This window comes from Sphingobium sp. SA916 (assembly GCF_002894065.1).
Taxonomy (GTDB): Bacteria; Pseudomonadota; Alphaproteobacteria; order Sphingomonadales; family Sphingomonadaceae; genus Sphingobium; species Sphingobium fuliginis.
Genome location: NZ_LXYF01000024.1, coordinates 1 through 56,550, shown reverse-complemented (window position 1 = coordinate 56,550; position 56,550 = coordinate 1). Strand labels below are relative to the sequence as shown.

The 56,550-nt window shown below is 65.2% G+C and carries 52 protein-coding genes and 1 tRNA gene (1 of these 53 only partly in view); 30 read left to right on the top strand and 23 right to left on the bottom strand.

Going from position 1 to position 56,550, the window contains the following annotated elements:
• A protein-coding gene (locus A8G00_RS05245; RefSeq protein WP_025552018.1) for an AI-2E family transporter crosses the window boundary here: on the top strand, positions 1-164 show its final stretch. Its footprint begins 934 nt before the window's first position; only the last 164 of its 1,098 coding nucleotides appear in the window; its start codon lies off the left edge, out of view; it ends in the stop codon at positions 162-164.
• Between the two features lie 95 nt (positions 165-259).
• On the opposite strand, the gene A8G00_RS05240 is transcribed toward A8G00_RS05245, so the two are convergent.
• Both A8G00_RS05240 and A8G00_RS05235 read right to left on the bottom strand, forming a co-directional pair.
• Positions 260-2,140: an ABC-F family ATP-binding cassette domain-containing protein gene (locus A8G00_RS05240; protein WP_103000237.1), complete on the bottom strand. Its 1,881-nt coding sequence runs from the start codon at positions 2,138-2,140 to the stop codon at positions 260-262.
• Positions 2,141-2,645: 505 nt separating this feature from the next.
• The gene (locus A8G00_RS05235) at positions 2,646-4,937 is read right to left on the bottom strand and encodes a glycoside hydrolase family 3 N-terminal domain-containing protein (protein WP_172451791.1); all 2,292 of its coding nucleotides are present in this window, start codon (positions 4,935-4,937) and stop codon (positions 2,646-2,648) included.
• Positions 4,938-5,017: 80 nt separating this feature from the next.
• On the opposite strand from A8G00_RS05235, the gene A8G00_RS25770 reads away from it, so the two are divergent.
• From A8G00_RS25770 to A8G00_RS05220, 3 genes are all read left to right on the top strand, one after another.
• Positions 5,018-5,140, top strand: coding sequence for a hypothetical protein (locus A8G00_RS25770; protein WP_301182304.1), 123 nt, complete (start codon positions 5,018-5,020; stop codon positions 5,138-5,140).
• Positions 5,141-5,239: 99 nt separating this feature from the next.
• Positions 5,240-5,557, top strand: a complete 318-nt coding sequence (locus A8G00_RS05230) for a hypothetical protein (protein WP_146032569.1) — start codon at positions 5,240-5,242, stop codon at positions 5,555-5,557.
• Positions 5,558-6,102: 545 nt separating this feature from the next.
• Positions 6,103-6,597, top strand: coding sequence for a DUF4145 domain-containing protein (locus A8G00_RS05220; protein WP_244968686.1), 495 nt, complete (start codon positions 6,103-6,105; stop codon positions 6,595-6,597).
• Positions 6,598-6,618: 21 nt separating this feature from the next.
• Here A8G00_RS05220 and A8G00_RS05215 read toward each other — a convergent pair whose 3' ends face one another.
• From A8G00_RS05215 to A8G00_RS05195, 5 genes are all read right to left on the bottom strand, one after another.
• Positions 6,619-8,637 carry a hypothetical protein gene (locus A8G00_RS05215; RefSeq protein ID WP_146032568.1) on the bottom strand — a complete coding sequence of 673 codons (2,019 nt, stop codon included), beginning with the start codon at positions 8,635-8,637 and terminating at the stop codon, positions 6,619-6,621.
• Between the two features lie 170 nt (positions 8,638-8,807).
• A complete protein-coding gene (locus A8G00_RS05210) occupies positions 8,808-9,386 on the bottom strand; it encodes a hypothetical protein (protein WP_025551679.1) in 579 nt (192 codons plus the stop codon).
• 4 nt (positions 9,387-9,390) lie between these two features.
• Entirely contained in the window at positions 9,391-9,987 is a 597-nt protein-coding gene (locus A8G00_RS05205; protein ID WP_216365598.1) for a hypothetical protein, read from the bottom strand.
• 258 nt (positions 9,988-10,245) lie between these two features.
• Positions 10,246-10,794, bottom strand: a complete 549-nt coding sequence (locus tag A8G00_RS05200; RefSeq protein ID WP_025551682.1) for a hypothetical protein — start codon at positions 10,792-10,794, stop codon at positions 10,246-10,248.
• A 437-nt stretch (positions 10,795-11,231) separates the two neighbouring features.
• Entirely contained in the window at positions 11,232-11,696 is a 465-nt protein-coding gene (locus A8G00_RS05195; protein ID WP_128830872.1) for a hypothetical protein, read from the bottom strand.
• A gap of 515 nt (positions 11,697-12,211) precedes the next feature.
• On the opposite strand from A8G00_RS05195, the gene A8G00_RS05190 reads away from it, so the two are divergent.
• The gene (locus A8G00_RS05190) at positions 12,212-12,802 is read left to right on the top strand and encodes a recombinase family protein (protein WP_025551685.1); all 591 of its coding nucleotides are present in this window, start codon (positions 12,212-12,214) and stop codon (positions 12,800-12,802) included.
• A gap of 165 nt (positions 12,803-12,967) precedes the next feature.
• Here A8G00_RS05190 and A8G00_RS05185 read toward each other — a convergent pair whose 3' ends face one another.
• The gene (locus tag A8G00_RS05185) at positions 12,968-14,599 is read right to left on the bottom strand and encodes a hypothetical protein (protein WP_146032567.1); all 1,632 of its coding nucleotides are present in this window, start codon (positions 14,597-14,599) and stop codon (positions 12,968-12,970) included.
• Positions 14,600-15,040: 441 nt separating this feature from the next.
• Between A8G00_RS05185 and A8G00_RS05180 the strand changes: the two genes are divergently transcribed.
• Together A8G00_RS05180 and A8G00_RS05165 are read left to right on the top strand one after the other, a co-directional pair.
• A complete protein-coding gene (locus tag A8G00_RS05180) occupies positions 15,041-15,292 on the top strand; it encodes a hypothetical protein (protein ID WP_025551615.1) in 252 nt (83 codons plus the stop codon).
• 1,229 nt (positions 15,293-16,521) lie between these two features.
• A complete protein-coding gene (locus tag A8G00_RS05165) occupies positions 16,522-16,905 on the top strand; it encodes a DUF2513 domain-containing protein (protein WP_025551622.1) in 384 nt (127 codons plus the stop codon).
• Positions 16,906-17,667: 762 nt separating this feature from the next.
• Here the strand turns inward: A8G00_RS05165 and A8G00_RS05150 are convergent.
• Together A8G00_RS05150 and A8G00_RS05145 are read right to left on the bottom strand one after the other, a co-directional pair.
• On the bottom strand, positions 17,668-19,362 hold the full coding sequence (locus A8G00_RS05150) for a site-specific integrase (protein WP_103000230.1): 1,695 nt from the start codon (positions 19,360-19,362) through the stop codon (positions 17,668-17,670).
• A 92-nt stretch (positions 19,363-19,454) separates the two neighbouring features.
• Positions 19,455-19,541: transfer RNA gene (locus A8G00_RS05145), tRNA-Tyr, on the bottom strand.
• A 104-nt stretch (positions 19,542-19,645) separates the two neighbouring features.
• Between A8G00_RS05145 and rlmB the strand changes: the two genes are divergently transcribed.
• Together rlmB and A8G00_RS05135 are read left to right on the top strand one after the other, a co-directional pair.
• The gene (gene rlmB, locus A8G00_RS05140; protein ID WP_061936478.1) at positions 19,646-20,386 is read left to right on the top strand and encodes a 23S rRNA (guanosine(2251)-2'-O)-methyltransferase RlmB; all 741 of its coding nucleotides are present in this window, start codon (positions 19,646-19,648) and stop codon (positions 20,384-20,386) included.
• Between the two features lie 33 nt (positions 20,387-20,419).
• Positions 20,420-21,169 (top strand): hypothetical protein, encoded by a 750-nt coding sequence (locus tag A8G00_RS05135; RefSeq protein WP_103000229.1) that lies wholly within the window; start codon positions 20,420-20,422, stop codon positions 21,167-21,169.
• A gap of 105 nt (positions 21,170-21,274) precedes the next feature.
• Here A8G00_RS05135 and ubiB read toward each other — a convergent pair whose 3' ends face one another.
• Positions 21,275-22,816 carry a 2-polyprenylphenol 6-hydroxylase gene (gene ubiB, locus A8G00_RS05130; RefSeq protein ID WP_044661614.1) on the bottom strand — a complete coding sequence of 514 codons (1,542 nt, stop codon included), beginning with the start codon at positions 22,814-22,816 and terminating at the stop codon, positions 21,275-21,277.
• Between the two features lie 49 nt (positions 22,817-22,865).
• Positions 22,866-23,597 (bottom strand): class I SAM-dependent methyltransferase, encoded by a 732-nt coding sequence (locus tag A8G00_RS05125; protein WP_025551633.1) that lies wholly within the window; start codon positions 23,595-23,597, stop codon positions 22,866-22,868.
• Between the two features lie 125 nt (positions 23,598-23,722).
• On the opposite strand from A8G00_RS05125, the gene mutM reads away from it, so the two are divergent.
• From mutM to A8G00_RS05100, 6 genes are all read left to right on the top strand, one after another.
• Positions 23,723-24,535: a bifunctional DNA-formamidopyrimidine glycosylase/DNA-(apurinic or apyrimidinic site) lyase gene (gene mutM / locus A8G00_RS05120; protein ID WP_103000228.1), complete on the top strand. Its 813-nt coding sequence runs from the start codon at positions 23,723-23,725 to the stop codon at positions 24,533-24,535.
• Positions 24,536-24,654: 119 nt separating this feature from the next.
• Positions 24,655-24,918, top strand: a complete 264-nt coding sequence (gene rpsT / locus A8G00_RS05115; RefSeq protein WP_007687699.1) for a 30S ribosomal protein S20 — start codon at positions 24,655-24,657, stop codon at positions 24,916-24,918.
• Between the two features lie 442 nt (positions 24,919-25,360).
• The gene (gene dnaA / locus A8G00_RS05110; protein ID WP_025551638.1) at positions 25,361-26,776 is read left to right on the top strand and encodes a chromosomal replication initiator protein DnaA; all 1,416 of its coding nucleotides are present in this window, start codon (positions 25,361-25,363) and stop codon (positions 26,774-26,776) included.
• Between the two features lie 176 nt (positions 26,777-26,952).
• A complete protein-coding gene (locus A8G00_RS05105) occupies positions 26,953-27,561 on the top strand; it encodes a peptidylprolyl isomerase (protein WP_099186235.1) in 609 nt (202 codons plus the stop codon).
• A 294-nt stretch (positions 27,562-27,855) separates the two neighbouring features.
• On the top strand, positions 27,856-28,032 hold the full coding sequence (locus tag A8G00_RS25035; RefSeq protein ID WP_165363329.1) for a hypothetical protein: 177 nt from the start codon (positions 27,856-27,858) through the stop codon (positions 28,030-28,032).
• A 38-nt stretch (positions 28,033-28,070) separates the two neighbouring features.
• A complete protein-coding gene (locus tag A8G00_RS05100; RefSeq protein WP_048577015.1) occupies positions 28,071-28,424 on the top strand; it encodes a hypothetical protein in 354 nt (117 codons plus the stop codon).
• A gap of 152 nt (positions 28,425-28,576) precedes the next feature.
• On the opposite strand, the gene A8G00_RS05095 is transcribed toward A8G00_RS05100, so the two are convergent.
• Positions 28,577-29,584 (bottom strand): LD-carboxypeptidase, encoded by a 1,008-nt coding sequence (locus tag A8G00_RS05095; protein WP_172451794.1) that lies wholly within the window; start codon positions 29,582-29,584, stop codon positions 28,577-28,579.
• A gap of 20 nt (positions 29,585-29,604) precedes the next feature.
• Entirely contained in the window at positions 29,605-30,048 is a 444-nt protein-coding gene (locus tag A8G00_RS05090) for a cupin domain-containing protein (RefSeq protein WP_061936472.1), read from the bottom strand.
• Positions 30,049-30,173: 125 nt separating this feature from the next.
• On the opposite strand from A8G00_RS05090, the gene dapE reads away from it, so the two are divergent.
• A complete protein-coding gene (gene dapE, locus A8G00_RS05085) occupies positions 30,174-31,316 on the top strand; it encodes a succinyl-diaminopimelate desuccinylase (protein ID WP_025552008.1) in 1,143 nt (380 codons plus the stop codon).
• A gap of 175 nt (positions 31,317-31,491) precedes the next feature.
• On the opposite strand, the gene A8G00_RS05080 is transcribed toward dapE, so the two are convergent.
• From A8G00_RS05080 to A8G00_RS05065, 4 genes are all read right to left on the bottom strand, one after another.
• Positions 31,492-33,171, bottom strand: a complete 1,680-nt coding sequence (locus A8G00_RS05080) for a bifunctional diguanylate cyclase/phosphodiesterase (protein ID WP_103000226.1) — start codon at positions 33,169-33,171, stop codon at positions 31,492-31,494.
• 95 nt (positions 33,172-33,266) lie between these two features.
• A complete protein-coding gene (locus A8G00_RS05075; RefSeq protein WP_103000225.1) occupies positions 33,267-33,800 on the bottom strand; it encodes a Smr/MutS family protein in 534 nt (177 codons plus the stop codon).
• A gap of 12 nt (positions 33,801-33,812) precedes the next feature.
• On the bottom strand, positions 33,813-35,069 hold the full coding sequence (locus tag A8G00_RS05070; protein WP_103000224.1) for a murein transglycosylase A: 1,257 nt from the start codon (positions 35,067-35,069) through the stop codon (positions 33,813-33,815).
• A complete protein-coding gene (locus A8G00_RS05065; RefSeq protein WP_044661622.1) occupies positions 35,066-35,722 on the bottom strand; it encodes a Tim44/TimA family putative adaptor protein in 657 nt (218 codons plus the stop codon). The genes A8G00_RS05070 and A8G00_RS05065 overlap by 4 nt, the downstream gene beginning before the upstream one ends.
• A gap of 188 nt (positions 35,723-35,910) precedes the next feature.
• Here A8G00_RS05065 and secB point away from each other — a divergent pair, with 188 nt between their 5' ends.
• From secB to A8G00_RS05045, 4 genes are all read left to right on the top strand, one after another.
• Positions 35,911-36,408: a protein-export chaperone SecB gene (secB, locus tag A8G00_RS05060; protein ID WP_025551907.1), complete on the top strand. Its 498-nt coding sequence runs from the start codon at positions 35,911-35,913 to the stop codon at positions 36,406-36,408.
• A 118-nt stretch (positions 36,409-36,526) separates the two neighbouring features.
• The gene (gene murJ / locus A8G00_RS05055) at positions 36,527-38,116 is read left to right on the top strand and encodes a murein biosynthesis integral membrane protein MurJ (protein WP_103000223.1); all 1,590 of its coding nucleotides are present in this window, start codon (positions 36,527-36,529) and stop codon (positions 38,114-38,116) included.
• Between the two features lie 4 nt (positions 38,117-38,120).
• Entirely contained in the window at positions 38,121-39,125 is a 1,005-nt protein-coding gene (gene trpS, locus A8G00_RS05050; RefSeq protein ID WP_103000222.1) for a tryptophan--tRNA ligase, read from the top strand.
• Between the two features lie 198 nt (positions 39,126-39,323).
• Positions 39,324-39,974 carry a DUF4136 domain-containing protein gene (locus A8G00_RS05045; protein ID WP_025551911.1) on the top strand — a complete coding sequence of 217 codons (651 nt, stop codon included), beginning with the start codon at positions 39,324-39,326 and terminating at the stop codon, positions 39,972-39,974.
• 154 nt (positions 39,975-40,128) lie between these two features.
• On the opposite strand, the gene A8G00_RS05040 is transcribed toward A8G00_RS05045, so the two are convergent.
• Complete coding sequence (locus A8G00_RS05040) at positions 40,129-40,614, bottom strand: hypothetical protein (protein ID WP_025551913.1); 486 nt, start codon at positions 40,612-40,614, stop codon at positions 40,129-40,131.
• A complete protein-coding gene (locus A8G00_RS05035; RefSeq protein WP_025551915.1) occupies positions 40,611-41,081 on the bottom strand; it encodes a copper chaperone PCu(A)C in 471 nt (156 codons plus the stop codon). The genes A8G00_RS05040 and A8G00_RS05035 overlap by 4 nt, the downstream gene beginning before the upstream one ends.
• 177 nt (positions 41,082-41,258) lie before the next feature.
• Between A8G00_RS05035 and dnaK the strand changes: the two genes are divergently transcribed.
• Together dnaK and dnaJ are read left to right on the top strand one after the other, a co-directional pair.
• Positions 41,259-43,157, top strand: a complete 1,899-nt coding sequence (dnaK, locus tag A8G00_RS05030) for a molecular chaperone DnaK (RefSeq protein ID WP_048577023.1) — start codon at positions 41,259-41,261, stop codon at positions 43,155-43,157.
• Positions 43,158-43,220: 63 nt separating this feature from the next.
• On the top strand, positions 43,221-44,348 hold the full coding sequence (gene dnaJ / locus A8G00_RS05025) for a molecular chaperone DnaJ (protein ID WP_103000221.1): 1,128 nt from the start codon (positions 43,221-43,223) through the stop codon (positions 44,346-44,348).
• Positions 44,349-44,449: 101 nt separating this feature from the next.
• Here the strand turns inward: dnaJ and A8G00_RS05020 are convergent, their stop codons facing one another.
• Complete coding sequence (locus tag A8G00_RS05020; protein ID WP_103000220.1) at positions 44,450-45,745, bottom strand: amino acid permease; 1,296 nt, start codon at positions 45,743-45,745, stop codon at positions 44,450-44,452.
• A 367-nt stretch (positions 45,746-46,112) separates the two neighbouring features.
• Between A8G00_RS05020 and A8G00_RS25030 the strand changes: the two genes are divergently transcribed.
• On the top strand, positions 46,113-46,259 hold the full coding sequence (locus A8G00_RS25030) for a hypothetical protein (protein WP_172451789.1): 147 nt from the start codon (positions 46,113-46,115) through the stop codon (positions 46,257-46,259).
• A 58-nt stretch (positions 46,260-46,317) separates the two neighbouring features.
• On the opposite strand, the gene A8G00_RS05015 is transcribed toward A8G00_RS25030, so the two are convergent.
• Both A8G00_RS05015 and A8G00_RS05010 read right to left on the bottom strand, forming a co-directional pair.
• Positions 46,318-48,120 (bottom strand): acyl-CoA dehydrogenase C-terminal domain-containing protein, encoded by a 1,803-nt coding sequence (locus A8G00_RS05015; protein ID WP_044661630.1) that lies wholly within the window; start codon positions 48,118-48,120, stop codon positions 46,318-46,320.
• Between the two features lie 34 nt (positions 48,121-48,154).
• Positions 48,155-48,562 carry a MerR family DNA-binding transcriptional regulator gene (locus A8G00_RS05010; protein WP_025548781.1) on the bottom strand — a complete coding sequence of 136 codons (408 nt, stop codon included), beginning with the start codon at positions 48,560-48,562 and terminating at the stop codon, positions 48,155-48,157.
• 105 nt (positions 48,563-48,667) lie between these two features.
• Here A8G00_RS05010 and A8G00_RS05005 point away from each other — a divergent pair, with 105 nt between their 5' ends.
• From A8G00_RS05005 to A8G00_RS04975, 7 genes are all read left to right on the top strand, one after another.
• Entirely contained in the window at positions 48,668-49,084 is a 417-nt protein-coding gene (locus A8G00_RS05005; protein ID WP_044661631.1) for a hypothetical protein, read from the top strand.
• Positions 49,085-49,128: 44 nt separating this feature from the next.
• Positions 49,129-51,165 carry a TonB-dependent receptor gene (locus A8G00_RS05000; protein ID WP_103000219.1) on the top strand — a complete coding sequence of 679 codons (2,037 nt, stop codon included), beginning with the start codon at positions 49,129-49,131 and terminating at the stop codon, positions 51,163-51,165.
• 177 nt (positions 51,166-51,342) lie between these two features.
• Positions 51,343-52,965, top strand: a complete 1,623-nt coding sequence (locus A8G00_RS04995) for an NAD(P)/FAD-dependent oxidoreductase (RefSeq protein WP_103000218.1) — start codon at positions 51,343-51,345, stop codon at positions 52,963-52,965.
• Between the two features lie 158 nt (positions 52,966-53,123).
• On the top strand, positions 53,124-54,170 hold the full coding sequence (locus A8G00_RS04990) for a phosphoribosylglycinamide synthetase (RefSeq protein WP_103000217.1): 1,047 nt from the start codon (positions 53,124-53,126) through the stop codon (positions 54,168-54,170).
• A complete protein-coding gene (locus tag A8G00_RS04985; RefSeq protein ID WP_103000216.1) occupies positions 54,167-54,967 on the top strand; it encodes an NTP transferase domain-containing protein in 801 nt (266 codons plus the stop codon). The genes A8G00_RS04990 and A8G00_RS04985 overlap by 4 nt, the downstream gene beginning before the upstream one ends.
• A 5-nt stretch (positions 54,968-54,972) precedes the next feature.
• Positions 54,973-56,058: a sugar-transfer associated ATP-grasp domain-containing protein gene (locus A8G00_RS04980; RefSeq protein WP_103000215.1), complete on the top strand. Its 1,086-nt coding sequence runs from the start codon at positions 54,973-54,975 to the stop codon at positions 56,056-56,058.
• Positions 56,055-56,550, top strand: a 496-nt coding sequence (locus A8G00_RS04975; RefSeq protein ID WP_146032565.1) for a glycosyltransferase, incomplete at its 3' end; no start/stop codon positions are given. The genes A8G00_RS04980 and A8G00_RS04975, both read left to right, overlap by 4 nt.

Here is a 56,550-nt window from a genome sequence, read left to right as displayed (position 1 = left end):
CCGACTATGTCGTGCTGATCACCACGCTGGGCGGGATCGACCTGTTCGGGTTCAACGGCATCGTCATCGGGCCGGTGATCGCGGCGCTGTTCATCGCGACCTGGAACATCGTGACGAAGATGCGGACGGGGGCGGATGGGCTGGAGGGGCCTTTGACGGAATGATCAGGCGCTTCCCTTCAAGAAAGTGAAGGGCTTCGACATTTGAACGGGACAGGTGGCTCGTGAAAACGGCCCGAACGGAGCCTGGTTTCCGCGATCTATAACTCCTCCAGCGCGGCGCTGGCTTCCATCCAGCTTTCTTCCGCCGCTTCCAGTTTCCTTTCCAGGTCGGCGCGTTTCACCATCAGTTCGGTCATGGTCATCTTCGCCTCCGCGCCGGTCGCGCTTTTGGGGTCGAACAGCGCCTGGTCGATGCGGCTGCGTTCGGCGGTTAGCATGGCCATCTCCTTTTCCGCCTTGCTGACGGCGTTCTTCGCCGCCTTCTGCCGTTCGCGCCATTGCGCGGCGTTGCGCTTTTCCGCCTTGCGGTCGGTCTTCGGGGCATCGCCCCCCGAACCCCCATTGCCGCCATTGCCGTCAGCCTTGCGCAGGATGATGTCGGTATAATCCTCCAGGCTGCCGTCGAAGGGCTGGGCCGTGCCATTGTCGACCAGCACCAGCCGGTCGGCGACCAGTTCGATCATGTGGCGGTCGTGGCTGACGATGACCACCGCGCCCGAATAGTCGTTCAGCGCCTGCACCAGCGCTTCGCGGCTGTCGACGTCGAGATGGTTGGTCGGCTCGTCGAGGATCAGCAGATGCGGCGCGTCGCGGGTGATGAGGGCGAGGGCCAGCCGCGCCCTTTCCCCGCCCGACATGGAGCCGACCTTCTGCGTCGCGCGCTCGCCGGAGAAGCCGAAGCGGCCCAGCTGGGCGCGGACGGCGGCGGGGGTCGCGCCCTTCATCACCCGGCTCATATGTTCGAGCGGCGTGTCGCCGACGTCCAGTTCCTCCACCTGATATTGGGTGAAATAGCCGACATTCATCCTCGCCGAGGCGTTCATCGCGCCTTCCATCGGCTTCAACTGCGCGGCGATCAGGCGGGCGAGCGTGGTCTTGCCATTGCCGTTGCGGCCGAGCAGCGCCAGCCGGTCGTCGGGGTCGATGCGGAGGTTCACCCGGCGCAGGACGGGCGTGTCGTTGTAACCGACCGCCGCCATGTCCATGGTGATGAGCGGCGGGCGCAGTTCGGGCGGGCTGGGGAAGCCGAAATGCAGCGTCGGGTCCTCGATGGCCGCGGCGATGGGCTGCATCTTCGCCAATGCCTTGGCGCGGGACTGGGCCTGTTTCGCGGTCGAGGCGCGGGCGGAGTTGCGCGCGACATAGTCCTGCAACTTCTCGCGTTCGGCCTGTTGTTTCGCGCGGGCGGCCTCCTGCTGCGCGAGGCGTTCGGCGCGCTGGCGTTCGAAGGCGTCGTAGCCGCCGGGATAGAGGGTGATCTTCCCGCCCTCCAGATGCAGGATATAGTCGACCACATTGTTGAGCAGGTCGCGTTCATGGCTGATGACGACCACGGTGCCGCGATAGGCCTTGAGGAAATTTTCCAGCCAGAGCGTCGCTTCGAGGTCGAGATGGTTCGACGGCTCGTCCAGCAGCAGCAGGTCGGGGTTGGAGAAAAGCAGCGAGGCGAGGGCGACGCGCATCTTCCAGCCACCCGAATAGCTGTCGAGGGGGCGGCCCTGCATTTCCTCGTCGAAGCCGAGGCCGACGAGGATGCGGGCGGCGCGGGCCGGCGCGGTATAGGCGTCGATGGCGTTCAGCCGTTCGTAGATATGGCCGAGGCGGTCGGGGTCTTGCGTATGCTCCGCCTCCGCCATCAGTTCGGCGCGTTCCCTGTCGGCGGCGAGGACGGTGTCGAAGGGGGTGGCCGTGCCCGAGGGCGCTTCCTGCGCGATATAGCCGAGGCGCGTGTCGCGGGGCATGTCGCAACTGCCCTCGTCCGGGTCGATCTGGCCGATCATCACCTTCATCAGGGTCGACTTGCCCGCGCCGTTGCGGCCGATCAGGCCGACGCGGCTGCGCGGCGGCAGGGAAGCGCTGGCGCGGTCGAGAATAGTGCGGCCGCCGAGGCGCACGGTGATGCCGTTCAGGTTGAGCATGGAGGGGGCCTCTAGCAGAGGTGCGTGGGGTGGTGAAGGCGTTGAGGCGGAGTTTTGCAGACTGCCTCATGCCTGCGAAGTTCACGGCGTTGTGGCCGACGCATTTGCGTGGGTGCGGACCGGTGGCGTTGATTTCGCAATAGGAGAATTTTTGCGGAATGGGTGTGCGGAGGGCGCCCGCTTAGGGGGCGGGTGGAATGGGTTGACGGTGGGAAAGAGCGTGAGGGCGCTATGCCATGGTCAGGGCCGTGTAGGACAGGGGTTTGGGCGGTGGGGGAGTCCATGTCCTTTGGGAGGCGTCAAGGGGAACGGGCAGGAGATGGGTCCCCGCCTTCGCGGGGATGACGGGAGTGAGACGGGGATGACGGGAGTGAGGTGGGGGATGACGGGAGTGAGACGGGGATGACGGGAGTGAGATGGGGATAACGGGAGAGAGATGGGGATGACGAAATGGGGAAAGAGGTGACGGGATCGGAATGGACGCGATCCGGGGTGGGATGATGGTTTATTGGGGGAAAGCGGGCGTGGTTTCCGCCGCATAAAGCGTGAACTGGCTGTGGAGGCCGCCATTGGATGATTGCCCGAGCCAGAGGTCGAACAGGCCCGGTTCGGCGATGATCCTGCTGCCCGCGCCGACAAATTGCAGGTCGGTGCGGGACAGGGAGAAGCGCACCGTCCTGCTCTCGCCGGGGTCGAGGGTGACGCGCTGGATGCGTTTCAACTCGCGGATCGGGCGGGTACGGCTGGCGACGCGGTCGCGGATATAAAGTTGGACGACTTCGCTGCCCTTGCGGGTGCCCTTGTTGGTGAGGCGGGCGGTGATTTCGATGGCGCGGTCCCAGCGCAGCGCCGTGTCGGACAGTTTCAACCCTTCCAGCGTGAAATCGCTGTAGCTGAGACCGTGGCCGAAGGGATAGCGCGCGCTATTGTCGGTGGTGGCGTAGCGCGAGCGATATTCGGTGCGGTTGTCGATCACCGGGCGGCCGGTCGACTTGCGGTCGTAGAAGAAGGGTTCCTGCCCCGATTCCCAGGGGAAGCTGACCGGCAGCTTGGCGGACGGGTTCACCTTGCCGAACAGGATGTCGGCAATGGCATGGCCGGATTCGGAGCCGAGGAACCAGGTCGCGAGGATCGCCTGCGCATTCGCCACGCCGTCATGCAGCGCCAGGGCGCGGCCGTGGCGGAGAAGGACGATGACGGGCCTTCCGGTCGCGGCGACGGCATCGGCCAGCGCCTGCTGCACGACGGGGATTTCGATGGCGGTGCGGGACTGCGCCTCGCCCGACATGTCCTGCGATTCGCCCAGCGCCAGGATGACGATGTCCGCCGCCTTCGCCGTTTCCACCGCTTTGGCGACGCCCCCGTCGATGGGCGTCAATATGCCGCTGCCCGGCGCGACCAGCAATCTGGCCGGGTCCGGCATGGCGGCGCGCAGGCCGGTGGCGATGTCGATGCCCTTGCCCTTGTCGCCGTAAAAGGCCCAGGGGCCGTAGACATTCTCCCTGTCCTCGCCGAACGGGCCGATGAGCGCGATGGTCTGCGCCCGGGCGGGATTGAGCGGCAGGACGCCATCATTCTGGAGCAGCACGATGGAACGCGCCGCCGCCTCCCGCGCCAAGGCGCGATGGGCGGGGGTGAAGATGCGGGTCTTTTCCGCTTCCTCGTCCAGCGAGCGCCAGGGATTGTCGAACAGGCCGATGGCGGTCTTGACGTAAAGGATGCGCCGGACGGCGACGTCGACCGTTTCCATCGGCACCGCGCCGCTTTTCACCAGATCGGGGATGTGGCGGATGTAAAGGCCGCTCTGCATCGACATGTCGACCCCGGCCAATATGGCGAGGCGGGTGGCGTCGCGCTCATCCTCGGCATAGCCGTGGGCGATCAGTTCCTCGTCCGCCGTATAGTCGGAAAAGACGAAGCCGCGGAACTTCATCTCGCCGCGCAGCGTGTCGGTGAGCAGGTCGCGGTCGGCGGTGGCGGGCACGCCGTTGATCTCGCTGAACGCCGCCATGGTGGTGAGCGCCCCCGCCGCGAAGGCGGCGCCGAAGGGCGGGAGATGGGTTTCGCGCAGCGTTTCGTCGCTGATGTCGACGCTGCCATATTCGAGGCCCCCGGCGACGGCGCCATAGGCGGCGAAATGCTTGGGGCAGGCGAGCAGGGAATCGTCGCGGCGCAGGTCGCGCCCCTGAAAGCCGCGCACGCGGGCGGCGGCGAAGAGGCCGCCCAGAGCGACATCCTCCCCGGCTCCCTCGACCACCCGGCCCCAGCGCTGGTCGCGGGCGACGTCGACCATGGGGGCAAAGGTCAGGTGCAGGCCGGCCGCCGTCGCCTCCACCGCCATGGCGCGCGCCGTGCGTTCCGCCAGCGACGGATCGAAACTGGCGGATTCGGCCAGGGTCACGGGGAAGATCGTCTTCAGGCCGTGGATGACGTCGCCCGCGAACAGCAGCGGAATGCCGAGGCGGCTTTGTTTGAGCGCAATCTCCTGCGCGCGGCGCGCGCCCGCGACGCCGATGCCGTTGAACAGGCAGCCGACCCGGCCCTTGCGGATTTCGTCGGCAAGCTGCCTTTCATTCTGGATGCCGACCTGCGGATTGGGGGGATTATAGGGGCGGAAACTGTCGGCCAGGCAGGTCATCTGCCCCGCCTTCTCCTCTATGGTCATGCGCGCGATCAGATCGTCCACGCGCTCCACCTCCGTCGCGGCAAGGGCGCGGCGGGGCAGGCGAAGGGTCAGGAAGCCGGCAAGGGCGGCGGTCAGGACGGCGCGGCGGGTCGCGGGAGGAACTGGGGTCATCAAGGGGAGCGTAACAGATTCCGGATGAACCGCACTTATCCCGTCAATGCGCGCAGGAAAGCAAGCTGTGGAGAGATGGGATGAGCCCTGAAGCGGATCAATTCGGCCCGGCGGCGGCGCCCGCGGCCAGCGATGGTGGACAGGGCTGGACTATCCAATGCTTCAACCAAAATAACGAAAAAACAGCATTCTATGGAAATTAAATGTATGATTCGTGTCCCATATCGTGTACCGGATTTTTAGCGGAGCAATCAAGCCCCGTTGGCCCGAGCAGGGCGGATTACTTTCTGGGGGTATTTTGCATGTCTGACGTAAAGGGCGCTTCCAACAATGCGGTTGAAATGATGGACGGCGCCGTCTGCCACTTCATGGGCTCTGGAATGGTGGCAATCACGAGCATTGATGATGAGGGCGCATCGCAAGCAGCCGTGATGGGCGCCGATGTTATGGGCGCTGCTGTGAACGCTTATAGGGCAGGTTCGGGGGACGGGAGCGTCGGAGCTTGGTCTTACCGCTTCATGGGGGGCGACGTCATAGCCCTTGTTAACCGGGAGGTCGCGCACAGTTCCGCCGTGGTGACGGTCGGGGACCTAGAGCAGGCCCTAGCCGAAGCGGCTTGATAAATCGACTTAGAGGGCTCGGAGGAAACTTCGGGCCCTTCGGCTATCTGGAGGACAGTAGATGCAGTCGGACAATCATACGGACCCAGCGGGCCCTGAGCCCGATTGGGCCGAAAGGTTCTGTCTGGCCTGGGAAGCTGGCGTTGAGGTGCTTTGCGGGCTGGTAGGGATCGGCGTGGGCCTGATGTTGCTTAGCGGCCTCGTGGCGCTCGCTGTGGCTTTGCCTATTCCTGCTGCTATATTTTGCGGCGCGATCATAATAGTTATGTCATTGCAGCGGGGTTGCTGCCGTCAACGTGAGTAATTGAATGCCGCCGCGTCTAACTGCTACCCAAGCCCTAGCCCATGCTACCAATCAGGCGGGGTATCCAAAGGTATCAGCCTCAACTTTCATATGCCCCCATCCCGATTGCCGTACACTCGCTCTTCATCGCTGGGGTTACGTAAATGGGGTCACTGTTCAAGGGGGTGGGAACCCATATAGGGCTTTCACGGAAGGGGCGCCCACGATTGTGAGCGCGCTCTGCGAGGCTTGCTTGAAGGAAGTGATTTTCATTGACGGGCGGCTACACGTTCCGAACGAAAGTGAGGCACCCGCGCCGCCCTCCGATCTTCCTAGTGATTTAGCAGAAGATTATGAGGAAGCGCGTCGGGTACTCCCTGTGTCCCCTAGGGGCGCCGCCGCGTTACTGCGGCTGCTAGTCCAAAAACTGCTACCACTGATTGGAGCGGACGAAGACGATATTAATAAGATGATCGGCCAATTGGTCAAGAATGGCGTCATCAACCCGAAAATTCAGCAAGCGTTGGATTCGGTCCGTGTTATCGGCAATGAGGCCGTCCACCCTGGTACGATGGACCTAAAGGATGATAGCGCTACGGCCTTCTCGCTTTTCAATCTAATCAATTACATCGTGGAGAAAGCGATAACAGAGCCCAAGGAGATAGATGCAATCTACGCAGGACTTCCGGCCGGAAAGCTGGCTGGCATCATCAATCGCGACAAGTCGAAAGAACAAAAAGCCCCCGAAGCGCCATAGCGGCACCCCAGGGGCATATAGTCACAGAGGGTTCCCCTCCGCGTCAAAGTTGTCTTCGTAACGGCCATACATACCGTAACCCCGACCGCCTGGATTTTCACCAACGCCTAGAAGGACCTGACCGTCCTCCGTAGCGGGCTCAATGTTCAGTGCGGCGGCCTTGGCCAGGAGGGTGGCGTTGCGATGACGATATGCCGCCTGCTGTGCATCACGCTCGGCAAGGCCCGCAATGTCGTCCAGGTGGCCCCGGAAGGCCTTGGGGTCCTGTTCAGTGAGGACCTGGGCTGTACGATCCTTAACGCCGTTGCGGAATTCTCCGCCCGCCTTCTCCCCTACCTTAGCCAAAGCGCGGCCTGCCATCGCCTTCCAGCCCGTGGGGAGCGTCGGAGCGATTTGCTCGTTAAGGTCGGCGTCTAGGGCCTGACGGCCAGCCGTGGCGGAATTGCCCTGGGCCTCACTCCAAAGGATATTCCCCTGGTGCTCGGCCTCCAAGCGGTCCAAGAGTTGGCGGACGGCGCCGCTATTGCCGCCCATACGGCCGATGGCGTCTTGCTTGGTTTGATCGCCCAATGCGCCCCTGATGCGGGCTGATACGTTGCCGGTCTGATGCTGTGCGCCCCAGTCGGTGGCCTCATCGGCCAGAGCGGACCTTGCGCCAAGCGCCCAGGACTCATGCGCGGTCTCAGGGATCGAGCGGGCCATTTCGTTGACCTCGTGACCCGAGAGCCCCGCAACGCGCCCACCAGCCTCCAGGGCGTCCCGCTGGGCCATGTCGTCCGCATAGAGCCGGATGGCATCGCCGTAGGCCTCATTCTGGGCCGCAAGCTGGTCTCGGAGGTCCCCCGCTCGTGCATTGATGTGGACGGAGTTGGTATTGTGGACGGGCTGGCCGGTGCGCGGATTGATGCCAGCCGCCGCCCTGCCATTGTCACGCATAGCCCTAATGACCTGATCGAAGCCCTCAGTTGAAAGGGACTGCATGGCCTCAGGGTCTATGGTGCCGTCCTGCCGCATACGGAGCCCCATGGCCTCAGGGTCCCCGATGGCGTTGCCGATATTCCGGTAAGCTTGGGGCAAGGCGTCCTTGAACGCGGGCGTAGCCATGATCGCCTCAATCTCAGGCGTTATCACCATCGGCTGCGCATAGGCCTCACGATACAGCGGCGCCACGCGGGCCTTTGCGGCGGCCGTCTGGCGTTCGATCTGGGCCAATGGGTCCGTAACGCTGCCCATAGTGTCAATAACATGCTGACGGACGCGGGCGGCCTCCTGAGCCTTACGGGCGTCCAGTGCCGAACGGACCAGCCGTTGCCCCGGTCCCATGCCGCGAGACGCCCAGCTCGTGGTATTCCTCAGCGACTCCGTAATGTCGCCTGGCATCGCGGGGACTCCCATGGCCTGCCTGCGTTCCAATTCGGCCGCGATGGTCTCAGGGGACGCGGCGGGGCCGTTCTGTCCCATGCCGGTAACGATATTCCCCTCTCCGAGCCGCTGGCTCAAGGTGCGGTCTGCGACTTCACGGGCGCGGGCTTCCTTGGTGAGCTTACTCTTGCGCAGGACGGCGCGAGGTACGTTAGCCAAGCGGCGGGTGGCACCATCGTAGCCGGGGAGTTTTCCACGGGCCCAGCGATGGGCGAGCGCGGCACCTTCAAGGGCGGGAGTGGCCAAGCCTCCCAGCGCGGCGCCCGCCACGGCCGACTGGATAGCGCTGTCTACGCGGTCCGCGACGCTGTCACCTTCGCCCGCACCTGAAAGGCCGCCGTAGATAGCGCCGATTTTAGCGCCCTGCGCGATCTTAGCGCCCATTCCGGCGCCCTTCGCCAGTGCTCCGCCTGGGAGGAGCAAGCTAGCCCCAATGCCTCCGAGCGTAGACGTCCATGCGAGGTTCGGGTGCTCGTCGTCATATTGGGCCTGATGGGCCTTAAAGTCCGCTTGACCTTGCTTGAAGGCCTCGCCCACGGGCTTGCCGGTGACGAGGGCAGCAGCGGCGTCTAGGCCCCCAGCGAGCTCGTCGCCCCAGTTGGGGAGCACATTGTCCACCACGTCTCCCACAAAGTCGCCAGCGGTCTGGAGACCCGTGCGGGGCTTCCGGGCCTGGGGAGCAGAAGCCTCCGCTTGGACCCGCTGGAGGACTTCCTCCCCTGATGCCCCTTCTGGCGCGTCCACTTCAAAGGTTGAGCCGTCTGGCCCCTCAATTACGTATCTTGGCATTACTTAACTTTGCGGATGGTCCAGCCGTTCGTGGATGGTTTGCGGCGGACAGATGGTGGCGGGGTCGGGAGGCCGAGACGCTTGGAATAGGAGGCGCGGCTCGTGTCGAGGAAGGTTTGGAGGCCGTCCAATGCCTCTTCGTTGGCGCTGTCGAAACTGTAGCGGTTCGGTAGGTTTTGGATGGCCAGCTTACTCTCAAAGTCCGACATGGCCCCTTCGCCTGGGGTGCGCTGGGCGGGCCGGACCAGAGTGCGAAGCCCTGCGACGGCATTATCGAATCGGGCATTAGCCTGGGTAGGCATAAACTCGCCCAAGGATTTGAGTGGCCCTGAACCCCGGAGGGTTTCATTGTAGAGCGCCCGCACGCGGTCCACCTGGGGCTGAATGCGGTCCATCTGGTCCAATGCGGCTCTGGCGGCGTCGCGGCTCTTTGAGGTTTCGAAGGGCTGCCCGCTTTTCGTGGGCTGCGACGGGGCGGCTCCCGGCTCGGTGTAATTGTGCCACTGGCCGCCCTTAAAGATAATGCGTTGGCCGGTTTTCGGATTGGTGGCCGTCTGGCCTTCTTGAATTTCGCTCATGGGATTAGTCCAGTATGAAGCCCGTAGGCGTCTTGATGGTTGCCTTGCGGGTCACGGCGGCAGGCACTTTACGTAGGGTGGATCTGCGCTCCGCTCGGGCGTCAGCGGCACGGGCCAAATCCACACGTGCGGCACCCTGCGCGGTGCGGGCATCGTTCGTGGCGATGCGGTTATCGGCGATGCGGTCGCCGCGCTCATTACTGCTGGCCTGCGCAACCGTCATGCCCGAATTGCCCGCTACGGTCCCGTAAGTGTCGCTCCACGCGGAGGGCATCCCCTCCGGACTGATGCCGTATCGCTGCGGATTGGCAATCAAGTCCGCATAGGCTGCGGCTCGCTGGTCGGCCGGGAGCTTGCCGATCTGGTAGACGAGGCGAGCCTTTAGGTCCTGCGCCTCCTTCCAGGATGGCGCCGCCTTGGCCTCTCGCTCAGCGCGGGCCTTAGCGTCCCTTTCGTCCTGAGCGGCCTTGGCGAACTCGGGGACCTCACGAACCGTGCGGTTCCCTTGAGCATCCGTCATAATCTCAAAGCGGTTATTTGGGCCGCCATAGGTGACTGACTTCTGAGCTTCCCTGCGGAGCCCCGCGTTGCGGTCAGCCATTACGCCCGCTGCGGCCCCAAGGCCCTCTCCGAAATTCTGGTTAGACAGGAAGGCCTGTCCGATGCCCAGGAGCGTTTCGGAGATATGGTCATTGTCCCAGATGGTCGCCTTTTTCTTTACAGAGGGCGGAGGAGCCGGGAGGGTTTGTTGGAGCGTACCGCCAGCAGACGGGGCGGGCATGGCGCTGTCAGTGTCGAACGGGCTAATGGAGCGAGAGGCGGCCCAAGGCGAGGCCGATGGAAATGACATAGATATTCCTTAGAGGGATGGTGCGGCGACTGGTGGCGCCGAAAAATGCTGAGGGTTGGCCATGCGGAGCGACATGTTCCGAAGGACTGACCGGGCCCGCTGCTTGGCTTCCTGATGCTCAGGTGACTCCTTCAGGGCGTACCACTCCGAGCGGCGCCCGGTATATTTACCCGGCATTTCCGGCAACATGCCGTCCGCCTGGAGCGTAAGGAACATGCGGGGATCGTTCAGCGGGGCGTCCGGCGCGAGTTGGGCAGCTTCACGCTTGGCCCATGCGGCAAACTTGGCGCAGCGGTTAGGATCGTTCGCCTCTACCAGCTTCCAAGCGCCGATGGGTGAGACGGCAAAGACGGGTTCGTCATCGAAGGGATAGAGCGCGATATCGTCGTCCGTCGCGGTGCGGTTGAAGACGTCGAGGGCGGCGATCGAGAGGCCCATTGACGTGCAGAATGGTTCCGCTTCGAACCACGGGGCGCCCTCCCACATGAAGATGCGGACGGGCTGGCCGTAGCAGACGCGGGTGAAGGTTAAGCCGTCTGTTGATGGCTTAGGGGTCATTGTATTCCTGTTTGTATTGGATTTGGGTTGTGGATTTGGTCCCATACGGGTCCCCCTGTGCCGAAAAGTGGCCGGGGGTTTCCTCGGCTGGGCCGGAAAGTGGCGGATGGAACCGGATGGGGCGGAAGGGACCCAAAAAGGTACCCGTAACTAGGATATGGTGCTGGAAGGCTCTGGCGGGGCGTTGAGAAGCAGGGCAAATGCAGCCTGCGCCGAATGGTCGGTCGCCTCGCAACTCTAAGGACAGACTATTATTACTTCTGCATCTATCGCCGCCTACCTCTTACATAATCCAACGGTAGCGGCGGAATTACTCGGACTTGCCATCGTGTTGATTAAGCTACCCATCGCGGTTCTTAACTACAGGACGGCCAAGTTAACTGCCCGCGCAGATTAACGCGGAGGGGCGGGACCGGGCGGCAACCTGGTCCCAAACCTCAGCCCTCCCGCGCCATTTCGTCCAGATAGTCCTCAGCGGTCTTAAGGGTGCTCTCCGTCCTCGCGGTCGGCTTGGTTTTCGTGAAGTCCAATATGACCCGAGCGGCGGCCGTGCGGTCCGCAACGGGCACAGGGCTCCGCAAGACGAGGAGGACCCTCTCCAAGGCTTCCACGGCATCGGAGTCATCTGGCAGCTCCCCGCGCTGGGCCATCTTCTTCATGATCTTGGCGACCACCGGCCGTTGGGCCTCTACGGCCGCGTCAAACTGCGCATTGGTCAGGTGCTTGGGCTTGCCGAGCCGTGGCGACCCCCGAGGCTTTCTCAGCGCCGCCGACTTGGCCGCAAGGTCCTTGGCGTAGGCGGTCCGCTCCTCCGGGGTCATCTTGGCCCACGGCCCCCATGCGGCGCCTTTCGGCTTGGTGACGATCGGGACGGGAGGTGGCGATAAGAGACTGTCGGCCACGAAGGCCTCTAGGCGCGGAATGTTCTTTGCGCCTGGTGGTCGGCCACGGGGGCGGCCGGTGCGTTTAGTTGCCATGTGCTTCCTGTGGAAATTTCTGGGGCGGCGTGTGTGCGTGAAAGGTCCGAGCGGAAATTTTTTCGTTCGAGCGAAGCCGCCAATTTTGAATTGGATTGTGGCCTGAGCCGCTGGGACCACGGGTGGCGGGAGGAAGGGACCCGTGAGATTGGCATTGCCATTCCCCCTGACTGCGCGGCGGGAGACCGGAGGGGGACGGCACGGGCAGGGGATCGGCAACCCCTCACCCCAGCTCCTGACAAGCGGGAGAGCGTGGCGACATATGCAGGCAGAGGGCAACGATAAGGTCGCGCCACCATTCCGACATTTGCCTCAGCAATCGGCTGCATCGAAAATGGACAATTACGATACAATCTGATTGGGTGTATCGAAAAGTAGCTTGACCCCATATCCGATGCAAGTCATTTACCGATACAGAGTTTCGATACATGGAGAGCCAGATGGCCCGCACGTTTGCCTACTGCCGCGTCAGCACCGCCGATCAGACCACGGACAACCAGGTCCGCGAGATTGAGGCAGCGGGCTTCGCTGTCGATCCTAAGCGCGTGGTGGCCGAGACCGTATCTGGGTCCGTTGCGGCGAAGGAGCGTAAGGGCTTCTCGCGCCTGGTGGACCGACTGGAGGATGGGGACGTCCTGGTCGTAACCAAGATGGACCGCCTCGGCCGCAACGCGATGGACGTTCGCGCCACGGTCGAACAGTTGGCGAAGGATGGCGTGCGGGTCCATTGCCTGGCCCTAGGTGGCGTGGACTTGACCAGCGCAGCGGGCAAGATGACTATGGGCATCATCAATACTGTGGCCGAGTTTGAGCGCGACCTCTTGATTGAGCGCACCCAAGCGGGCCTGAGCCGCGCTAAGGCCGAGGGGAAGACACTGGGGCGGCCAGCTGCCCTGAGCCGTGAGGACCAAGAGGCCATTGCGGCCCAGCGTCGGGAGGGTGTGTCCTTGGGCGCACTGGCAAAACAATTCGATGTGTCGCGGGCGGCTATCCAGCGGGTCGAGAAGCGCTTTGCAGAGGCGGGAAAATAATCAGGCTCAGCCTTTACCGGGCTCCACAACGTAAGCCTTGCTGTCCAATGTGTTTGGGCAGATTGCGCTCCGCCCTGGGGCTTTCGTCGGGGTGCTTAGGTCCGGGATAACGGCGCGGGCGTGAAGGAGGCCGCGAGGGACTTTCAGGGGACCTAGCGTTTTCATCTAGACCCTATCGGCCCTGCGAACCTCCTTCGTCCCGAGAACGAGCCCCTCGCCAGCCAGCCAGGCCTTAAAGGCCGGACGCGTGAGCACCTGGGCCAACTCTGGAGCCGTGCCCATTCCTACCGCTTTCCGTATGTCGATCTTACGGACCCGCTCAGCCCCTCCAGCTACGAAGCGCCGCCTTATTTCCTCAGCGACGTCCAGGCTCCTGCCCGTCAGCTCTCCAGCGCCGAACGGCCGCCAGTCCTTTATCGCCGCTCCGGGGAAGGTCTCGGCCAATAGCGCCTTGGTGTCCTTCCCGGTCTTTCCGATCACATAGGCCTCACAGTCCCCGCAAACACCATCAGCACCGTTCCGCACATTGGCGCGGCATATGGCCTGTAAGAGGTTGTGGCGGTGCTCCCCGGCTGCAATGCGGCTGATGGTCTCACGGTCGAGCCCTTGGGACGGAACGCGGCCGGAAGCGGCTATATGGTGGGCCGTGTAGGCGGCGTCGGTCAGATGCCAGAGGCTCAGCACCATGACCTTGCGGACATGCCGGTAGGCGTTCGTGGCGTTGTGGCGCCCCCAGTTGACGAAATGGAGCCGCTCGGGATTTGCGACCTGGGCTTTCAGCTCGTCCAGGACCGTATCGGCGCCTCGGGCTTGGTGATGGATGATAAGCCATTCTTCAGCGGGGGCAGCGTTGATGACCGACGCGGCGCCTTCCAGTATTTCGCGGCGAGTCTCAGGGACATTTAGCGCCGATCGGCTGGACGCTCGGTCCCAGTGGCGGACCGTCAAGCGGCTGTAGTTGCGCCCTGCCCCTGGTAGGCGTCGGATCGGGGCGCCAGTCTCCTCCATGGCCCGGTATGTCTCCCGAACCCTGCCCGAGGCATCGAGCACGAGAGCGGGTTGGAAGTCGGCGGGCAGGGGCGCGGTAGCCGATGCGAGGACCCTGCCCATACGATTATCCCGGAGGATGATTGCTTCTCTTCCCAGGATGGAAACCAGCCCGTCCCATTCCCGTTTCTGAGCCCCTGAGAGGGCCGCCAGAGTCGAAGGGCAGGCCGAGAGCTGGTGAGATAGCGTAACGGACTGGCGAGTCTCTACGGACTCCAGAGCGGCCGTGATGGCGTCCAGGCCTTGAGCGGCTTTCGGGTCCAGCGGGCGCAAGACGGCCGGGATGCCCTTGAGCATGTCGAGCCGCACCGTCACCGGCTGGGCCGCGAGGAAGCTTTCATCCCAGATGCGCAGGGTACGAGGGCGGCCCAGGTAATGGAATTTGTCAGCATCAGCGAAGGAGCGGCCAGTCGTCCAGCGGCGGAGCTTCTCATGGGTCGTGAAGATGACGGGCGCGGCGTCAGGATCGGACAGGCCCATTTCGTTCATAGCGTCGCCTTCAGCGACCGTGACGGCGTAGTGATGACGAGAGAGGCCCGCCTGGTCCACATAGGACCGTATTTCTTCGTGACGGGACAGAACGATCAAGGCGCCGTGATGATCGCGGAAGCCCTCATCTTTACAGGAGCGGATAAAATCCCAGATTGCTGATGACTTTCCTTCGCCGGGGTCCATTGAAGATAGGACCAACTGAGGGACGGAGCTTGAGGCAGCGTTAAGCTGACTTATCGCTACTTTAAGTTCCTTCATGTTATCTCTTAAATTGATTATTATTGTCCACCTTCAAGAACCTTTAAGTTCTTAAAGTCTCATAGTTCCTTATGCGGATTTACTAACTTGGTGTCCTCCAGCTCGACACAGGGGGGCATTAAGAGCTCTACCCAATGCGCTTGGCAGCTAGGTAACGTCCGTTCCCCCACCGTTTCCCCACGCCGCATGTTCTTCTCACGTTGGGGGAATTGGTCCCCTGCGATCGGGGCATGTCGGCACGGACAATTCTTCTTAGATGGGCAATAATGCGAGAAGCCAGGAAAACCGCCAGTTTGGCGCTGTCAGCCGATTACCGAGAGGTCGGCCGAAAGGGAAGCAGAGCGCACCCAGAGTTATCTCTGGGGCGCCCCGGTTAGCGGTGCCATCATCGCTGGAGCCTTCGGAAGGTCGGTGTTATGGAGCGGTGAAAGGGGAAGAAACTTGAGGCTTATTATCCACTTGAGCGGCTCTACGATCTTCGAGTCTGAAATTGACGCCGTTCCACCTATCGGCACGGTCATCCGTTTCGTGACGCAAGGCTACAAGAAGGGCCTGAGGTCGGGCTCCGTGGTAGAAATAACGCTGAATAGGGACGACCCGCCCTGCTTAGACTTCACCGAAATTCCGAGCGGAACCGTGATCCTGGACGCGAACGGCTATGAGCTGATTAAGGCCGGACCGGAGATAGACTGACAGATGAGGCCCCCGCTCAGAACGGGGAGCTTTCCAGCCGCGCAAAGCCTCCTTTCTTCTAAGAATGGGTTATAATGCGTCGCCCGGAACCTGAGGCTCCGAGCGGCTGGCGGGACAGTTGTTCTTAGATGCGCAATAATTGCCGGATTTCTGCGGCTTTCACGGCCTAAATGCGGGCCGGATCAATCCCGCACTGTCGCAACATTTTCTCGGACTTGGCCACCAGTTTCCGAAACGCGCTTATCTTTTTCCGATCCCCGGAGGCTTCCGCCAGGGACATGCCGCGTAGTGTGTCTGCATGCATTCGCTTCAAACTGGCGACGAACTCTTCAGGGCTGGGCATTCCAGACAATGACACCTCCATCCGATGGTTCTGCAAGGTCCCTTATTCGCCAGCCACGATCAAGCGCCCATTCCATATGTTCTCTTTTTGTTCTATCCTCCATCCATGCCTTGAGTCGCCTTGGAGGATCGAAATGCACGCAATGCCCTTCACCGCTGCCCCTTCCCCTTGCCCAGTCCCGCTGGACCAAATCAATGCTGTGGAGCTGACCGGCGATATTCTCGTGGACGCCTTCGCGGCCGTGCAGGGTCCGATGGAAACCCAACGCGCCCGCCTACATCGATTTGCGGCCCACCAGCGCTTAAAGCGACCCGCCATCGCAGCGGAGGCCCTTTCAGTCCGCATGGCTCTCCTAGGCGCTCTCATGGACTCCTGCGGCATTGTTGAGGGAGAGTGGCTTGCCACCTGTGAGGCCGTAGCAAGGATCAGACTGGAGGACGGAAGAAACCTTGCGATGCCTTGGGGAGACGCTGGGGTCTCCTATGACGAGGCCATGCTGCAGGAGATGATCTGGGCCTACGGGGAGAAGCGATGAGCCGGAGACGCAAGGGGGAGCAGCCTATTCCTAAGCTGCTGGACACTTGGTCCGATAATCACACAGTAGCCGATATGATCCGCACAGGATCGAGGTGGTTTGACGCCTGGCAGATGCAGAAGGGAACCCCTTATGTGAAGCTAGCGAAACGGACGGGCATCGTGCCCAAGAGACTCATGGCGATAAGCGCCGGGGACCGGGTGTCCCGTGCGGAGCTGGACGCCCTAGCGCGCGCCTGGAATGTCAGCGCGGGGGACCTTGAGGCCTCGATGCCCGATAAAAGACTATTGGTGGACTGAGTGGGCAGTACCGCTAGACTGGATATCCACACTCGGAAACACAGGGATCAAGATGAAGCGTGATATGGACCTAGTGAGGGCGATCTTGTTGAAGATCGAAGGTCACCCGACGCCCACCGTTGAGGGATATCTGGAAGTAGACGGCTACGAGCAAGGCCCCATCCATCACCATATCGACCTTCTTAAGCAGGCTGGTTTCGTGGATGCCTTCTGCGCCATGGACGCGAATACGGAATATGGCTTTCTCTTCCAGGATGTTTCCTTGACTTGGCAGGGGCACGAATTTCTCGGCACGGTGAGGGACCCCGAAATCTGGCAGAAGACAAAAGCGGGAGCTGCCAAGGTAGGCGCTTGGTCCGTTTCGATTGTGGCAGAGCTGGCTAAGGGCTTCGTCCTGCAAAAAATGACCACCCTAGGCCTTCCGGTAGGAGCCTAGCGGGTCTCAGTGACTCTCAGGCTCGCAAGTCGTATAGCTTCCCCATGGCAAACGAGCTGGACGACATTAAGGCCCAGGTGGATTGCCCGAAGTGCGGCAAGGAACTGAATGTCCCTTATCGGGTCATCAGGCTCCAGAAGACTGTAGGGTGCTCCTGTGACGCCATAATCCGGCTTGTGGACGATACGCCCATAGGGGTCCTTCAGCGCCTCATAGACGAAGAGAACCCGCCTACTGCGGAGAATGACCGCTAACAGCCCATCGTCTCCAATACCAGCCGCCGCATGAGCTTCCCTTGGCCGGATAGGGACATGAGGACCTCTCGCTCATTCATGGGGTTCCGCTGGCGAACAATCATCATGTGTCCTTCGGCCTTGTTTCGGCTGCGGTCGGAAAGGTCCATGAAATGCCGCGATGCCGTCGAAAGGTTGCTCCCCAGCGCCGCCGCGTAGTCGCTTACGGCTTTCCCTTCGTCCAGCGCTACGGCCAAAAAGGCCTGTATGACCTGGCTAGGTACTGTCGGACCCATCATGGCCCGGAAGTGACGGAGGGCTCTGTAAAGACGTTGGAGAGCTTCTCGCTCCTCCGGTGATAGAGTGTCCATGATGTTCCCCTTTCGATGGTGCGTGCGACGCCCAGAGCTGCCTTGCGTGGGCGCGAATGATGCTGGTAGGCTGTAGGAGCTACGGGCCGAGTTTGGCCTTCCCCGGTAAGGCGGGGATGAGGGTGTAGGTAACGATCCCTGCGGGCCCGTAGCGACTTTCAGGGCTGGAGGTGCGTAAGGTCCAGCTCGGGGTATCTCACCTTCTCAAGCACGCCCCGAAGAGTGCTGACCGTGAAGCCGGACCCGTAATTTCCTTCGGACCCTGCTATCTTGCGGCCCGCCAGCGCCTGTCCTTCTGGCCGCCCGAAATACCCAATGAGGCGCAACGCATCCTCAAAGTTGTGGCGGAAGCTGTGCATGCCTAGCTTCGTGCCGACGATTTCCCGCTCTTTCAGAAGCAAGGAGAACCGCTCGCCCAATTTAGCGCCGGATTGCCCACGGGAGCTTGCCTTGCCATCCGGAAAGAGGAGGTCTTCAGGCCGTCCGATGTCACGGCGGTGCGTCAGGAAAGATAGGAAGCCCAGCCGCACCAGTTCAGAATGTAAGGGGACGTTGCGGCGGCTCTCTTTGTTCTTTAGGCGGCGCCCCTCATGCGGCCGAAGCATGAAAGTGGGGAAGCCCTCAAGGTCCGCCACGTCCATAATGCGGAGGCCCGTGATTTCGCCCAGCCGCATGCCCGAGTAGAGGGCAATCAGCGGCACCCAATAGCCGCCAGGTTTCTCGGCTGCGTCCGCTTGTCGTGACGTCCAAGGCTCGGCCGAGAACAGTTTTTGAAGCTGGGGCATCGTGAAGGGCTCGCGGCGGTCGCGATCTTCCACAGGATCGTCCACCGACAATCCGCTAAAGGGGTTCTTAGTCGCCCACTTCTCGTCCGCCGCCCAGTTAAAGATGGCGGACATTTGCACCATGTAACCCTTATTGACCGTGTTAGGGCCAATGGTTGGGCTTCCTAGCCTTCGTCCCTCCGCGATAGCTTCAGGGACAGTAAGGCCTTTGAATTCGGCTCGTTTGCCGATGCTCATGGGCAGCGATTTAACCAGCTCAAATACCTCTCGTGCCGCCGCCCGGTCGATGGAAGCGGCATCGCGATCCCCGATAGTCTCACGCAGGAGGCGCATGACTGGAGAGATTGCTTTGCGGCTCGATACGCTCCAGCCGTCCCATTTGGCGGCCTTATAGGCGTCGAGGAGCGCCGAAACGGTCCGAGCGCGGCCTTTGGGGTTCATCGGCCGTTTGGGCCTTGGCGGGACCTTTACGACCATCCCGGCCGTTCTGGCCTCGGATGATTCGTGGAATTCTATTGCGGCATCATTCAAGGCGTAAAGAAAGCGGCTCCGCCCCTCATGGTCGCTTGGATCGACCAGCAGCCCTTCCGCCGACAAAAGAGCGTCTGCGTCTTTCCCCCAACGCTTTTCCATGGCCTCTATGTTCGCGGCCAGCCGCCATTCGCGGAACTCACCGAGCAATTCGTCCCAGCCGCTCTTGACCAGCTCGGCCCATGCCTCGCCTTTGGCGCGGAGTGAGGCCTCTTCGTAGACATGCCAATCATGCACGAAAAGCTCTACAAGGTGGGCTATCGTGTCCGGAGTATAGGAATCAAGCCTACCCTCTTGGTCCTTCTCGTGTCGTTTGCGTGCGGCTCGCGCTTCTCGGACCTCCCGATCAAAACGCCGTTTCGCCTGTTCATATCGCTGGAAGGCTTCCGGCGTGATATATGTTTTTGAGCCTAGAGGGACCTTGAGCTCCCGGCACCCAGGCTTGGCAAGAAAGGGGCGAACATCATCGGGATAGCGACGGCGAAAAATAAGTCTTCCGGTAGCCTCTTCTCGCACCCAATCAAGGGACTTGCCCATTACGCCTCCTGTGCCGGATTGTGTACCATTTCCGGGGGTAGAAAGCTGAGTTTTCCGAGGTTTTGGAGGCATTTCAAGCGCTTGCAGAGCGATGGTGGACAGGGCTGGATTCGAACCAGCGTACGGGAAACCCGGGCAGATTTACAGTCTGCTGCCTTTAACCACTCGGCCACCTGTCCAGTCGCCTAACCGGCGTCGGAGGGTGCCCCGACCGGCTGGAGGGCGCTCCAATGGCGAAAGGAGACTTGCCTGTCAATGGCCCAATGTGAAAAGAGCGCTTCCCATGAAAAGAGGAAATCGCACCGGAAAGGCCAAAGGGACCTTTCCCCGCTTCTATGGACGGCATGCCGTCATCGCCGCGCTCGCCAATCCGGACCGGGTGGTGCGCAAGATATGGGGGACGAGGGAGGCGCTGAACGCGCTCGACCTGCCGCCTGTCTTGCCCATCGTCTATGCCGATGGCGCCGATCTGGGCCGCATGGTGCCGTCGGATGCGCCGCATCAGGGGATCGTGGCGGAGGTGGAGCCGCTGGACGATGTCTGGCTGGGCGACGTGCTGGAGGCGGGGCGGGACGATAACAGGCCCGTGCTGGTGCTGGACCAGGTGACGGATCCGCATAATGTCGGCGCGATCCTGCGGTCCGCCGCGGCGTTCGACGCGCTGTGCATCGTGACGCAGGACCGCCACGCGCCGCCCGAATCGGGGGTGCTGGCGCGCGCCGCGTCGGGGGCGCTGGAGATCGTGCCCTGGGTGCGGGTCGTGAACCTGGCCCGGGCGCTGGATGAGATCGCGGAAGCCGGTTACTGGCGCATCGGGCTGGACGGCGAGGCGGAGCAGACGCTGGGCGAGGCCATCGGCACGTCCCGCGTCGCGCTGGTGCTGGGGGCCGAGGGCGAAGGGCTGCGTCACAACAGCATGGCGCATTGCGACATTTTGGCTAAACTGCCGATCAGCCCGCGCATGGAGAGCCTGAACGTCTCCAATGCGGCGGCGATCGCCCTCTACGCGGCTGCCAGCCGGTAGCGGCCGGGGCCACGGACGACAGGGGGTTCGAACGTGACGGTCTTTCTGCGCTCGGCCGCCGTGCTGGCGGCCAGTCTGCTGCTCTCCGCCTGCCTGGTGACGCCGGGCAGGTTCGATTCCACGCTCGACATCCGCGCCGACCGGAGCTTCAGCTTTACCTATAAGGGCGAGATACTGGCATCGGACATGGGCAAGGGCCTGGGTTCGATGCCGGGCAATGACGATCCGATCGACGGCGCGACGCCCAGGGACCAGCAGAGCAGCCTGCGCACGGCGCTCCGGTCCGGGACGCAGGGCAAGGCCGAGGAGCGTTTCGACGTCAAGGACGACAAGGGCGACGAGCAGCAGATGCAGGCGATCGCGGCGGCGCTGTCGAAGGAGAAGGGCTTTCGGTCGGCCCGCTACATGGGCAATCGCCGGTTCGAGATCGACTATGCGATCAGCGGCCGGCTGACCCACGCCTTCCTTTTTCCCTTCAACAGCGACGCGCAGATCGTGCTGCCCTTCGTGGCGGTGGAACTGCGTGGGGAAGACCGGGCGCGGGTGAAGGCGCCGGGCTATTCCAACGGCTATGACAAGAGCCAGAACCCGATGGGCGGCAATGGCGGCGACGATGCCGCCAAGGCGCTGGACGGCACCTTCACCCTCACCACCGATGCGGAGATCGTCAGCCAGAACCAGGAAGACGGCGCGCAGGACATGGCGCAGGGGAAACGGATCGTCTGGAAGATCACGCCGCTGACCGGCGAGGCGCCGGCGGCCACGCTGAAGTTCAGGCCCTAGGCTCAGCACCCATTTCGGGCGGGTTCGAGGCGTCGGAATGGCATAAGGTAGCGGGTTCGCGTCGAGGCCGTGCCCGACGGCGGGCTCGCAACCAGCAACCGGGCGTCACCAAAAGGTCGTAGCCGCCGCCATCGCGCCCGCGCCGGCCATCCCCGCCAGCAACGCCACGAGCATATAGCGCCAGCCGCTGCCCACCCGGATCAGCCTGACCTCCGTCAGGGGCGGCGGAGGGGGGGCGCCGCCCTTTTCCGGAAAGGCTTCCTCGATCCGCTTCACAAGGCCCGGCAGGCGCTGCAAGATCCGGACATTCTCGATCAGCGCGTCGGCGGCCTTCGCCTCCGGCCCCAGTTCGGCGCGCAGCCATTCCTTCACATAGGGGCCGCTCGTCTCCCACAGGTTGATGTCGGGGTCGAGCGCGGTCGCGACGCCCTCCACCATCACCATCGTCTTCTGGAGCAGCAGCAGGTGCGGCTGGGTCTGCATGTCGAAATCGCGGGTGATGGCGAACAGGCCGTCCAGCATGCCGCCGACCGACAGTTCGCGCACCGGCTTGCCCCGCATCGGTTCGCCCACGGCTCTGAGCGCGGTGGCGAATTCCTCTACATTGTGATGGCCCGGCACATATTGCGCCTCGAAGTGAATTTCCGCCACGCGGCGGTAATTGCCGGTGATGAGGCCGTAGAGGATTTCCGCCAGCCACATCCGCGCGCGCCGGTCGATGCGGCCCATGATGCCGAAGTCGATCGCGACGATGTCGCCATTGGCGGTGACGAACAGGTTCCCCTGATGCATGTCGGCATGGAAGAAGCCTTCGGCGATCGCCTGGCGCAGGAAGGCGTTGACCAGCCTTGCCGCGATTTCCTTCACATCATGGCCGGCGGCGATCAGCGCGTCCCGGTCGGAGATCTTGACCCCGTCGATCCACTCCATCGTCATGACCTTGCCGGTCGTGCGGTCCCAGTCGATGGCGGGCACGCGATAGCCGGGCATGGCCTCCATCGCCTCGCCCAGTTCCGAAGCCGAGGCCGCCTCCCGCCGCAGGTCGAGTTCGCGCGCGGTCCAGCGCTTCATGTTGGCGATGACGAGGCGGGGGCGGAGGCGGGCCACTTCGCCGCCCAGCATCTCGACATGGGCGGCGGCCCATTCATAGGTCTGGATGTCGCGGTTGAACTGGTCGATGACGCCGGGGCGGATCACCTTCACCGCGACATCGCGCCCGTCCGTCGTCACCGCGCGGTGCACCTGCGCGATGGAGGCGGCGCCCACCGGCACCTCGTCGAAGCGGCTGTAGAGAGTTTCCAGCGGCCGCCCGAAGCTCTGCTCCATCTGCGCGCGGATGGTGGCGAACGGCACGGGGGGCAGGGCGTCCTGCAGGCGCAGCAGGTCGTTCGCCGCATCCTCCCCCACCAGGTCGGGGCGCGTCGCCAGCGTCTGGCCCAGCTTGATCGCCGCCGGGCCGATGGACTGGAAGGCGTCGGCATAGCGCGGCTGCCGGGGCACCCGCGCGCCCAGCCGCGCCACCCGCACCAGCCGCCGCACCGGCGTCGGCGTCAGCGGATCGCGCTCGATCCCGGTCAGCGCGCCATGCCGCGCCAGGGTGCGGCCCCATTTCAGCAGCCGCCAGATATGCGTGAGGTGGGAAGGCATCGCTATTTATGCCCTTCCCCTGCGGGAGAAGGACGTGACGGGCGCCCCATCAGATTTTCCACCCGCTATGGATCGCCACCAGCCCGCCCAGGATCGGTTCCACCTTCGTCTGCACGAAGCCGGCGTCGCGGATCATCCGCTCGAACGCCGGCATGGGGGGGAAGCGGCGGATCGATTCGATCAGATAGCGATAGCTGTCCTCATCGTCGGCCAGCAGCTTGCCGAGCCTGGGCACCAGCCGGTGCGAATAGACGTCATAGACGTCGGAAAAGCCCGGCCATGTCGTGGTGGAAAATTCCAGGCAGAAGAAGCGCCCGCCGAACTTCAGCACCCGATGCGCCTCGCGCAGCGCCCTGTCGACATGGGTCACGTTGCGGATGCCGAAGGCGATCGTATAGGCGTCGAACGCCCGGTCCGCAAAGCTCAGCTCCTCGGCATTCTGCTCCGACCAGATGAGGCCTTCCAGCCCCTTCTTCCTCGCCCGATCGACGCCCACGGCCAGCATTTCGGGATTGATGTCGGAAACCGTCACCCGCGCGCCATGGCGATGCATGCGGAAGGCGATGTCCCCGGTGCCGCCCGCCATGTCCAGGATAAGCTCGTCCCGGCGCGGCTTCACCCGGCTGACGAACTGGTCCTTCCAGAGCCGATGCGCGCCGCCCGACATGGCGTCGTTCATCAGATCATATTTGGACGCCACATTTGAGAAGACGGCGCGGACCATCCCCTGTTTTTCGGCGGCTTCGACATCGCGATAGCCAAAGGAAGCGGTTTCACTCATGGGCGCACGCTCTAGAGCATTTTTCCGGGGAGAGGAAACCTCCGAGATCGGGTAAAATGTCCATGGCGCGCCGCATGCGGCAAGAGGCCTGTTGCCGGGCGGTCCGGGGCGCTCCATAGAGGGCCATGCCCGAACTTCCCGAAGTCGAAACCACCGTCGCGGGCCTGCGATCGGTCCTGCAGGGCTCGCTCCTGACGCGGGTCGAGCCGCGCCGCGCCGACCTGCGCTTTCCGATACCCGTCGACCTGCGCCAGCGGCTGACCGGCGCCACCGTCACCGGCCTGTCGCGCCGCGCCAAATACGGCCTGATCGACACCGACCGCGGCGACACGCTGATCTTCCACCTCGGCATGTCGGGCCGCTGGCGAATCGATCCGGCGGAGATCGGGCCGCATGACCATCTGTTGATCGGGACCGGGGGAGGGCGGCTTCTGTCGCTCAACGACCCGCGCCGCTTCGGCTCGCTCGACCTGGTCCGCAGCGAGGCGTGGGAGGCCCATAACCCCTTCACCCGCATGGGACCCGAGCCGCTGGGGCCGGATTTCACGGCCGATGCGCTGGCCGCCGCCCTCAAGGGCAAGGCGACGTCGATCAAGGCCGCGCTGCTCGACCAGCGCATCGTTGCCGGGCTGGGCAATATCTATGTCTGCGAGGCGCTCCACATGGCCGGCATCGCCCCGACGCGCGAAGCGGGCCGGATCGGCCGCGCCCGCCTCGCCCTGCTGGTCGACGCGATTCGGGAGGTGCTGACCGCCGCCATCGCCGCGGGCGGATCGACGCTGCGCGACTATGCCCGGCCCGACGGCGAACTGGGTTATTTCTCCAAGCAATGGCGGGTCTATGGCCGCGAGGGGGAAGCCTGCCATTGCGGCACGCCCATCAGGCGCCGCGTGGATGGGGGCAGATCGACCTTTTTCTGCCCGAAATGCCAGAAATAGCGGGGCGCTCAGCGGTTGACGCAACCCCTGTTCCCCTGTAAGGGGCGCACCTTCACGAGAGCCGGTTGGGGATTCCGATGGGCTCCTTCACGAGATTTGACGAGAACCGAGGACAGTAAATGGCCAATACGCCGCAAGCCAAGAAGCGCATCCGCCGCAACGCCCGCCGCGCCGAGATCAACGGCGCCCGCATCAGCCGGATTCGCACCCTGGTGAAGAAGGTCGAAACCGCCCTCGCCGCCGGCGACAAGGCTGCCGCGACCACGGCGCTTCAGTCGGTCCAGCCGGAACTCGCCCGCGGCGTCGCCCGCGGCGTGCTGCACAAGAACACCGCGGCCCGCAAGTTCGGCCGCCTGACGAAGCGCGTCAGCGCGCTCGGTTAAGACCCAGCCACTTTCCAGCTCGTCGGTCAGAACAGGCCCGCCCCGCAGTCGATGCGGGGCGGGCTTTTTCATGTTTCATTCACCAAAAGGTCATTTTGGAGGAAGCCCCGATTTCCGGCGATTCTCCTTCGATTCGAGAGGGGGGAGGGTCCGGAGGCGAGAATAATATATTGAAATCGCTGGGTAATTTTTCAAACCGGCCTTTTCTGCGGGGTTTGCCGAGTCAACGGCTTTATTTCACATTTTTGACTGGCAGCGCCCTTGATCCGGCGAAGCAGGCCTGTCTATTTTGATCCTCCGGCCGCCACTCGAATCGAATTTCCGGCGGTCATCAGATGGTTGGTTGATGCACGAGATTCGGGAAGGCGGGGCTTTTCCGGAACGGGTCTCTGCGTCGCATCGCCCCTGCCTATGGGGTGCAGTTGATGGGGGTCGACTGTTTATGAAGGATATTACGGCAGTGATTGGAAGTTTGAGCGGTCTCGACACGCAGCAGAATGCGCGCCTGGAGACTGCCTGGGCGACCATTCGCGCCGGGCTGCGCCGCGACATTGGCGCGCGCATGTTCGACCAGTGGCTGAAGGCCGCGCAACTGGGCGATTATTGCCCCGAATCGCAGACGCTGGACCTGTTGTTCGCTTCCGACTTCACGGCCAATTTCGTGTCGGGCCAGTTCGGGGATCGGCTGCGCATGGCATGGCGCTGCGCCGGCGCCGGCGTGCGCGAGGTGCGCCTGCGCCGCGCCCCCAATGCGGTGGGGCCCCGGGTTCTGGAACTGCCGCCGGCCGAGGCCCTTGCCGTGAACGACGGCGGGGTGGCGGACGATCAGGCCCCCGCATCGAATTTCCAGCCGCGCCACAGCTTCGACCAGTTCGTGACCGGCGAGACCAATCATCTCGCCTTCTCCGCCGCGCAGGCCATGGCGGGCAGGAGCCAGCCGCGTTTCAGCCCGCTTTTCATCCATGGCGGCACCGGGCAGGGCAAGACCCATCTGCTCCATGCCATCGCGCAGGGCTTCTCCGCGCATTCGCCCTCAGCCCCCGTGCTCTACATGTCGGCCGAGCGGTTCATGATGGAATTCGTGAACGCGATGCGGGCGAACGAAACGATGATGTTCAAGGCGCGGCTGCGCGCGGCGCGGCTGCTGCTGATCGACGACATCCAGTTCATCGCCGGCAAGGGTTCGACGCAGGAAGAGTTTCTTCACACGATCAACGACCTGATCGATTCGGGCGCCCGCATCGTCGTGACCGCCGACCGTGCGCCGCAGATGCTGGACGCGATCGATGCGCGCATCCTCTCGCGCCTCGCCGGCGGGCTGGTGGCCGACATCCGTCCCGCCGGGCTCGACCTGCGCCTCGCGATCCTGGAGGCCAAGCGCGCCATTGCGGGCGACCCGCCGGTTCCGGACGCGGTGGTCGATTTCCTGGCGCGGTCGATCCGTTCCAATGTGCGCGAGTTGGAAGGCGCCTTCAACAAGCTGATCGCCTATGGCCAGCTCACCGGTCGATCGATCGACCTGGAGTTCGCGCAGGCGATGCTGGCGGACGCGGTGCGGGCCAATGCCCGCCGCATCACCGTCGACGAGATCCAGAAGGCCTGTGCCGCGCATTACAAGATCGACGCGGCGGAAATGCGTTCCAAGCGCCGGGCGAGGGCGGTCGCCCGTCCGCGCCAGGTGGCGATGTATCTGGCCAAGAAGATGACGCCGCGTTCCCTGCCCGAGATCGGCCGTATCTTCGGCGGGCGCGACCATAGCACCGTGATCCACGCGGTGCGCACGATCGAGGAATTGCGGCAGAGCAATCCGGACATAGACGCGGACATCCGCGCCCTGCAGCGCCAGTTGGAAGGCTGACAGGCGGGCGGCTTTGGATTAGAGCCAATCGACATTCAGATGATGACGAGCCGAAAATGGTGGTTTTCCGTGACCCGGAGCGCAGCGTACTCAAGGTACGTGAGCACCGGAAGCACGGAAAAGCGTCATTTGCAGGCCGTCAGGGCTGAATGTCGATTGGCTCTAGGCTTCGCGCCATGATCCGACAACTCGCCCTGTTCCTGGCCGCCCTCTTCTCCCTTGCTCCCGCCCTTGCCCAGAGCCCTGCTGCTGCTCCGCCGCCTGCCGATGTGCGGGTTGCGCTCGACACCGGCGCCGGCCGCATCCTGATCGCGGTGCATGTTGCGCAGGCGCCGGCGACGGCGGCGAATTTCCTGCGCTATGTCGATCAGAAGCGGCTGGACGGCGCCAGCTTCTACCGCGGCGTCGGTTCGGCCGACTATGGCTTCGTGCAGGGCGGGGCGCAGAACGATCCCAAGCGCATCCTGCCGCCGGTCAAGCATGAGCCGACCAGCCAGACCGGCCTTACCCATGATGATGGCGCGCTCTCCATGGCCCGCTATGCGCCCGGCAGCGCGACCGGGGATTTCTTCATCGTGCTGGGCAAGATGCCCGGCATGGACGCGCATCCCGAAGCGGCGGGCGACAATCAGGGCTTCGCCGTCTTCGCCCATGTGATCGAGGGAATGGATGTCGTGAAGACGATCCTCGCCGCCCCCAAATCCCCCACGGCCGGCGAGGGCGTGATGAAGGGGCAGATGCTGGAGCGGCCGGTGACGATCCTGACGGCGCGCCGCCTTCCCTGACGCTGACCTTGGCCCTGACGCTGACCTTGGCCCTGACGCTGGCCCTGAGAGCGGATGATGGAGGGCGGAAGGCGAATGATGGGGGCATGGCTTGTTCGGGACGAGTCCTGTCCCTGTTGGAAAATCGCGCCGCCTGAGCCGGGCTCCTGCTCTTGCGGCAGCGCGGCTGGCCCGATGCCGCTGCATCGTTAACCATATTCGCCGGGCCGCCTCCAATGAGGGATGCCCTGCGCGGTCGGCTCTATGCCTTGCCGCTTTCCCCTTTAAGATTCAGCTTTTTGCGGAGAGCAAGCCATGCAGGTCGACAGCAACGACACCCTGTCCGAACGGGCGGAGCTTCACTTCCTCGCGGCGCTGGTCGATGAACTGATGCGCAAGCTGCTTCATTCCGGCGTGCTCAGCCAGGCCCAGCTCAACGAGATCGAGCAGCAGGTCTCCCATCGCGTCGGGCACAGCCCCCGCGCCTGGTAGGCCTGTTCTGCCGAGGCCGCTTGCGATAGCATCGTGGGATGCGCGTCCTCACGGCACTCCTCCCCCTTGCGGCCTTCCTGGCCGGGCCGGCCTGGGCGCAAGCCTCCGACCGGGCGGGGCATTATTATCTGCGCGGCGTGATGGAGACGGGGTCCGAACTGATGCTCCATCCGGACGGCCGCTTCCAATGGTATCTGGTCTATGGCGCGCTGGACCTGTTCGCGGAGGGGCGGTGGGCCGAGAGGGACGGGGCCGTCATCCTCACTGCCGAAAGGACGAAGGACGTGCCCGAACCCGGCTTCCGAACGCTTGTCCTGAAAGTCGAGGACCGGTCGCTCGTCCCGCCCGATGGCCGCGGCGCCTATGTCAGGCCCGCCGACGACAGGGACTGACCCCCGGCTGCATGTCGGCCGTTCTTCAGGGCGCGCTGCGTTGAAGCGGGCGCCGGTCGCGCGCTCCGGGTTCCTGCCCTCGCATCCTTTCAGGCGGAAGCCGGTTCCCGCCCTTCGCCGGGGTCGGGACAGGCCTTTCTGCACGATGCTCCCTAGCGGACCGCCGGTTCCAGCAGGCGGATCGTTCCCGCGTCGGCGTCGATTTCCGCCCGGCAGCCCACCGGCAGGCTGAACTGGCTGGCGACATGCCCGAACAGCGCGCCCTGGAAAGCGGGGACGCCAAGGGGCGCCAGATGCTGCCGCAACACCTCCGCCAGGGTGAACCCGCCATAGGAGGCGCCGCTGGGGCCGCAATCGGTGCATTGCCCGAACACCACGCCCGCCACCCTGCCCAGAAGGCCGGCCAGCGCCAATTGGGTCAGCATCCGGTCGATCCGATAGGGCTGCTCGCTCACATCCTCGATGAACAGGATCGCGCCGTCGAAATCCGGCAGCCACGGGGTTCCCATCAGCGTCGAAAGCACGGTCAGGTTTCCGCCCAGCAGCCGCCCGCTGGCCTTTCCGCCCCGGAAGGTCAGGATGCGCCCGCTGCGCTGCACCAGCCGGTCCTCATGCCCGTCCGGATTGGTCATCAGCGGTGTTGCTCCATCGAAGGCGACGGCGCGGAAGGCATCCCAGGAAAAGCGCGGCCAACTGCTGGCCGCATTGGGCCCGTGGATGGTGACGAAGCCGGCCCGCGCCGCGAAGGCGAGATGCAGCGCGGTGATGTCGGAAAAGCCGATCAGCAGCTTGGGATTGGCCCTGATCTTCGCGAAGTCCAGATAGGGCAGGATGCGCGCGCAGCCCCATCCGCCCCGGGTGGCGAAGACGGCGCGCACCTGCTGATCGGCGAACATGGCGTTGACGTCGGCTGCGCGGTCGGCATCCGTCCCGGCCAGATAGCCGTAGCGTTCGACCAGATGCCGGGCGGGCCTGGGCACCAGCCCCATGGCGACGATCGTTTCCTTGACCAGATCAAGGTCGAAGCTGTCGTCGGTAAAGCCCGCCGGCTCGATCAGGCCCACGCTGTCGCCGGGGCGCAGCCGGGGCGGCTTCACCACGCCCGCAAGGGGCGCGGTCGAAAGCCCGGGAGCCGCCATCGCAGCGCCCAGCGCGGCCATCAATGCCCGCCGGTCCAGCCTCAAAAACTGCTTCCATTCTTGCGGCGGTAGCTGCCCTCGACCCACTGCATGTCGATGTCGGGATAATGCGCATCGCCCAGCGGAACGCGCCCGACGACCAGGAAGGCGCAATCCTCGCCGCTTTCATTCACCAGATGATGGCCATTGGGATCGCCCTTCGGGAAGGAGGCCATGTCGCCGCCGTGCAGCGCCGTTCGGCTTCCTTCCTCGATCAGCATCGCTTCGCCGCTCAGCATGACGAGGAATTCGTCCTCATCCTCATGCCAGTGCCGTTGGGAGGATGCGGCGCCGGGCTTCAGAACCACATGGCTGATGCCGAAATCGGAAAGGCCGGTCGCCGGTCCCAGCCTGCGCACCCATCGCCCCGCCACCGCATCCGCATATTCGGGCGGATAGCCCGTCCGATCGGTCTGTTCGATGGCGGCAAGGTCGATCCTGGGCATGACATATCCTCCTGCCGGGGGCGGCGCCGGCGGTCCCGCCAGCTTCAAAATGCGCGCTGTGCGCCACCGCATTTTGCGAGCCGCTGACTGTTTCAGCCAGCTTCAAAATGCTCTAACGCAACCCCATGAACAAGACCAGCGCCGATGCCAACCCGATCGACATAGCCGAGAAGCTGATCGCCTGTCCCTCCGTCACGCCGGCCACGGGGGATGTCTTCGCCGTGCTGGAGGCGATGCTGAAACCGCTGGGCTTTACCGTCGACCGCTTCCTGGCGGGGGAGGCGCCGGACGGCCCGGTGGAAAATCTGCTGGCATGGCGGACGACGGGGCCGGGCAGGCATTTCGCCTTTGCCGGGCATCTGGATGTGGTCCCGCCGGGCAATGGCTGGGCGAGCGATCCCTTCCGGCCGGAGGTTCGCGGCGAGTTGCTCTACGGGCGCGGCGCCGTCGACATGAAGGGCGCCATCGCCGCCTATGTCGCCGCCCTGCACCACCTGCCCGAAGACCTGCCCGGCACGATCAGCCTGATCATCACCGGCGATGAGGAAGGCGCGGCCGTGCATGGCACGCTGGCCCTGATGGAGCGGATGGCCGCCCATGGGCTGCGTCCCGACCTTTGCCTGGTGGGCGAGCCGACCTCCTCGCAGCGGCTGGGCGATGTCATCAAGATCGGGCGGCGCGGATCGGTCAACATGTGGATCCATGTCGACGGCGTGCAGGGCCATGTCGCCTATCCGCATCTGGCCGACAATCCGATCCCGCGCCTGATCCGCATCCTGTCCGCCATCGATGCGCTGGTGCTGGACGAGGGCAATGACTGGTTCCAGGCGAGCAATATCGAGATCACCAATCTGGATGTCGGCAATCCGACGACCAACGTCATCCCCGCCGCGGCGCAGGCGCGCATCTCGATCCGTTTCAACAATGAACATGGCGGCGCGGAACTGGTCGACCGCATCACCGCCATCGCCGCGGCCGAAGGGGGCAGGGTGGAAGCGAAGATCAGCGGCGAACCCTTTCTGACGGAGCCGGGCATGCTGTCGGACATGGTCGCGGGCGCGATCCGGGACGTGACGGGGGTGGAGGCGGACCTGTCGACCACGGGCGGCACGTCCGACGCGCGCTTCCTCTCGCGCCTGTGCCCGGTGGTGGAATTCGGCCTCAACAATGCGACCATGCACAAGCTGGACGAGGCGGTGGCGCTGGCCGACCTGCGCGACCTCACCGAAATCTACCGGCTGGTTACGGCGAAGGCGCTGGCGAGCTAGGGCATCGTGCGCAAAAGTGGGAACCGGTTTTGGGCTTAAAAGGATGCGGCAACAAAAGCTTGGAGCGTTGCGCGGAACGGCCTGTCCCGGTCCTGTCGAAGGGCAGGAACCCGGTCATGACGGACGGGAATGAAATCCCGCCCCATGAGGAGCGGGATGCGCATGGCCATCCGCTTCAGACGGAGCGATGCCGGACCAGCGGCGCGGGCGCGGCGAAGCGGGCGAGATAATCCTCCTCCCCCATGGGCCGGGCCAGATGATAGCCCTGGAACAGCGTGCAGCCGATCACGCGCAGCATTTCCATCTGCGCCTCTGTCTCCACCCCCTCGACCACCACTTCCATGCCCAGTCCCTGGATCAGCCCGACGACGGCGCTGCAGATCGTGCGCGCTTCGGCCGAAACGGCGATGTCGCGGACGAGCGAGCGGTCGATCTTCACCCGGTCGACCGGCAGTTCGCGCAGCCGCGAGAGGTTGGAATAGCCGGTCCCGAAATCGTCGATGGCGATGCGCACGCCGTCGCGCCGCAGGGCGCGGATCTGGTCCAGCGTCCGCGACTTCATCTCCATCGCGAGCGATTCCGTGATCTCCAGTTCCAGCATGATCGCCGGGGCCTGATGCGCGTCTATCGCATGGCGCAGGCGCATGAAGAAGTCCGCCTGCCCCAGTTCGCGGGAGGAGATGTTGATCGCGATCCGCTGCCTCACCCCGGCCTGCGCCCAGCGCGCCGCCGTTTCGCACACGCGGCTCATGACCCAGTCGCCCAGCGCCACGATGGCGCCGCTTTCCTCCGCAATCGGCACGAAGGAGCCGGGCATCACCAGATCGCGTTCCGGATGCACCCAGCGGATCAGCGCTTCGGCGCCGATCGCCCGGCCGCTGGAAATTTCGATCTGCGGCTGGAATTCGAGGAGGAACTCGTCCCGTTGCAGGCCCAGCAGCAGGTCGCGCTCCAGCTCCGCGCGGTCGGCGGCTTCCAGCGCCAGTTCGGTGGTGAACATCTCGGCCCGGTTACGGCCCTGATGCTTGGCATGATACATGGCGATGTCCGCCGATCGCAGCAGCGCGGGCAGCGTGTCGCCATGTTCGGGATAGCAGGCGACGCCGATGGACGCGCCCAGGTCGATATGCTGGCTGCCGAGGTCGAAGCGTTCGCGCAGCGCGAACTGGATGGCGCGGGCAATGCGGCCGGCCGTGTCGAGATCGGGCATGCTGGGGACGAACAGGGTGAATTCATCCCCCGCCAGGCGGCCGATCAGGCAATCGCCCGCGCCCGCGCTGGCCTGCGCCATGGCGACTTCGCGCAGGCGGCCGGCAACGCGCGCCAGCAACTGGTCGCCCGCCGCATGGCCCAGCGTGTCGTTCACGCCCTTGAACCCGTCCAGGTCGATGAAGAACAGGGCCGCAAGCCCTTCTTCGCTGCGTTCCGCCAGCAGCCGTTCGACCTGCCGGCAGAAGCTGGCGCGGTTGGGAAGGCCGGTCACCTGATCGAACAGCGCCAGCGCCTGCACATGGTCCAGGTTCGTGCGGACCTGGCTGAACAGGCTTTCCATCGCCACGGACAGGTCGGGCAATTCCCGGCCTATGTCCCGCGGCACGGCGGATTGCAGGTCGCCATGGGCCGCCGCCAGCAGGCGTTCGGTCGCACCGTCGATGGCGCTGGCGGTCGTGGCCACGGTACGGCGGGCGGAGGCCCAGCTGAGCGTGCCGCACAGGATCGCGATGATGAGGGAGCGGCCGATGCCGTCCATGTCGGTCGCCTGCCCCTGCCCAAGGACCAGGGACAGGATGAACACCAGCGCCCCCGCGGCGCAGGCGAAGGCAGTGGCGCGGCTCGTCAATGTCACGCCCTGCATGAGTCTCCCTACCCCCGCCAGTCCGGCGTTGGACTGGATCAGTGGGATATGAAGGACAGTGGTTAAGAAAAGGTCAGTGAATCAGTCCGAAAGGCTTATTTTTTGCGCCGCAGGATGACGTAGAGCGCGCCGTCGCCGCCATGGCGCCGATGCGCGATCCGCACGCTGGCGATGCGGTCGGCATAGCTGCTGGTTTCCAGCCAGTGACCGATCTCGCCGCGGATGGCGCCCCGCCGCGAACCGCCGCTGGCGGAGGGGCTTTTCGGCGGTTTCCCGGTGACCACCAGCAATATTCGCACGTCCCTTGCCCAGGCCGAGGCCAGCGCCTGGTTAAGCTGCGAATGGGCCGCCGACAGGCTGTGGCCGTGCAGGTCTATGGTCATGTCCAGGGTCAGATTTCCGCTACGGATTCGGCGCTCCCAGCCCGAATCCAGAGTGGCTGCGGGAGTGCGCGCCGGGACCGTCGTGACTGCCTGAACGGAGGGAGCCGTTAACCCTGTCCCGTCCTTTGCGGGGGTTGGCGGCGTCGGAAGGGAAGAGATGCGCGCGCCCGGCCTCAGCGGCCTTACGGAGCGGGTCAGCGCCGTCCAGAGCGCCTGTTCATCGGAGGTGAGACCGCGTCGGGGCATCGCAGCATGATGTCAGGGCTGCTGACCCAGGCGCGCCGCCGACCCGAGCGGCAGCAGGATCAGCGCGCTGCCCCGCGCCGACATGCCGCCCGCGATGCTGCGCGCATTGCTGCCGGCGCCCCAGAAGCTGTCGAAGCGGTTTGCGCCCTTGATCGCGCCGCCGGTATCCTGCGCGATCCAGATGCCATTGGGTTCCGCCCGGTCCAGCGAGAGCAGCACCGGCGCGCCCAGCGGCACATAGCGGGGATCGGCCGCCACCGTCGCTTCGGGCGTCACGGCGACGCCCATCGCGCCCAGCGGGCCGGCGCCGGTCAGTTCCCGGAAGAAGACGAAGCTCTTGTTCTCGTTCATGATCGCCGCGCCCTCGGCCGGATGGGCGCGCAGATATTGCATGATGTCCTGCATCGACCCGGCCTGGATGAGGCCGCGATCCTTCATCAGCTTGCCGATGCCGGTATAGTCGCGGCCATTCTGCCCGTCATAGCCGATCCGCATCACGCCGCCGTCGGGCAGCAGCAGGCGGCCGCTGCCCTGCACCTGGAGGAAGAAGAATTCCACCGGATCGGCGGCCCATGCCAGTTCCAGCCCCTTGCCGGCGAGCGACCCCGAAACGATTTGCGACCGTTCGTCGAACGGCACCAGATTGCTGCCGTCCACCTTGCCGCGAATGGTCTTGCCCTTCAGGCTGTCGCTGAACTGGCCCAGATTGACGTCGATGAGCGTGGGCGGGCGGCGGTAGATCGGCACCTCGTAACCGGGCTGCCGCGTGCGCGAGCCCGTGATTTCCGGCTCATAATAGCCGGTGACGAAGGCCTTTCCGTCGCCCACCTGCACCGCTTCGAAATAGCGGGCGAAAAATTCGCCGGCTGACGCCTCCGGCCAGCTCGACGCGGCGGCGCAGGCGCTGTTCCAGTCCGTGCCGCGCGTCAGTCCGCTCTGGTCGCCCCGCCGCATCAGCGAAGGGCAGGAGAGGCGGAACGCCTGCAACGCCTTGCGCGAACGCTCGCCCGACGGAATGAGTTCGGTGATGGCCGGGCCGGGGGCGATTCCGGCGCTGACGGCATTGGCTGTATCGGCCGGCGCGGTCGCGGGAGGCGTGACCGGCACGGGCGGACGGGGGGTGGCGGGAACGGGGCGGGTTGCGGTCTCACCGCCGCGAGGCGGCCTTGAGGGCGCAGGCCCACCCGCGCCGGGCGGAATCACGCCGCCGGCGCAAGCGGACAGCAGCAAAGCCGCGGCCAGCGCGCCCCACGACTGACGAAGGCTCATGCCGCCTCGTCGGTCTCGCTGAGCTTCCAGTTGGGATCGGTGCTGCGCAGGTCGCGCGTGAAGGTCCAGATGTCGTTGGTGCCGACAGCGTCGGTCAGCGAACCGGCGACGACATTGCCGTCGCGGTCGCGGGTGACGGCGGCGATGTCCGCCTCGAAACGCAGGGAAATCTCCGCCATGCGGCCCGTGACGCCCGCGTCGACGATCTGCACCTTTTCCATGCGGACCAGGCGGTTGTCGAGGACATGGCCCTCCGCCTCCCGCGCCGCGATCGCTTCCTCGAAGGAGGCGAGAACATCGGCATCGCAAAGCCATTCCAGTTCCTGCCGGTCGCCGCGCCAGAACGCCTCCAGCACCATCTTGTAGGCGGCCTTGGCGCCCTCCACGAACTGGGGCACGTCGAAGCTGCGGTCGGCCGCGATCAGCGCGCGGACGCCCGCTTCGCCGCCGGGAGCGATCAGCCCGTCCGACAGCCGCACCGAATCGCCCGCCATTTCCGGAACCGGGCGCGGCTGCACGATCGTCACCTTGGCGCGTTCCTCCGCCGGGCGAAGCGCAGGCTCCTGCTCATGCCCGGTCCGCTTGCCGAGCACCGAATAAAGCCGCAACGCCAGAAAGCCGGCAATCATGGCGAGGATGACGATCACATACACGGGGTCAGGCACCCTTTGGACTGAATCTGAAACTGTAACGCAACCAACATAGGCATGTTTCCCCGCATATTCAAATGGCCGCTTTTCATGTGCCGCATTGCCCCCTCCTGCCGCCCCTGCTAAGCGCGCGGATCGACATGCGCGGACATTCCGCCCGCCAGGCAAACCTTAAAAACCAGGGAAATGAGATGGCCGAGGAAGCCGATACCATTCAGACCACCGGCAATGGCGCCGACAATGGCCCCCAGATCGCGCTGATCAGCCAATATGTGAAGGACATGTCCTTCGAAAACCCCAATGCGCCCGCCGTCTATCAGTGGCAGGACCAGCCGCAGATCGACGTGCAGTTCAACATCGGCGCCGACAAGGTGGGCGAGGAAGTCGTCGAAGTATCCCTGAAGATCGAGGTCAAGGCCACCGCGCCGCAGGGCACCGCCTTTGCCGTGGAACTGGTCTATGCCGCGATCTTCGGCATGCGCAACGTGCCCGAGGACCAGATGCAGCCCTTCATGCTGGCCGAAGCGCCGCGCCTTCTCTTCCCCTTCGCCCGCCGCGTGCTGGCCGACGCGATCCGCGACGGCGGCTTCCCGCCGCTGTTGCTCGATCCCATCGATTTCGGCGGCCTCTATGTCCAACAGGCGCAGGCCATGGCGCAGACCGCAGGCGAGCCGGCCGGCCACGCCTGAGTCCGGGAATGATCCATCCCCCCGTTCGGGCTGAGCGTGTCGAAGCCCGCCACTTTCTTCCGATGAAGAAGTGCAGCCCTTCGACAAGCCAAGGGCGAACGGGAGGAGGGGTTTTGCCATGAAACTCGCCAGGGCCCTTGGTTCCGTGGGCGGGCTGACGCTCGCCAGCCGGGTGCTGGCCCTTGTCCGCGATTCGCTGGCGGCGCGCTATGTCGGCGCGGGATTCGCGTCGGACGCCTTCAACGGCGTCGCCTTCCGCCTGCCCAACATGTTCCGCGCCCTCTTTGCCGAGGGCGCCTTTTCCGCCGCCTTCATCCCGATGTTCAACCGCAAGGCGGCGGGGCCGGGTGGGGTCGCTGACGGCTATCGCTTCGCTGAGCGGGCGCTGGCCGTGCTGCTGCCGGTGCTGGTCGTCTTCACCGCGCTGCTGATCGCGGCGGCCTGGCCGATCACATGGGCGCTCTCCGGCGGCTTTTCCCGCCAGAACCCGACGCCGGAGCAATTCGCCTTCGCGGTGACGCTCTCGCGGATCACCTTGCCCTATCTGGCGCTGATCAGCCTTGCCTCCCTGCTGGGCGGCATATTGAATTCGCTCGACAAATTCTGGGTGAATGCCGCCGCGCCGATCCTGCTCAACATCGCCATGATCGCGGGGCTGTGGCTGTTCCACGGCGCCGACGAATATGAAACCGCGCGGGTGCAGGCGATTTCCGTCACCGTGGGCGGGGCGCTGCAATTGCTGTGGCTGATCTGGGCCTGCCGCCGGGCGGGCGTGTCGATGAAGCTCAAGCGCCCGCGACTGGACGCGGATGTGAAGGAACTGCTCCGTCTGATCGTGCCGGCGGCGGCGGGGGCCGGGGCTTCGCAGATCAACCTGCTGATCTCCACCGCCCTGTCCGGCTGGCTGCTCGCCTCAGGCTCCATCACCTATATCTATTATGCCGACCGGCTGAACCAGTTGCCGCTGGGGCTGATCGGGATCGGCCTCGGCACCATATTGCTGCCGACCATTTCCCGCCTGCTGTCGACGGGCCAGGAGCAGGTGGCCATGGACACGCAGAACCGCGGCATCGAACTGGCGCTGTTCCTGACCCTGCCCGCGACCGTCGCCTTCATCACCGTGGCGGAACCGATCGTGCGGGGCCTGTTCCAATATGGCCGCTTCACCGCGCTGGATGCGGAGCGCTGCGGCTGGGCGCTGTCCGCCTTTTCCATCGGCCTGCCATCCTATGTCCTCGTGAAGGTGCTGACGCCCGGCTATTATGCGCGCGGGGACACCAGGACGCCGGTCCGCTATGCGATGCTGTCGATCCTCATCAACATCGTCGGGAACATCGTCCTGATCCCGCTGATGGGCCATGTCGGGCCGCCGCTGGCGACGGCGCTGTCCTCCACCGTCAATGTGGCGATGCTCTATTCGACGCTGGTGAAGCGCGGCCATTTCGCCGCCGACGGGCAGTTGCGGCGGCGCCTGCCCCGCCTCGCCGTGGCGGCGGTCGTGATGGGCGGGGCGCTCTATGCCGGCGAAGGGCTGCTCGATCCATGGCTCGGCGGGGCGATGGTCCAGCGCTATGTGGCGCTGGCGGTGCTTGTCGGCGCGGGAATCGCGCTGTACGGGGTGGCCTGCTTCCTTACGGGCGCCTATCGGCTCTCGGACCTGAAGGCGCTGATGCGGCGCAAAAGTGCAACCAAGACAGAGAACGGATAGAAGAATGCGCGTCCTTTCCGGCATCCAGCCGACCGGCAATCTGCACCTGGGCAATTATCTGGGCGCGATCCGCAACTGGGTGCGGATGCAGGACGAGATGGACAGCGGGAGCCAGTGCTTCTTCTTCCTGGCCGACATGCATTCGATCACCGTGCATGAAGGGCGCGAGCAGCGTATCCGCAATGTCCGCGACATGGCCGCCGCGCTGGTCGCCGCCGGGATCGACCCGGACCGCTCCGTCCTCTTCAACCAGGCGCGGGTGCCCGCCCATGCGGAACTGTGCTGGCTGCTGAACGGCACGGCGCGGATCGGCTGGCTCAACCGCATGACCCAGTTCAAGGACAAGGTAGGCAAGGACCGCGAGGGCGCCTCCATCGGCCTGTTCGTCTATCCGGTGCTCCAGGCGGCGGACATCCTGGTCTACAACGCCACCCATGTGCCGGTGGGGGAGGACCAGAAGCAGCATCTGGAACTGGCGCGCGACATCGCCACGAAGTTCAACACCGATTTCGGCGTGGAGCTGTTCACCCTGCCCGATCCGATCATCCCCAGGGAATCGGCGCGCATCATGTCGCTGCGCGACGGCACGGCGAAGATGTCCAAGTCCGACCCGTCCGACATGAGCCGCATCAACCTGACCGACGATGACGATGCGATCATGCAGAAGGTGAAGAAGGCCAAGACCGATCCCGAACCGCTGCCGGACAATGCCGGGGGGTTGGCCGGGCGTCCGGAGGCGAACAATCTTCTCGGCATCTATGCGACGCTGTCGGGCATCAGCGTGGACGCGGTCTGTGCCGAATTCGCCGGCAAGGGCTTCGGCGCGTTCAAGCCGGCCCTGGGCGAACTGCTGGTGGAAACGCTCCGCCCCATCCGTGCGCGGTTCATGGAATTGCGCACCGACGACGCCGCGCTGGACGCCATCCTCGAAAAGGGGGCGGCCAAGGCGTCGGCGGCTGCCGCGCCCACTTTGCGGGCGGCCTATGACGCGATGGGACTGATGCGCTGATGCCGCAGGGGTCGCCAAAGCGGCGGCCCTTTCCGGTTCGTGACGGAATAATCCATGCCGCGGCGTCGTACGGATGGCAGGACATGGTTTGCGCCCGTTCGCCCGTTACGTGCGTTCAAACGATGTTCAGTTGCGTTTTGCCATGGCAGGACGCAAGATGTTTGGCAGGCGAAGTGCCTGGTACAGGACGCAAGAAAAATGACCCGTTTCAAAAAGATCGGCTTCCTCGCGGCGCCCGCTTTGGCGCTTGTGGCGCTGTCAGGCTGCGCGAGTTCCTTCAAGGCGGATGTGGCGCGCTTTCAGCAGCTTCCGGCTCCCGCCGGCCAGAGCTTCACCGTTGTCGCGGACGATCCGCGCCTGGCGGGCGGCCTTGAATTTTCGCATTATGCGGACCTCGTCAGCCAGCGTCTGACCCAGACCGGCTATGTCGCCGCCGGCGATCCCGCGCGGGCCGACCTGATCGTGCGCGTGGCCTATGGCGTCGACAATGGGCGCGAAAAGGTGCGATCGACCGGATTCGGCAATCCCGACCCGTTCTTCTACGGCGGTTGGGGCTGGCGGGGCCGCTGGGGCCGCCCCTGGGGCTATGGCTTCTATGACCCGTGGCTGTTCGGGCCCGGCGGTTATAATGACGTGACCAGCTACACCGTCTATACCGGCGACCTCAGCATGAAGATCGACCGCGCCGCCGACAATCGCCGCCTGTTCGAGGGCAAGGCGCAGGCCCAGTCGCTTTCCAACAAGCTGACCTATCTGGTGCCGAACCTGATCGATGCGATGTTCACCGGCTTTCCGGGCCAGAATGGCGAGAATGTGAAGATCACGCTGCCGCCCGAGAAGAAGGGCTGAGCGGCTTTCCTCAGGGCGGCTCCCAGCCATGCCCCTTTGCCCGGCGGTCGAGGATCGCCGGGCTTTTCTTCTGGAAAGCGCGAGGGTCGCCGGGCGGTCCATCGCACCGGGCCGCCCGTCTCGCTGGAGCGCCTTCGCCGGAACATGGCGCGAATCACGGTCCGTCGTCGACCCCTTGCCGGCCGGCGAAGGGCAGCAGCGCCTCATAGACCGGAAGCGGCGGCTTGCCGTGCACGGAAACCCCGCGGCGCAACAGGAACGCATGCCGCACGATCTCCGCCTGCTGCTCCAGGCCGTAGCGGCGGAACGGCTTTCCCGGCACGATCTCATAGCCGTAGCGGCAGAAGGGATGGCGCATCAGCGGCAGATACCATCTGCCGCCCCGCTGCGCCTGCCAGACATGGGTCATTTCATGGATGAAATGTCCCTGGACGTGCAGGGGGCTGTCGCAGAAATCAGGGCAGAACAGGCCGCTTTCCGGATGAAACCAGAGGTCGCCGTCGGGCGCCATGGTGACTTGCCGCGGCTGGAACGGCCACCATTTGCGATCATGCACCCGCACCCGCCGATAATCGATGGCGGCGGCGAACACCGACCGGGCCAGGGCGGTTTCAGCCTCGGTCAGCGGACGTCCGGTCAATGCGCCTCATGCTCCTTTTGCGGGGGAACGGGAGCGGCGGCGCCGGGCTTCTGGATGATGGCGTCGACCAGCAGGCGGTCGCCATTGGCGAGCAGGAAAGTGAGCGTCATCCTGCCGCGGCCGATCGCCGTGTCGTTGACGCCCCAGAGCATCAGATGCTTGCCGCCCGGCGCGAAGGCGACCGTGGACCTGGCGGGGATGGGGACGCTGTCGAGCGGCTTCATCGTCATCCTGCCGCCCTCGCTCATGCTCTCGTGCATCTCCACCTTCAGCGCATAGTCGGTGAGCACGCCGCGCAGCGCCGTGTCCGCATCGCCGCCATGGGCGATGAAATAGCCGGAGGACGGCATGTCCTTGTTGGGGCTGAGCCGCACCCAGGCCTGATCGACATAGGTGGGCGCGGGATCGCCGCACGCCGTGAGCGCAAGCGGGGCGGCAAGGGCGATTAGGGGGTAAAATGCGCGCATGGGCAAAGGCTTCCTCAATGTCCCGTTTCCGATCGTTTCCTGGAGGTAATCGTCACAGCTTCTTGTGCCAAGCGAAAGCACGCCTATATCCCTTGCGCAAACGCCCTTGCCTTGGCGCTTTCGTGAGGTATGGGGCCGTCAACCGCTGAATATGATTTGGGGTTCAAAGAGGACACAATGGCAAAAGTAATCGGTATCGACCTGGGCACCACCAACAGCTGTGTCGCTGTGATGGACGGCGGCAAGCCCAAGGTGATCGAAAATGCGGAAGGCGCGCGGACGACGCCCTCCATCGTCGCCTTCACCAAGGACGGCGAGCGCCTGATCGGCCAGCCTGCCAAGCGTCAGGCCGTGACCAATCCGGACAACACCATCTTCGCCGTGAAGCGCCTGATCGGCCGCCGCTTCGACGATCCGATGACCAAGAAGGACATGGAGCTGGTGCCCTACAGCATCGCCAAGGGTCCCAATGGCGACGCCTGGGTCAATGCCGGCGGCAAGGATTATTCGCCTTCGCAGATTTCCGCCTTCATCCTGCAGAAGATGAAGGAAACCGCCGAGAGCTATCTGGGCGAGACGGTGACGCAGGCGGTCATCACCGTGCCCGCTTATTTCAACGACGCCCAGCGTCAGGCGACCAAGGACGCCGGCCAGATCGCCGGCCTGGAAGTGCTGCGCATCATCAACGAGCCGACCGCGGCGGCGCTCGCCTACGGGCTGGAGAAGCAGGACGGCAAGACCATCGCGGTCTATGACCTTGGCGGCGGCACGTTCGACATCTCGATCCTGGAGATCGGCGACGGCGTGTTCGAGGTGAAGTCGACCAATGGCGACACCTTCCTGGGCGGCGAGGATTTCGACGCCAAGCTGGTGGAGTTCCTGGCTTCGGGCTTCCAGAAGGATGAGGGCATCGACCTCACCAAGGACAAGCTGGCTTTGCAGCGCCTGAAGGAAGCGGCGGAAAAGGCGAAGATCGAACTGTCCTCGGCCCAGTCGACCGAAGTCAACCTGCCCTTCATCACCGCTGACCAGAATGGGCCGAAGCATCTGGTCAAGACCATCACCCGCGCCGATCTGGAGCGGCTGGTGGCCGACCTCATCAAGCGGACGATGGAGCCTTGCAAGAAGGCGCTGGCCGATGCCGGCGTTTCCGCGAGCGAGATCAGCGAAGTGGTGCTGGTCGGCGGCATGACCCGCATGCCCAAGGTGCGCGAGGCCGTGAAGGAGTTCTTCGGCAAGGAACCGCACACCGGCGTGAACCCCGACGAAGTGGTCGCCATGGGCGCCGCCATTCAGGCGGGCGTGTTGCAGGGCGACGTCAAGGACGTGCTGCTGCTGGACGTCACTCCGCTGTCGCTGGGCATCGAGACGCTGGGCGGCGTGTTCACCCGCATGATCGACCGCAACACCACCATCCCGGCCAAGAAGAGCCAGGTCTATTCGACCGCCGACGACAATCAGCAGGCGGTGACGATCCGCGTGTTCCAGGGCGAGCGTGAGATGGCGGCGGACAACAAGCTGCTCGGCCAGTTCGATCTGGTCGGCATCCCGCCCGCGCCGCGCGGCGTGCCGCAGATCGAGGTGACGTTCGACATCGACGCCAACGGTCTGGTCAACGTCCATGCCAAGGACAAGGGCACGGGCAAGGAACAGCAGATCCGCATTCAAGCTTCGGGCGGTCTGTCGGACGCCGACATCGACCAGATGGTCAAGGATGCCGAGCGCTTCGCCGAGGAAGACAAGAAGAAGCGCGAGGCGGCCGAGGCGAAGAACAATGCCGAAAGCCTGATCCACACCACCGAGCAGCAGCTTTCCGAGCATGGCGACAAGGTCGATGCTGGCCTGAAGTCGGAGATCGAGACCGCGATCGCGGCCACAAGGTCTGCGGTCGAAGGCGGCGATGCGGAAGCCATGAAGGCGAAGGCGCAGGAACTCGCCACGGTCGCGATGAAGCTGGGGCAGGCCATTTACGAGAAGGAGCAGGCGGCTGCGGCTGCTCCGGGCGCGGACGCGCCGAAGGCGGATGACGATGTCGTCGATGCCGAATTCTCCGAAGTGGACGATAACAAGGCGTAAGCTGATGTGCTTGCCCCGTCAGGACTGTTATGGCCTTGACGGGGCAGGGACGCCGGGGGCGAGATGAGTACCGAAATCGACTATTACGAACTGCTCGAAGTCGAGCGCACGGCGGACGCCGCCACGATCAAAAGCGCCTATCGCAAGCTGGCGATGAAATATCACCCGGACAAGACCGGGGGCTGCACCGACAGCGAGGCCAAGTTCAAGGCCGTTTCGGAAGCCTATGAATGTTTGAAGGACCCACAGAAGCGCGCGGCCTATGACCGGTTCGGCCATGCGGCGTTCCAGAATGGCGGCGGTTTCGGCGGCGGGCGCGGCGGCGCGGGCGGCTTTTCCGATCTGGGCGATATTTTCGAGACGATCTTCGGTCAGGCGGCGGGCGGCTTCGGCGGCGGGCGGCAGGCGCAGCGGCGCGGGGCGGACCTGCGCTACGACATGGAAATCACGCTGGACGACGCCTATCATGGTAAGAAGACCGAGATCGAGATCGAGGTTTCGGCCCCTTGCGAAAGCTGCGACGGCTCGGGCGCGCAGCCGGGCACCGGGGTCAAGAGCTGCGGCACCTGCCATGGCCATGGCCAGGTGCGGGCGCAGCAGGGCTTTTTCGTGGTCGAGCGGACCTGCCCGTCTTGCCATGGCGCGGGTCAGGTGATCGAAAGCCCCTGCCGTAGCTGCCGGGGCGAAGGGCGGGTGGACAAGCCCAAGGCGCTTTCCGTCAACATCCCCGCCGGCGTCGACGAAGGCACGCGCATCCGCCTGTCGGGTGAGGGCGAGGCGGGGGCGCGGGGCGCGCCGGCCGGCGATCTCTACATCTTCCTGCATGTGAAGCGGCATGCGATCTTCGAACGGGACGGCACGACCCTGTTCGCGCGCGCGCCGGTCAGCTTCACGACCGCCGCCCTGGGTGGGGTCATCGAGGTGCCGGGGCTGGATGGCCGGCGGCATGAGATCAAGATTCCGAGCGGCATCCAGTCGGGCAAGCAGATCCGCCAGCGCGGCGCGGGCATGCCTGTGCTGAACGGGCGTGGGCAGGGCGATCTGGTGATCCAGGTCGACGTCGAGACGCCGACCAAGCTGAGCGCCAAGCAGCGCGAACTGCTGGAAGCCTTTCGCGAGACGGAAACCGGCGAGGAATGCCCGCAATCGACCGGCTTCTTCAGCAAGCTCAAGGAATTGTGGGGGGACTGATTTTCCCTCCACCCTTCGGATGGTCTTCCCTGCCTTCGTTCGCCCCGAGCTGGTGGAGGGGCTTTTCTTTCTTCGAGGAGAAGGGAAGGGCTTCGCCGGGCTCAGCCTGAATGGCGACAGGGCAGGGACTTTCGGTCCCGCCGCGCCCAGGCGTAAAAGGGAAATCCCCCCGCCATCAGCAGGAAGCTTGCTCCGCTGGGCACCAGCCCCGCGCCCCATAATGTCCAGAGCGCATAGCAGAGCCCCAGCAGAGCGGCGGGCATCGCCAGCCGAAACCTGAGCGCCGCCAGCGCGCAGCCGACATAGAGCCAGAGCGTGGCCGAGGTCGACAGCAGCGCCATCGCCGTGAACAGCGCCACCAGCCCCTGCAGGCTGTTGGCGATCAGCATCAGCGTTCCGAGCAGGCAGGACAGCAGCAGCGCGCGGACCGGCGTGCCGCGGCCGTTGGTCCCGGCCAGCCAGCGCGGCAATTCGCCGCCCCGCGCCATGGCAAGCGGCACTTCACCCTGCAACAATGTCCAGCCATTGAGCGCCCCCAGGCAACTGATCGTGGCGAAGACCGCGATGAGTCCCGCCGGGCCGGGCGACCAGTAATGCGCGACGAAGGCGGCGAAGGGGGAGCCGGACCGGCTTTCCTCCGCCGGCAGGGTGAGGGCGATGCCGGAGCAGACCAACAGGTAGATGAGGCCGGTGACCGCCGTGCCGATCAGCGTGGCGCGCGGGATTGTCCGGGCGGGATCGCGCACCTTGTCGGCGGCGACGCTGGCCGATTCGAAGCCGAGCAGCGCCCAGAGCGTCAGCGCGGCCGAGGCGGTGATGCCGGCGCTGGTGAAGCCTTGCGCGGGGAATGGCGCGACCTGCGCCCGGCCATGGCCCAAGGTCAGGGCGAGCAGGACGAAGACGACAGCGATCGGGATCAGCTTGATCGCGGTGGTGGCGAGCTGGGTCGCGCCCGCGGCGCGCGCGCCGACCAGGTTGATGCCGGTCGTCGCCCAGAGGAAACCGATGGAAAGGAGCGCCCCCATTCCGGGCCGGTGCAGCGCGGGCAGGATGCTGCTGAGATTGGCGGTGGCGGCGACGGCGATGGTGACATTGGTGAAGATCACCGAAATCCAGTATATCCACCCGATCGCGAAGCCGGCGGACGGGCCATAGGCGCGGGTGATGAACTGCGCCGTGCCGCCGGCGTCGGGCATCCGCACCGTCAGCCGGGCGATGACATAGGCAAGGAGGAGGGAGCCGGCGATGGTGAATATCCAGCCCGCCACCGCATCCCAGCCGAACGGCGCGAGCGAGGCGGGCAGCAGGAACACGCCGGACCCGATCATGTTGCCCATCACCAGCGCAATGCAGGCGGGCAGGCCGAGCGTGCGGCTTGCCGGCACTGGCCCGTTCACGAAGCGGCTCGCTGCATCATGTCCCGTTTGATGGGCCCATGCCGCGCCGCGCGCAATGGGTCAATGGTCGGTGGCGATGACGGGCAGCGGTGGACGGTCCGTTGCGGGCGCCATGCGCGACGGGCGCCTGCGAAGGCAGGGCGCGGCTTTTCCGCCTTCGCTCGATTGACTGGGGCGGTTTGCCGAACGCGGGAGCATCGGCCTGCAAGCGGGATCGCGCCGCTCAAAATCCAGCCATGATGCGCGCGGTCATGAGGATGAGCTTTCTGCAATCGCGTTCGAAGCCATTGCATTTGCGGATTTTTCCCGCTGACCCCAGATAGGCGTCGATGCTGCAACGCAGCAATCCTTTTATCAAGAGGTCGCCATGTTCTCCCTGTTGTCGCTATATTTCGCCTATCGCCGCGATGTCGTCGTTGCCGAACGCTATGTCGCCGGACTGGCCAGGGCCGAAGCCCGCCCTGCCGCCCCGGCGGCGCGGCGTCCGGCCGAACGACTGTCCCTCGCCGCCTGAAACGCAGGGACGCTCCGCCCGGCTTGGGCCGGGTGGAGCGCCTTGCCTGCCCCGGCGGTCAGGCCGCCAGGAACATATCCGGGTCGAGCGCCATCAGGCTGTCGGCGCCGCCCTCGATCTTGCGGCGGAGCGCGCCGGCGTCGGGCATGATGCGTTCCGCGAAGAAGCGGGCGGTCACCAGCTTGGCTTCCAGGAATTTCGCGTCGCCTTCCCCCGCCGCGAGCAGGGCCGCCGCGGCCTTGCCCATGCGCAGCCACATCAGGCCGGTCGCGACGATGCCCAATATGTGCATATAGTGCACCGCCCCCGCCCCGGCATTGTCGGGGTTCTTCATTGCATTCTGCATCAGCCACATGGTCGCCGCGCCAAGCTGGCCGCTCGCCTTTTCCAGCGCCTCCGCAAGGCCGGCGAGCTTCTCGTCACCCTTGGCCTGCGCCACTTCATCCGCGACGATCTTCAGGAAGGCCTGAAGCGCGCGGCCGCCGTTCATCGGCAGCTTGCGCCCGACCAGATCCATCGCCTGCACGCCGTTGGTGCCTTCGTAGATCTGGGCGATGCGGACGTCGCGGACATATTGTTCGACGCCATTTTCCCAGATGTAGCCATGGCCGCCGAACACCTGCTGCGCCATGACGGTGACGTCGAAGCCCTTGTCCGTGCCATAGCCCTTGATCACGGGGGTCAGCAGTTGCACCAGATCGTCGGCGGCCTGGCGTTCCTCTTCGGTGGCGGCCTGATGGGAAAGGTCGACCTGGAGCGCGCCCCAGAGCATCAGCGCGCGCAGCCCTTCGGTCAGCGCCTTCGCCTCCATCAGCATGCGGCGGACGTCGGGATGGACGAACAGCGTGTCGGCCTTTTCCTCCAGGTCCCTGGGGCCGGTCAGGGCGCGGCCCTGACGGCGGTCATGGGCATAATGGGCGGCGTTCTGATAGGCGATCTCCGCCTGTCCCAGGCCCTGGAGGCCGACGCCCAGCCGCGCGGCGTTCATCATGATGAACATGGCGGCCAGACCCTTGTTCTCCTCGCCCACCAGCCATCCGGTGGCCCCGTCATAGTTCATGACGCAGGTGGCGTTGCCGTGAATGCCCATCTTGTGTTCGAGCGATCCGCAGGAGACCGCGTTGCGCTGCCCCAGCGATCCATCCTCGTTCACCAGCAACTTGGGCACCACGAACAGCGAAATCCCCTTGCTGCTGTCCGGCGCGCCGGGGGTCTTGGCAAGGACGAGGTGGATGATGTTTTCGGCAAGGTCATGCTCGCCCGCGGAAATGAAGATCTTGGTGCCGCTGATCGCGTAGCTGCCGTCGGCGTTCGGAACCGCCTTGGTCTTGATGAGGCCAAGGTCGGTGCCGGCATGCGGCTCCGTCAGGTTCATCGTCCCGGTCCATTTGCCCGACACCATATTGGGCAGATATTTCCGCTTCTGTTCCTCGCTGCCCTTGGCGAGCAGGGCGGCCACCGCCCCGCTGGTCAGGCCATGATACATTTCGAAGCTGTGATTGGCCGAGAGGATATATTCGCTGACCGCCGTGGCGACGACATGGGGCAGGCCCTGGCCGCCATATTCGGCCGGCGCGTGCAGCGTGGTCCAGCCGCCCTCGACATAGGCGTCATAGGCCGCCTTGAAGCCGGTCGGGGTGGTGACGCTGCCGTCGGGGTGGCGGGTGCAGCCTTCCCTGTCGCCCACGGCGTTCAGGGGGAAGAGGACTTCGGCGGCGATCCTGCCGCCTTCGGTCAGGATCGCGTCGACCAGGTCCGCCGACGCATTTTCGAAGCCGGGGAGGTTGGTGTAGCGGTCCAGCCCCACGATGTGATCGAGCACGAAGCGGGTGTCGCGGACGGGGGCGGTATAGCTGGGCATGATCTTCTCCGGACGGTTCTGTTCTGGTGGGGGATTATCTGTCGAGGACGGTCACGAACTGCGAGAGTTCCGCGATGGCGGCGTCTATGTCGTCCTTCTGCCGCGTGAGCAGGTCGATGCGCGCCCTGCACTTTTCTATGGTGACGCGGCGCTGTTCCTCATGCTCCTCGTCGGCGTCATAGAGGTCGATCATCTCGCGTATGTCGGACAGGCTGAAGCCGACCCGCTTGCCGCGCAATATCCAGGCCAGGCGGGCGCGGTCGCGGCGCGAATAGATGCGGGCGAGGCCCTGCCGTTCCGGGGCGATCAGCCCTTCATCCTCGTAGAAGCGCAGGGCGCGGGCGGTGACGCCGAATTCTTCCGACAGGTCGGTGATGGTATAAGACTGCCGGTCGCTGTGATCGGGCAGTTCGATACCGGCGATACTGGTGTGTTTGTCCATGCCGGCTGATGTAACGGTGCTTTACGTTTACGTCAAGGTGAGTGTGCGGCCCCTGGCCCTTTTGTCCTAGTGACAGGGCGGGCCGTCGCCGCTAGGGCGTGGGCCATGATGGGGGCAGTCAGACGATCGGAATCGGCAAGGGGCCTGCTGGCCGCGCTGGCCCTGCTCGTCCTCGCGATCCAGCTTGTCGCGCCTTCGGGCTTCATGCCGGTGCGGACCGAACGGGGCGTCGTCGTGACGCTCTGCACCGGGCAGGGCGCGGTGAATGTCGTGGTCGACCGGGGCGCCTTCGACCGGCATGGCGAGTCGGGCCGGCATCGTCCGGACGACGGTGCGCCGGGGCAGCAGCATTGCCCCTTTGCCGCATCGGTGCAGCCGCTGGTTCCGCCGCTGGCTCTGGCCGACCTGCCCCTGCCCGCCTGGCAGCTTGGTTTCGGGCCCATCGCCTTCGCGCTCAAGACCGGGCTGATCGCGCGGCTGGCCGCGCCGCCGCCGCCCTCCTCGGGGCCGCCCGCCTTCTGAAAATCCGCCATTTTTCCGCGATTTTTCAGTAAGGTTATCATTTCATGCCAGTCTTTTCCGTTTCGCGCGGCGTCTCGCTGTGCGCGCTTGCCTGTTCCCTGTCCGCTCCCGCTTTGGCCGAGGAGGCCGAGCAGAGCCGGATCATCGTCACCGCCAGCCCCGTGGTGGAGGAAGCCGCGGCGAAAGTCGTCCGCACCCCCGGCGGCGTCGACGTGGTGTCGGCCGGGGATTTCGAGGACAGGCTCGCCATCTCCCTGCGCGATGCGCTGAGCTTCTCGCCCGGCGTCTACACCCAGCCGCGCTTCGGGCAGGAGGTGCGCATCTCCATTCGCGGGTCGGGCCTGTCGCGCGGCTATCATATGCGCGGGCTGACGCTGTTGCAGGATGGCATCCCGATCAACATGGCCGACGACAATGGCGACTTCCAGGAACTGGACCCGCAGGTCTTCCAGCATCTGGAGGTCTATCGCGGCGGCAATGCGCTGCGGCTGGGCGGGTCGACGCTGGGCGGGGCGATCAATGCGGTGACGCCGACCGGGCGCACGGCGCCGGGCGTGGAGATGCGGGTCGACGGCGGGTCGTTCGACACGTTGCGGGCGAAGGCGGCCTATGGCCATGCCGACGCGCGGGGCGACGCGTGGGCCGCGGTGACCGCCGACCGGTCCGACGGCGACCGCGACCATGGACGGCGCAGGGCGCTGCGCTTCAACGGCAATGTCGGGCTGAAACTCAGTGAGCGGGTCGAAACGCGCTTCTATGCCAGCGTGCAGACGATCCGGCAGAAGTTGCCCGGCGCGCTCAATGAAAGCGACGCGCTGGATCATCCGGCGAAGGGCAATTTTACCGGCGATCAGGCGCGCAACATCGATTCGATCCGCTTGCAGAACCGCACCACGGTGGCGCTGGATGGCGGGGAGCTGGCGTTCGGCGTCTATTACAACGCCAAGGCGCTGGATCATCCGATCTATCAGGTCGTGGACCAGAAATCGGAGGATCGCGGGGTCTTTGCCAGCCTCGACCTGACAGGTGACCTTGGCGGGATGCCGGTCGGGCTGACGCTGGGCACGCAGGCGCGTTTCGGGCAGGGCCGGTTCCGGCAGTTCGTCAATGTGAACGGCAGGGCGGGGGCGCCGACATCCTATCAGAAGGCGCGGGCGCAGACGATCAACAGCTATGGCGAGGCGCGGATCGCGCCGCTTGCGGGGCTCTGGCTGATCGCGGGCGGCATCTACACCCATGGCGAGCGGCGGCTGGACAACCGCTTCGCTCCGGCGCGGAGCGGGGATGCGTCCTTTGACGCCTTCGCGCCGAAATTCGGGCTGCTGGTGGAGCCGGCGCAGGCGGTGCAATTCTATGCGAACTACAGCCGGTCGGTGGAACTGCCGGGCTTTATCGAGCTTGGCCAGACGCAGTTCGATACGCTGGCCGTCGGCTTCGTCCCGCTCCAGCCGCAAAAGGCATGGACAGCGGAGATCGGCACTCGCGGGACGCTGGGCATGGCCCGTTGGGACATCAGCATCTACCGGGCCGATCTTCGCGGCGAGATGCTGCAATATGGCGCGGGCGACAGCGCCATTCCGGCGGCGACCTTCAATGCGGGCCGCACGCGCCATCAGGGCGTCGAGGCAGGACTGGACCTGACGCTGACGCCTTGGGCGACGCTGCGGCAAGTCTATCAATATAGCGATTTCCGCTTCCGGGGCGATGCGCAGTTCGGGAACAACCGCCTGCCGGTGGCGCCGCGCCATTTCTACCGGGCGGAACTGAAGCTGGGGACGGACCGGCTGAGCATTTCGCCCGCCGTCGAATGGCTGCCGCAGGGGGCTTGGGTCGACTATGCCAATACCAAGCGGGTCGGGGATTATGCGACCCTGAACCTCGGCGCGCAGGCGGAAGTGCGGAAGGGGCTGGCCCTGTTCCTCGATGCGCGCAACCTGACCGGCGAGCGGGCCGTGGGCGACATCAGCGCGGTGGTTCGCTATGTGCCGGACAATCCGGCGACTGTGGCGAATGAAGGCAGCGTCGCCTTTTATCCCATCGAACGGCGCGCCTTCTATGGCGGGGTGCGCGCCCGGTTCTAATTCAAGCGTCATTCCCGCGAAGGCGGGAAACGCAGTTCAGCAAAGCTAATCCATCTCCGACGCGGCATCCCGTCTATTCTTATGGGAGATGGGTTCCCGCCTTCGCGGGAACGACAATGGGAGAGATAATCTAAGGAGCACTGGAGCCGACTCGGTAATAGGTTTAGGGGCAGGCGGATGTTGCGCCTTTCCGGACTGAAACTGCCCCTCGACCATCCCGCCGGGGCGATGCCCGCCGCCATTTGCGAGCGGCTGGGCCTCGAACCGCAGGAATTGCTGGGCCATGTCGTCGTGCGCCGGGGCAATGATGCGCGGCGGAAGAATGCGATCCAGCTCGTCTATACCGTCGATGTCGAACTGGTCGACGAGGCGGGCGTGCTGGCGCGCTTCGCGAAGGATCATGACGTCCGCCCGCGCCCGGACACCGGTTATAAATTCGTGGCCAATGCGCCGCCGGGCTGGTCGGGCAAGCGCCCCGTCGTGATCGGCGCGGGTCCGTGCGGGCTGTTCGCCGGCCTCATCCTCGCGCAAATGGGCTTCCGGCCGATCATCCTCGACCGGGGCAAGGTGGTGCGGGAACGGACCAAGGATACCTGGGGCCTCTGGCGGCGGGCCGAACTCAACCCCGACAGCAATGTGCAGTTCGGAGAGGGCGGGGCCGGGACCTTTTCCGACGGCAAGCTTTATTGCCGCGTCAAGGACCCGCGCTTCCTGGGCCGCAAGGTGCTGGAGGAATTCGTCGCGGCCGGTGCGCCCGACGACATCCTGACCGAGGCGCATCCGCATATCGGCACCTTCCGGCTGGTTTCCATGGTGGAAGCGATGCGGCGGCAGATCGAGGGGCTGGGCGGCGAATATCGATGGCAGCACCGGGTCGACGAACTGGAGCTGGAGCGGCAGGCGGACGGCACGCAAAAGCTGCGCGGGCTGCATCTGGCGGATGGCGGCTTCATCGAGGCGGACCATGTCGTGCTGGCGGTGGGCCACAGCGCCCGGCCCACCTTCGAGATGCTCCACCGCCGGGGCGTGCATATCGAGGCGAAGCCCTTTTCCATCGGCGTGCGGATCGAGCATCCGCAAAGCTGGATCGACCGGGCGCGCTATGGCAGTTGCGCGGGGCATCCGGTGCTGGGGGCGGCGGCCTACAGCCTGGCCCATCATTGCGCCAATGGGCGGACGGTCTACAGCTTCTGCATGTGCCCCGGCGGGCGGGTGGTGGCTGCGACGTCCGAGGAGGGGCGCGTCGTCACCAACGGCATGAGCCAATATTCGCGGGCCGAGTTCAACGCCAATTCAGGGCTGGTCGTCGGCATCGATCCGGAACGGGACTATCCCGGCGGGCCGCTGGCGGGGATCGAATTGCAGCGCCATTGGGAAAGCATGGCCTTCGTCGCGGGCGGCGAAAGCTATCATGCGCCGGGGCAGAAGGTGGGCGATTTCCTTGCCGGCCGCGCCTCGACCGGGTTGGGGGAGGTCGTCCCTTCCTACAAGCCGGGCGTGACCCTGACCGACCTGTCGCGCTGCCTTCCCGAATTCGTGCTGGAGGCGTTCCGCGAGGCGATCCCGGTCTTCGGCCGGCAGATCGCGCGCTACGACCATCCGGACGCGGTGATGACGGGGGTGGAGACGCGCACCTCCTCCCCCATCCGCATCACGCGGGGCAGGGACTTCCAGAGCCTGAATGTCGCGGGGCTTTATCCGGCGGGCGAGGGGGCAGGCTATGCGGGCGGCATCCTTTCCGCGGCCATCGACGGCATCAAGGTGGCGGAAGCGGTGGGGCTGGGCATCGCGGCGACATGACGTCGCATCTTCCCGATTGCGCAGCCATGCGGGACCTGCCGCTTTGGCGGGGTGAAACAAAGCGGTCACGCACCCGTCATCCTATCGTCTCCTGACCGACGCTCTGCCGTAACTCCAGCGTCAAGGCGCCGTCATGCAGCCGCGTTAGCAGTCGTGGCATGACGACCAGCCCCGACCGCTGCATGCGCATTCCGGCCGCCGACAAGGCGCGGCTGCGCGTCCTTTTCCTTGCCAAACATGCCTGCGCGGGCGGGCGGCCGGACGCAGTGGACGGCAATCACGCCATCTATCATCATGAGATGCGCTCCACGCTGGAGGGCATCGGCCTCCATGTCGCCGCCGCCAGCCGCTATGATGCCCTGTTCGAACGGCCCGATGCCGATTTCGTCGTCACCCTGCTCAATCGCGGCGGCTTCCAGAACAGCGAGATGCTGGCGCCCCTGCTGCTGTCGTGGCGCGACGTCCCCTTTCTGGGCGCCAGCCCGATCGTGCGCGGCGTGTCGGACGACAAATATCTGAGCAAGCTGATCGCGCGCGCCCGCGGCGTGCCGACCATGAAGGCGCAGCTCTTCCGGCGCGGCGGCCTGCCCAGCGGCCCCGCTTTCGCGGCCGAGCGGCTGGTGGTGAAGCCGAACGCATCCTCCGCCTCCTGGGGGCTGGCCATGGTCGACGGCTGGGCCGAGGCGCTGGTCCATGCCGATCATCTGTTCGACCTGGGCCATGACGTGCTGGTGGAGGCCTGGGCTCCGCTGCTGGATGTGGCGGTGCCGGTGGTGGGCGGCAGCGGCAACGCCCCCTGGGTGCTGCCGCCGATGATGTACGTCCCCGCCGACCCGCATCGCGAGCGCAGCTATGAGGAAAAGCGCGGCCTGGTGGATGCGGGCGACGATCCGCTGGTGCTGGTCGAGGATCGCGACCTGCGCGAGCGGCTGGAGGATTTGACCCGCCGCCTGCTGCCCGAATTCTGGCCGTTCGACTATGGCCGGTTCGAGTTCCGCTACGATCCGGCGACCGATGCGCTGCTGTTCATGGAACTGAACCTGTCCTGCAATCTCTGGTCGAAGAAGACCATTTCGCGTTCCGCCCGTTCGCTGGGCGTGGATCATCCCGCGCTGGTCGAGACCATCGTCGCGCACAGCCTGTTGCGGCAGGGGCTATTGCGGCAGGGGCTGTCGGCCGACGTGCCGGACCGGGCGGCGGCATGACGACGGCATTGATCCTGGCGGGCAGGCGCGACGGCCTGACCGATCCGCTGGCGCTGGAGGCGGGCGTGTCGCACAAATGCCTGGCGCCCGTCGCCGGCAGCCCGATGCTGACCCATGTGGCCGCGGCACTGGCGGCAAGCGACGGGATCGGGGAGATCCGCGTCGCCATCGAAGATACCGAAGTGCTGGCGGGCGTACCGCTGCTGCGCCGCCTGCTCGACAGCGGCCGGATGATGCCGGTGGCCGCGCGGCCCAATCTGGTCGACAGCATCCTTGCCGCCGCGCATGGCGCGCAGTTCCCGCTGTTCATCACCACCGCCGACAATGTGCTGCTGACGCCCGAAGCGGTGGCCGACATGCTGGGCCAATGCGGGACGCCGGGAACCGACGCGGCGGTCGCCTTCGCCCGGCGCGAGTCCGTGCTGGCCGCCCATCCGGAGGGGCAGCGCAAATTCTACCGCTTTGCCGAGGGCAGCTATTCCAACTGCAACAGCTATTGGCTGAAGGACCGCGCAGCCCTGACGGCCGCGGAGACATTCCGGTCGGGGGGGCAGTTCGTCAAGCATCCGATGCGCATCGTCAACGCCTTCGGTTTCCTGAATCTCGTCCGTTTCCGCCTTGGCATCGGCACGCTGGCGGAGACCTTCGCCCGCTTTTCCCGGCGGTTCGGCATGACCATCGCGCCGGTGATCCTGAGCGACGGCGCGGTCGCCATCGACGTCGACAACAGCCGCACCCGCGCCATCGCGGCGGAACTGCAGAACGCCCGCATGACGGTGGCGCAGGCGGCGGAGTAGCCGCCTTGTTCACCCTGCGCGCCCTGCCCGCCGGACCGGGCGACAATGAGCTGATGGCCGCCTATCACCGGGGGCTGCGCAGCCATTGGAGCCTGAGCCGACGGGTTCTTGCGCGGCTGTTGGCGGAGGCGGGGCAGGGCGGCTGGAGCCGCGCCGAGCGGGCGATGCTGAGCGAAGCCGCGCGCGCCCAGGGCCTGTCGATGCGCGACCGCAAGGGGCTGCACCGGCTGCTCAATCCGGGCGCCTTTCCGCTTGCCGCCAACCCGCTCAAGAACAAGCGCCTGTTCGTCCGGCTGGTGCGGGAGGCGGGCCTGCCCGCGCCGGACAGCCACGATCCGGAGCGGGAGGCGCTGGCGCAATGGCTGGGCCGCCATCATGACATCATCGCCAAGCCCAGCTACACGTCCAGGGGGCGGGGCGTGGAGCGTTTCGTCCGGGACGGGGACCGCTGGCGCGGCGGCCATCGCCGCCTGTCCGAAACGGCGCTGCTCGCCCGGCTGCATCGGCAATGGGCGCGGGGCGGCGTCATCCAGCAGCGGCTGGCCACCCATCCGGCGCTGGAGCCGGTTTCGCCCGGCGCGCTGCCGACCCTGCGGGTCGTGACCGTCCTTGATGAGCGGGGCGCGCCGGAGGCCTGCGCGCTGGCCTTGCGCCTGTCGGCGGGGGAGGGGCGGCCGGTCGACAATTTCAATGCGGGCAATCTGGTGCTGGCGGTGGACGATGCGGGGCGCTGCGGCGCTGCGTGGCGCGGAGGCATGGGACGGGTTCGTCCGGGCCGGCACCCCGCCACCGGTGCGATGCTTGAAGGCATGATGCTTCCCGACCGGGATGCGGCGGAGGCCCTGGCGCTGGCCGCGCACCGGCGCTTTAGCGAGGGCTTCGCGGTCATCGGCTGGGACATCGGCATGACCGCGCAGGGACCGGCGCTGATCGAGGGGAACTGGAACCCCGGCACGGACATTGTGCAACTTGTCAGCGGGCGAGGCGTCGGGACCGGACGCATGGGCGCATTATACCGCCATCATCTCGACCGTTTGCCTGATCGACGCTGGCGCACGGCCCGCGCCATCGAAACGGAGGCGCGGCGGTGATCGTCCTCTACGTCCATGCCCTGGCGGCGACCGGCGTGGTGCGCAATGCGCGGCTGCTGGCGGCCGCCCTGGCGGAGCGCGGCCATCAGGTGGAACTGGTGACGGCCGCGCCCGGTGGGGAGGGCGTTCCGGGCGTGCGCCACCATGCGCTGCTCCAGCGAAGCCATGCCTCCCGCCTGATCGAAAAGCTGATCGCGATCCACGCGCTGCGCCGCCATTTGCGGCGGCGCGCGCCGGGCCTGCTGATCTCCGCCGGCAATCACGGTCATTTCGCCGCCTGGGCGGCCAGCAGGGGGCTTGGCGGCCTGCGCCGCGTCTATCGCATCAGCAACGACATGGTGCGTGCCGTTCCGGGCGCCCCGCATGGCGGATCGGCGGGGTGGGAGCGGCGGATCATGACCCGCCTGATCGCCGCCGACGCCGACCGGGTCGTGCTGGTGTCGCCGACGCTGGCCGCCGCGCCGGCCTTTGCGGCGGCGGCGCGCGAGGGGC

Excerpts from the sequence above, each read along its gene's own strand:
- murJ (WP_103000223.1), top strand. The coding sequence starts at position 36,527 with ATGAAACTCGCCAGGGCCCTTGGTTCCGTGGGCGGGCTGACGCTCGCC.
- A8G00_RS04990 (WP_103000217.1), top strand. The coding sequence starts at position 53,124 with ATGACGACCAGCCCCGACCGCTGCATGCGCATTCCGGCCGCCGACAAG.
- A8G00_RS05240 (WP_103000237.1), bottom strand. The coding sequence starts at position 2,140 with ATGCTCAACCTGAACGGCATCACCGTGCGCCTCGGCGGCCGCACTATT.
- rpsT (WP_007687699.1), top strand. The coding sequence starts at position 24,655 with ATGGCCAATACGCCGCAAGCCAAGAAGCGCATCCGCCGCAACGCCCGC.
- A8G00_RS05090 (WP_061936472.1), bottom strand. The coding sequence starts at position 30,048 with ATGCCCAGGATCGACCTTGCCGCCATCGAACAGACCGATCGGACGGGC.
- A8G00_RS05200 (WP_025551682.1), bottom strand. The coding sequence starts at position 10,794 with ATGACCCCTAAGCCATCAACAGACGGCTTAACCTTCACCCGCGTCTGC.
- A8G00_RS05045 (WP_025551911.1), top strand. The coding sequence starts at position 39,324 with ATGACCCGTTTCAAAAAGATCGGCTTCCTCGCGGCGCCCGCTTTGGCG.
- dnaA (WP_025551638.1), top strand. The coding sequence starts at position 25,361 with ATGAAGGATATTACGGCAGTGATTGGAAGTTTGAGCGGTCTCGACACG.
- A8G00_RS05230 (WP_146032569.1), top strand. The coding sequence starts at position 5,240 with ATGTCTGACGTAAAGGGCGCTTCCAACAATGCGGTTGAAATGATGGAC.
- A8G00_RS05080 (WP_103000226.1), bottom strand. The coding sequence starts at position 33,171 with ATGCAGGGCGTGACATTGACGAGCCGCGCCACTGCCTTCGCCTGCGCC.
- A8G00_RS05105 (WP_099186235.1), top strand. The coding sequence starts at position 26,953 with ATGATCCGACAACTCGCCCTGTTCCTGGCCGCCCTCTTCTCCCTTGCT.
- A8G00_RS05125 (WP_025551633.1), bottom strand. The coding sequence starts at position 23,597 with ATGAGTGAAACCGCTTCCTTTGGCTATCGCGATGTCGAAGCCGCCGAA.
- ubiB (WP_044661614.1), bottom strand. The coding sequence starts at position 22,816 with ATGCCTTCCCACCTCACGCATATCTGGCGGCTGCTGAAATGGGGCCGC.
- A8G00_RS05190 (WP_025551685.1), top strand. The coding sequence starts at position 12,212 with ATGGCCCGCACGTTTGCCTACTGCCGCGTCAGCACCGCCGATCAGACC.
- A8G00_RS05070 (WP_103000224.1), bottom strand. The coding sequence starts at position 35,069 with ATGAGCCTTCGTCAGTCGTGGGGCGCGCTGGCCGCGGCTTTGCTGCTG.
- A8G00_RS25030 (WP_172451789.1), top strand. The coding sequence starts at position 46,113 with ATGTTCTCCCTGTTGTCGCTATATTTCGCCTATCGCCGCGATGTCGTC.
- dapE (WP_025552008.1), top strand. The coding sequence starts at position 30,174 with ATGAACAAGACCAGCGCCGATGCCAACCCGATCGACATAGCCGAGAAG.
- dnaJ (WP_103000221.1), top strand. The coding sequence starts at position 43,221 with ATGAGTACCGAAATCGACTATTACGAACTGCTCGAAGTCGAGCGCACG.
- A8G00_RS05015 (WP_044661630.1), bottom strand. The coding sequence starts at position 48,120 with ATGCCCAGCTATACCGCCCCCGTCCGCGACACCCGCTTCGTGCTCGAT.
- A8G00_RS05205 (WP_216365598.1), bottom strand. The coding sequence starts at position 9,987 with ATGGCTGACCGCAACGCGGGGCTCCGCAGGGAAGCTCAGAAGTCAGTC.
- mutM (WP_103000228.1), top strand. The coding sequence starts at position 23,723 with ATGCCCGAACTTCCCGAAGTCGAAACCACCGTCGCGGGCCTGCGATCG.
- A8G00_RS05035 (WP_025551915.1), bottom strand. The coding sequence starts at position 41,081 with ATGCGCGCATTTTACCCCCTAATCGCCCTTGCCGCCCCGCTTGCGCTC.
- A8G00_RS05235 (WP_172451791.1), bottom strand. The coding sequence starts at position 4,937 with ATGACCCCAGTTCCTCCCGCGACCCGCCGCGCCGTCCTGACCGCCGCC.
- A8G00_RS05210 (WP_025551679.1), bottom strand. The coding sequence starts at position 9,386 with ATGAGCGAAATTCAAGAAGGCCAGACGGCCACCAATCCGAAAACCGGC.
- A8G00_RS05010 (WP_025548781.1), bottom strand. The coding sequence starts at position 48,562 with ATGGACAAACACACCAGTATCGCCGGTATCGAACTGCCCGATCACAGC.
- A8G00_RS25770 (WP_301182304.1), top strand. The coding sequence starts at position 5,018 with ATGAGCCCTGAAGCGGATCAATTCGGCCCGGCGGCGGCGCCCGCGGCC.
- A8G00_RS05095 (WP_172451794.1), bottom strand. The coding sequence starts at position 29,584 with ATGGCCGCGCTGGGCGCTGCGATGGCGGCTCCCGGGCTTTCGACCGCG.
- A8G00_RS05185 (WP_146032567.1), bottom strand. The coding sequence starts at position 14,599 with ATGAAGGAACTTAAAGTAGCGATAAGTCAGCTTAACGCTGCCTCAAGC.
- A8G00_RS04985 (WP_103000216.1), top strand. The coding sequence starts at position 54,167 with ATGACGACGGCATTGATCCTGGCGGGCAGGCGCGACGGCCTGACCGAT.
- trpS (WP_103000222.1), top strand. The coding sequence starts at position 38,121 with ATGCGCGTCCTTTCCGGCATCCAGCCGACCGGCAATCTGCACCTGGGC.
- rlmB (WP_061936478.1), top strand. The coding sequence starts at position 19,646 with ATGAAAAGAGGAAATCGCACCGGAAAGGCCAAAGGGACCTTTCCCCGC.
- secB (WP_025551907.1), top strand. The coding sequence starts at position 35,911 with ATGGCCGAGGAAGCCGATACCATTCAGACCACCGGCAATGGCGCCGAC.
- dnaK (WP_048577023.1), top strand. The coding sequence starts at position 41,259 with ATGGCAAAAGTAATCGGTATCGACCTGGGCACCACCAACAGCTGTGTC.
- A8G00_RS04995 (WP_103000218.1), top strand. The coding sequence starts at position 51,343 with ATGTTGCGCCTTTCCGGACTGAAACTGCCCCTCGACCATCCCGCCGGG.
- A8G00_RS05075 (WP_103000225.1), bottom strand. The coding sequence starts at position 33,800 with ATGCCCCGACGCGGTCTCACCTCCGATGAACAGGCGCTCTGGACGGCG.
- A8G00_RS25035 (WP_165363329.1), top strand. The coding sequence starts at position 27,856 with ATGCAGGTCGACAGCAACGACACCCTGTCCGAACGGGCGGAGCTTCAC.
- A8G00_RS05150 (WP_103000230.1), bottom strand. The coding sequence starts at position 19,362 with ATGGGCAAGTCCCTTGATTGGGTGCGAGAAGAGGCTACCGGAAGACTT.
- A8G00_RS05005 (WP_044661631.1), top strand. The coding sequence starts at position 48,668 with ATGATGGGGGCAGTCAGACGATCGGAATCGGCAAGGGGCCTGCTGGCC.
- A8G00_RS05000 (WP_103000219.1), top strand. The coding sequence starts at position 49,129 with ATGCCAGTCTTTTCCGTTTCGCGCGGCGTCTCGCTGTGCGCGCTTGCC.
- A8G00_RS05100 (WP_048577015.1), top strand. The coding sequence starts at position 28,071 with ATGCGCGTCCTCACGGCACTCCTCCCCCTTGCGGCCTTCCTGGCCGGG.
- A8G00_RS05165 (WP_025551622.1), top strand. The coding sequence starts at position 16,522 with ATGAAGCGTGATATGGACCTAGTGAGGGCGATCTTGTTGAAGATCGAA.